Source organism: Methylobacterium sp. NPDC080182 (assembly GCF_050281105.1).
GTDB lineage: Bacteria > Pseudomonadota > Alphaproteobacteria > Rhizobiales > Beijerinckiaceae > Methylobacterium.
Genome location: NZ_JBNNWO010000012.1, coordinates 209,921 through 261,707, shown reverse-complemented (window position 1 = coordinate 261,707; position 51,787 = coordinate 209,921). Strand labels below are relative to the sequence as shown.

Below are 51,787 nucleotides of genomic sequence, written 5' to 3'. Positions count from 1 at the left end.
TCCTGGACCTTGATCGAGAAGAACTCCAGCTCCTCCTCGTAGTTGGCCGAGACCACCGAGTAGGCGCGCAGCAGCGGCCGGCCCTCGACCTCCAGGCCGATCATGGTGAACTCGCCGTTGCGGAACCGGAACGCCGGATCCCGCGTCGTGCGGAACGAGAACAGGTTGTCGGTCCAGTGGTGGACCGACAGAACGCGCTCCTCGTAGAACTTGCTCATCGACGGATCAGTCCTCGAATCCTCTGACGCTCGGCACACGGCCCCGACGATTCGGGGCCCGTGGTGCGGGGGATCCCCGCCGCCCCGCTCGGGCGGGGGTGGATCCTCGGCAGGGAACCCGCCCGGATCCGGTTGCAAACACACGCGCGCCGCTTCTTTCGCAGTTGCAGCACGTCCGTCAAGGCGTGCCGGGATCACACTGGCGAAAGAAGTGAACGGCCTGGAATCGTTCGAAGATTTAGCGTCTTCGCGGACGCTCCGCAGCGCCGTTCCGGACATGGGAGGGTTGCCGCAGAGCCGGCTCCGCGCCGCCCTCAGACGGGGGCGGCGGGCCGGAGCGGCGCGAGCCCGGCCTCGATCTCGGCCCGGCGCGGCTCCAGGAACGGCGGCAGGGCCAGGCGCTCGCCCAGGGTCTCCAGGGGCTCGTCCGCGGTGAAACCCGGCCCGTCGGTGGCGATCTCGAACAGGATGCCGTTGGGCTCGCGGAAATAGAGGCTGCGGAAGTAGTAGCGGTCCACAGGCCCGCTGCTCGGCACCCGCGCCGCCCGGAGCCTGTCGGCCCAGGCCTCGTAATCCCCGTCCGGGATGCGGAAGGCGACGTGGTGGACCGCGCCGGCGCCCTGGCGGGCCGGCGCGGACCGGTCGGCCAGGAGCTGGAGCTCGGCGGCCGGGCCGCCGGGTCCCATCGCGTAGACCTCCACCGGGCCGTCGCCCGTCTCGAAGGCGCGGTCCCGGCGCAGGCCGAGCACCTCGGTCAGCACGGCGGCGGTGCGGGCCGGGTCCGGCACCGACAGCCGGATCGGGCCGAGGCCGCGGATCTGGTAGGCGGCCGGCACGGGCGAGCCGTCCCAGGGATGCTCCGGCCCGGTCCCGCCATCGTCCACCAGGGCGAGGCGCTGGCCCTCCGGATCCTCGAAATCGAGGGTGAGGCGCCCGTCGCGCGCGGCGGGCTCGGCCTCGACGATCCCGGCCTCGCGCAGGCGCGCGTGCCACCACGCGACCGCGCCCTCGCCCGGGACGCGCAGATGCGTGCGGGTGATGCTGCCGGAGCCCCGCCGCTCCCGGGGCGCCGGCCAGTCGAAGAAGGTGATGTCGGTGCCGGGGCTCGCCAGCCCGTCGGCGTAGAATAGGTGGTAGGCCGAGACGTCGTCCTGGTTCACCGTCTTCTTCACGAGCCGCAGGCCGAGCGTGCCCGTGTAGAAGGCGACGTTCTCCGCCGCGCGCGCGGTCACCGCGGTGAGGTGGTGGATGCCGGTGAGCTGCATGTCGGTCCTGGGGGCTGCGGCCGATCTGGCTAAGGTGGGGATCGGGGGTGGCGTTGCGAGGGCAGGGTCCCGATGGACGGAGCCGACGCCATTCTGCCGCCGCTGCATCCCGGCGCGGCCCTGCGGGACGATCTTCCGATTCTCTCGGGATCGTCTGCCGCATCGATCGCGGATTGCGCCCGCGCGCCACGTTCCGGGCACCCTCTCGAGCGGGTCGCCGCCGGGCAGATCGGGATATCCACCGGTACGGCCCTGCGCCTCGGCCGCCATCTCGGAACGAGCGCGGAGTTCTGGCTCGGACTGCAACACCGGTCCGAGCTGGAGACCCTGAGCACGGCCATCGGTTGAGGCCCGCCCGCGGCGTCATCACGAGCGCAGCGAAGTGACCCCGGATCAGCGCGCCCACCGGAAGCGTCGCACCGACTGGATTGCTTCGCTTCGCTCGCAAAGACGGCCGCGCCGGAAAACGGTGTCAGAGCCGCTACTTCGACAGGACGGCCTCGACCTCGGCCCCCGTCGCAAGATCTCCGCGCGCCTCGATCAGATCGGCCACGTCGTCCGGCACAAGTTCGATCACCCGCATCTCAGGCGACAGGGCGCGGGCGCCCTCAGAGCCCGACCGGCCGGCCGGCGGCGACCACCAGCATCTTGCCGTCCGCGAAGGTGCGGGCGGCGGCCCGGCGGATATCCGCCTGGGTGACGGCCGAGACCATGGCGTTGCGGCGGGCGATGTAGTCCATGCCCAGCTCCTCGAAGGCGATCTGCACCAGCTGGTGGGCGATCTTGGTCGAGGTGTCGAAGCCGAGGGCGTAGGAGCCGGTCAGGTAATCCTTGGCCTTCTGCAGCTCCTCGTCGTCCGGGCCGTCCGTGATCAGCCGGCCGATCTCGTCGCCGATCACCGACAGGGCCTCGCCGACGCGCTCGTTCTTGGTGGCGGTGTAACCCCAGGTCATCGCGGCCGAGCGGTGGCTGACGAGCGAGGTCCCGACCGAGTAGGCGAGGCCGCGCTTCTCGCGCACCTCCTGGAACAGGCGGGACGTGAAGGCGCCGCCGCCGAGGATGTGGTTCAGCACGTAGGCCGGGATGAAGTCCGGGTCGCGCCACGGCACGCCGGCCATGCCGAACCGGATCACCGACTGGGGCACGTCGAGGTCGACGACGACGCGCTTGCCGAGATCGTGCACCTCGGTGCGCGGCACCGCCTTCAGCGCCCCGGCCTCCGGCAGGGTTCCGAAGGCGCGGTTCAGGCCCTCGGCGAGCTGCTCGGCGCCGATGGCGCCGACGGCCGCCACCTTCACCCGGCCGCGGCCGATGATGCGGGCGTGCATCGCCAGCAGGTCGTCCCGGGTGATCGCCGTCACGCTCTCCACGGTGCCGGAGGACGGGCGGGCGTAGGGATGGCCGGCGAACGCCTCCTTGAAGAAGCGGCGCGAGGCCAGCACGCCCGGATCGTTCTGCTGGTAGCGCAGGCCGGCGATGATCTGGGCGCGGACGCGCTCGATCGCGTCGGGGTCGAGGCGGGGCTTGGCCAGCGCCAGGGCGAGGAGCGCGATGCCCTCGTCGGCGTGCTTGACCAGCATCTTCAGCGAGCCGCCGACCGCGTCGGCCCCCGCGTGGAACGACAGCTCGATTGCCCGGGCGGCGAGCCGCTCCTGGAACAGGTCGGAGGTCAGGTCGCCGGCGCCCTCGTCGAGGAGCCGCGCCAGCATCTGCGCGCAGCCGGCCTTGCCGGCCGGATCCTGGGCGGCGCCGCCCTCGAAGGTGAAGGCCAGGGCGATCATCGGCACCACCGGCGACTCGACGTGCCACGCCTCAATGCCGGGGGCGGTCGTCACCGGCAGCGCCGTGGTGGGCGAGCTGACGGTTTGGGTGGTGGTCTCGACCAGAGTCTCGGCCAAGCTCATGGGAACCTCGTGTCTCTATCTCGGGCGACGGCGGAGCGGGCCAGGGCTCCCGTTCGGCAGAACGCCCCGCCCGGACCCGTCACGGGCCCGGCGGGACGCACCCGGGGTTACTCGGCGGCCATCGCGACCGGGGCGTCGGGATCCTGCGCCTTGGTCAGGTAGCCGGTGACCGAGCGGGCCGGCGTCAGCCAGCGCTCGGCGGCGCCCTTGAGACGCGCCTGCGTCACGCCCTCGATGTCGGTCGGCCAGCGGCGGACCTCCTCGATGGTCTCGCCGATCGCCAGCGCCGAGCCGTAGATGCGGGCCAGCGACGACTGGCTGTCGGAGGAGTAGACGGTCTCGGCCACGAGGCGGGTCTTGGCGCGCTCGATCGCCTCGGCGTCCAGGGCCTCCGCGGGGGCGCGGCGCAGCACCCTGTCGACGGCCTCCTCCAGCTTCTCCAGCGGCACGCCCTCGGCGGGCACCGCGTAGACGGAGAAGCGGGTGTCGTCGATCGCCGAGCCCATGTACCAGGCGCCGGCATTCACCGCGAGGCCAGTCTCCATGACCAGTTTGCGGTAGAGGTACGAGGTCGAGCCGCCGCCCAGCACCTCGGCCAGCAGCTCGAGATCGTGGCAGCCGCCGTCCCGGGCGGTGATGCAGGAGGGGGTCAGGTAGAGGCGCTGCAGGGTCGGCTGCTCGACCTTCGGGTCGGCGACGGCGACGCGGCGCAGGGCCTTCGGCTCCGGCTCCCGCGCCCGCAGGCGCTCGGGCCGGGCGCCCTGGGGCGTCACGCGGCCGTAGGTGGTCTCGGCGAGGCGCCGGACCTCGTCGGGCGTGACGTCGCCGGCCACCACCAGGATGGCGTTCTCGGGGGTGTAGAAGCGCTTGTAGTAGGCCAGCGCGTGCTCGCGGTTCAGGCCCTCGATCTCGTGCATCCAGCCGATGATCGGGATGCCGTAGGGATGGTGCACGAACAGGCCGGCCGCCATCGCCTCGGAGAGCTGGGCGGAGGGGTCGGTCTCGACCCGCATGCGCCGCTCCTCCAGCACGACGTCGCGCTCGGGGGCGACGACGGCGTCGTCGAGGACGAGGCCGCTCATGCGGTCCGCCTCGAATTCCATCATGGTGCCGAGGTGATCCCGGGCGACCCGCTGGAAGTAGGCGGTGTAGTCGTAGCTGGTGAAGGCGTTCTCCTGGCCGCCCAGGCCCGACACCGCCTTGGAGAAGGCCCCGACCGGGTGCTTCTCGGTGCCCTTGAACATCAGGTGCTCGAGGAAGTGGGCGATGCCCGACTGGCCGAGCGGATCATCGGCCGAACCGTTGCGGTACCAGATCATGTGGGTGGCGACGGGGGCCCGGTGGTCGGGGACGACCACCACGTCGAGGCCGTTGTCGAGGGTGAAGGCCGTCACTTCCGGTCCGCCCGCCTCGGAACGCCCGAACGGCGCGGCCTCGCCCCGGCCGGCGCTGCCGCCGTAGGGCGAGCCCGGACGCAGCGGGAAGAGGGTGGGCGTCGCCTTCCTGAACAGGTGCATTCCGCTTTCCTTCTGCCGGCCCCGGATCGAAGCGTCCCGCGTCGGGATGCGCGCGCGGATCGGGGCCGTCCTGGTCACCGGGGCGCAAGAACCGCACCGGGACGATCATCTCATGTTGCCACGCCGCGGCGCCGTTGCAACGGCGACACGGCGCCCCCGTCACTGCTGCGCGCGCTGACGGAGATACGCGCGGGGATCCGACTCCTCGCGCTCGCGGCTGGCGTTGTTGATCGGGTCGCTCGACGGCGGCCGGGCCAGCTGCTTGGGCGACTGCCGGTACCCGGTCGGCGGGTCCGTGAGCGTGTCGCGGCTCGGCTCGATGTCGGAGGGCTCGGCGTTGGCGCTCTTGCCCTTGAGCAGCTCGAAGGGGCTGAGCAGGCTGTCGTCGCGGTTGTTGTCGCCGGGCTTGCGCTCGGCGGTGGTCGTCAGGCCCGCGCCGGCACGGCGGCCGCCGCGCATCTCCTCCACGGAGAGCGTCGCGTTGTTGTCGTCGTAGCGGCCCTGGGCCTGGGAGCCCTTGGGATTGCGCCGCTCCACGGCGGCGCGCTCGCGCTCCACGATCTCGGGATCCTTCGGCCAGGCGGTGCTGGTGGAGCGCGCCCGCGGCTGCGGCAGGGCCTTGCCGTCGATCTTGGGCGGCATCACCAGCGGCGGCCGCTCGTGATAGTCGATCGGATCCTGGCGCTTCTCCAGGAGGCCGATGCCCGACAGGGCGTCGCGCATGAACTCGCCGCGCTCCTGCGCGTGCGCGGCACCGACGACGCAGAGCGGAGCCAGGGCCACCGCGGCGGAGAGGAGGGGACGAAGCCTGCGATGCCCGGTCATGCTGCCTCACGGGTTCCGGACGGAGCGTCCGGCTCTGGGAAGGCCGCGGCGCGGCCCGATCCGACAGGTCCCGGCCTGAGACCGGTTTCCGGCGATCGTATGGCGCCTTGACTGCGTCGCGCCAGGAGGGGGACGCGGGAGGACCTGTGTGTTGCAGGGATCACAGGCGCGGCGCCGGGTCGCCCTGCGGCGGGGACGCCCGGCCCCTGCGGCCGTCCGGGGACAGGCTGTCGAGGATCAGGCCGATCACGCCGGCCACGATCGCCGCGTCGGCGACGTTGAACACGTACCAGGACCAGCCGCCGGCATGCAGGTGGACGAAATCGAAGACGGCGCCGTAGGCGGCCCGGTCGATGGCGTTGCCGAGCGCGCCCCCGACGATCAACCCGAGGGCGACGCCGAGAAGGCGCGACGAGGCCCGCCGCATCCAGATCCCGAGGCCGAGGGCGGCGGCCAGCGACAGGGCCACGAGGAGCCAGCGGCCGATACCGCCCTCCTGCTGGAACAGCCCGTAGGAGACCCCCCGGTTCCAGACCACCACGAAGTCGGTGAAGGGCGCCAGCCGCCAGGGCTGCGTCAGCACGAGGTCGGTGCCGAAATAGAGGCCGAGCTTGCTGGCCTGATCGAGGACCAGGGTGAGGACGAGGGCCAGGAGACCGGCGCGGAACGGCGTCATGGGCGGCGCGCCTGGCCCGGGCCGGCGCCCCCTGCTCCCGGCGGGCGGGGAGAGGGGGTGGCGCCGCCGACGACGCGGAACGCCCTCACGCCGCGCTCGCCTCCGGATGCGCCGCGTCCCACTCGCGCAGGGCCTGGGCGTCGCGGGGCGTCACGTCCGGGTAGTCCGGGTCGCTGCCCACCTCCGGGCTGACCCGCCAGGAGCGGGCACATTTGCGGCCCTCGGCCGGGCTCGGCACCACCGCCACGCCGCGCACCTCGTCGAGGCGGAAGGCCTCGGCCGGGCCCTCGCCCGCCACCACGGCGATGGCCGAGGTGATGCAGGTATCGGCGAAGTCGCAGCCCTCGAGCGCCGCGAGCAGGTCCGGATCGGCCACGTAGACCGTCGGCGCCGCCTCCAGGCTCGCGCCGATGCGCTTGGCCGCGCGCTCGATCTCCAGGGCACCGGTGACCACCCGCCGGACCCGCCGGATCTTTTGCCAGCGCTCCGCGAGGGTAGGGTCGAGCCATGCGGACGGGGTCTCCGGCAGGGTCTGGAGATGCACCGAGCCGTCCTCGGACGGGTAGCGGTCGAGCCACGCCTCCTCGGCGGTGAAGGCGAGCACCGGGGCGAGCCAGATCGTCACCCGGCGGAAGGCCTCGTCGATCACCTGCAGCGCCGCCCGCCGGCGGACCGAGGACACGGGATCGCAGTACAGGGCGTCCTTGCGCACGTCGAAGTAGAAGGACGACAGGTCGCCGGTCATGAAGCCGTTGAGCAGCGCCACCACCCGCTTGGTGTCGAACGCCGCGTAGGCCTCGCGGATCTCGCCGTCGAGCTCGGCGAGCCGGTGCAGGATCAGCCGCTCCAGCTCCGGCATGTCGGCGTAGGCCACGTCGTCGCCCTGGACCCGGTGGGCCAGCGAGCCCAGCATCCAGCGCAGGGAGTTGCGCAGCTTCCGGTAGGTCTCCGCGAAGGTCTTGATGATCTCCGGGCCGATGCGCAGGTCATCCGTGTAGTCGGAGGCGGCGACCCACAGGCGCAGGATGTCGGCGCCCGAATCCTTGATGACGCTCTGCGGTGCGACGACGTTGCCCTTCGACTTCGACATCTTCAGGCCCTTGCCGTCGAGCACGAAGCCGTGGGTCAGGACGATGTCGTAGGGCGCCCGGCCGCGGGTGCCGGCGGATTCGAGCAGCGAGGACTGGAACCAGCCGCGGTGCTGGTCGGAGCCCTCCAGGTACATGACCCGGTCCTGCCCGCCGTCGCGGACGCGCTTCACCCCAGAAAGCCCCGGGAAGGCCTCCGGATCGTCCAGCACGAAGGCGTGGGTCGAGCCGGAATCGAACCAGACGTCGAGGACGTCGGTGACCTTCTCGTAGGCGGCCGGGTCGTGGTCGGGCGCCAGGAAGCGCTGCGCGGCGTCGTCCCGGAACCACGCGTCGGCGCCCTCGGCCGCGAAGGCATCGCGGATGCGGGCGTTGACGGCGTCGTCCTTCAGGATCTCGGCGGTGTCGCGGTGGACGAAGACGGTGATCGGCACGCCCCAGGCGCGCTGGCGCGAGACCACCCAGTCCGGCCGGTTGGCGACCATGCCGGTGATGCGGTTCTTTCCTTGCGTCGGCACCCACTGGGTGTCGTCGATGCCCTGGAGCGCCACCTCGCGCAGCGACCGGTTGCCCAGCGAATCCACCGGCCGGTCCATGGCGATGAACCATTGCGGCGTGTTGCGGAAGATCACCGGCTTCTTGGACCGCCAGGAATGCGGGTACTGGTGGCGCAGCACCCCGCGGGCGATCAGCGCCCCGGCCTCCGTCAGCGCGGCGATGACCGCCTTGTTGGCGTCGCCCTTCTCGCCCTTGGCGGTGAGCACGCGGGTGCCGGTGAAGCCCGGAGCGGCCTCCGTGAGCACGCTGTCGGCGTCGACCGTGTAGGGGATGGTCGCGTCGATGCCGCGCTCGCGCAGCAGCCGGCCGCTCGCCATCCAGAGCTCGAAATCCTCGCGGCCGTGGCTCGGCGCCGTGTGGACGAAGCCCGTGCCGGACTCGTCGGTGACGTGGTCGCCGTCGAGCATCGGCACGGCGAAGCCGTAGCCGAGCTTGGCCAGCGGGTGGTCCAGGGTCAGGCCGGCGAGCGTCGAAGGGCTCACGTCGGCGACGCGCGCGAACGCCTCGACCCGGGCGGCTTTGAACACCGTGGCGGCGAGGCTGTCGGCGAGCAGGTAGGTCTGGCCGGGCACCGCCCAGTTGTCGGCCGGCGCCTCCGTGACCCGGTACAGGCCGTAGGCAATTTTTTTGGAGAACGCGACGGCGCGGTTGCCCGGGATCGTCCACGGAGTGGTCGTCCAGATCACCACCCGCGCCTGCGCGAGATCGCCCTCGGCGCCGGACCGGATCGGAAACGCGCAAAAAATCGTGTCGCTGACGTGCTCCTCGTACTCGACCTCCGCCTCGGCCAGCGCGGTCTTCTCGACCACCGACCACATCACCGGCTTGGAGCCGCGATAGAGCTGGCCGCTCATCGAGAACTTCATCAGCTCGTCGGCGATCACGGCCTCGGCCGGGAACGCCATGGTGGCGTAGGGATGGTCCCAGTCGCCGGTGACGCCGAGCCGCTTGAACTCCTCGCGCTGCACGTCGAGCCACTGGGCCGCGAAGGTCCGGCATTCCTGCCGGAACTCGATCACCGGTACGTCGTCCTTGTTTCGGCCCTTGGCGCGGTACTGCTCCTCGATCTTCCACTCGATCGGCAGGCCGTGGCAGTCCCAGCCCGGGACGTAGTTGGCGTCGAAGCCGAGGGCGGTCTGCGAGCGGACCACCACGTCCTTGAGGATCTTGTTGAGCGCCGTGCCGATGTGGATGTTGCCGTTGGCGTAGGGCGGGCCGTCGTGGAGCACGAATTTCGGCTGGCCCTGGCCGCGGGCGCGCAGCTTGCCGTAGAGGTCCATCCGCTTCCAGCGCTCGATGAAGAGCGGCTCGCGCGCCGGCAGGCCGGCGCGCATCGGGAACTCGGTCTGCGGCAGGAACAGGGTCTTGGAATAGTCGCGGGCGGGCGCGGTCTCGGGGGCGGTCATCGGATCTCGCATCGGCGGTCGGGCCGGCAGCGTCGGGCCGGCGGAATCGGGTCGGGCGGCAGGAGGATCCCGGACCTCCGCGCGGCCGCGCTGGAGCGGGCCCTCAGGCGGAGGCCGGGCCGGTAATTCGGATCGGGCGGCCGGGGCCGCGCAGGGCGCGCGAAGCGTGCATGACGGGTTCTCTACCAGCCGCCCCGGCCGGAGGCCAGCGGCAGCGCGGATCACGCGCCCGTGACCGCGGATGGGACCAATCGGCGTCTGAACCGTTGACCGACACACCCTCCGCCCGCCGCGGCGGCGCGGAGCCGATTCGGACAGACATCCGGGAGTAGCCCCATGAAGAAGCTTCTGATCGCGACCCTCGCCCTCGCGCCGCTGGCCTACGCGGGCGCTGCGGAGGCCCAGGGCACGGCGCGCGGCGCCCAGCGCGGCGTCGAGGACGGCACGGCCGCGGCCGGCCCCGTGGGCGGGGTCGTCGGCGGCGCGGTCGGCGCGGCGACCGGCACCGTCGGCGGCGTGCTCGGCACCGATCCGGACCCGGCCCGCCGGGCGCGCGAGAACCGCCGCGAGGAGCGGATGGAGCGCCAGGAGCGCCTCGGCCGCTGACAGGGTCCCGTAACAGGGTCCGGCCGGTCGCCTCAGGCGGCCGGCCGCGCCTCCCGGCGGATCGTCTCCTGCGCCAGGAGGTACAGGCCGGAGCCGACAACGATCATGGCGCCCGCCACGGTCCAGCGGCTCGGGACGTCGCCGAACAGCAGGAAGCCGAGGGTCACGGACCAGAGCAGCTGCGTGTAGATGAACGGCGCCAGCACGTTGGCCGGGGCCCGGGCATGGGCCATCACCAGCAGCCAGTGGCCCAGAGTCCCGAACAGCGCGACCCCGAACAGCAGCGCCCAGTGGGTCAGGCTCGCCGGGCTCGTCCAGATCCACGGCAGGAGCGGGGCCATGAGCGCGAGTCCCGCGAGGCCCGTGTAGAACATGGTCGTGGCGGTCGAGTCGTAGGCCGCGAGCTTGCGCGTGATGATCGCGTAGAAGGCGTAGACCACCACGTTGGCGACGCAGAGCAGCGCGGCCGGATGCATGCCGCCGACGCCCGGCCGCACGATCACCAGCACGCCCAGGAAGCCGACGCCGATCGCCGCCAGCCGCGCCCGCGACGACCACTCGCCGAGCAGCGGCCCGGCGAGCAGCGCCACGGTGAGCGGCGCGGCGAACTGGATCGAGATCGTCTCGGCGAGCTGCAGGTAGCGCAGGGCCAGGAAGTTGAGCGCCGTGGAGGCGAAGAGCAGCAGGGAGCGCGCGATCTGCAGCGGCAGGCGCCGGCTCTTCACGACGCCCGGCGTGCGCACCGGGTTGATGAACAGCGAGATCATGGCGACGCTCGCCGCGTAGCGCATGAAGGTGGTGACCAGGGGATCGACGCCGGCCCGGGCCAGGGTCTTGCCGCAGGCGTCGAGGCTCGCGAAGAAGGCGACGGCCCCGCACATCAGGGCGATGCCGACGATCCGCCGGCGGCCGGCGAGGTCGGCCTCCGGAGCGGCGCGCGGCGCGGCGCTGTCGTCGGGGACGGAGGTCGCGACCTGCGTGCTCATGCCTGACCAATCTCGGTAGAGGCTGAAACCCCTGCCACGCCCGGCGCCGCACGGGTATCGGCCGGCGCGCAGGGGAACCATGCAGCCGGCACGGTCGCCCGCGCCGGCGGCGGCTCAGCGCCTCGCCGCGACCTTCTCGGCGGCGGGGGCCTTCTCGGCGGAGGCCGTCTTGGTGGCGGCCTTGGCGAGCTTCGGCTTGGGCGGCGTCGCGCCGGCGATCAGGGCGGCGAGGTGCGACTGGTCGAGCCCCGCGGCGGCGCGCGCGGGCGCAGCGGGAACAGGCGCCGCCGCGGCGACCGGCGCGGGCGCCAGCGCGGCGGCCCGTTCGACCCGGCGCGGCTCGATGGAGCCGGTCGCGGTGGGCTCGGCGAGGCTCGCCGTCGCGACCGCGGGGGCGGCGGACTCGCGCTGCACCCGCAGGGTCCAGTGCGCGGCGGTGGAGAGCGCGGCGATGCCGAGGATCGCCTTGATGCCGCTGGTGAGCAGGGCTCGCATGGTCGTCAGGCCCGAGAGAACGCGGTTACGCGGAACCGGATCCCCGGCCCGGACGCATCATCGCGCGGGAGCGTGAACGAAGCCGCAATGGCCCCGTGCGCCCCTGTCCCGGAACGGGTCAGGAGCCCGCGCCCGCGACCCGTCTCGCGGGCGGAATCGGGTGGGAAATCATGTGGGCCATGCGCCGGACCCGCGGTTCCTGTTCCCCGCGCTCCCGACACTCCTGCAGCGACTCGGCCCACTGAGCCTCACAGGAACGGCCCAGAGAACTGGTCCGGACCGTCCCGTCACTGCCGACCCCGCCGCCATGCAGGCCCGAGCGGGCTCGCGAAACCTTCAGGCGCATCGGCCGCTGGGGACAGCCCGTGTAGAGGGTGACAGCCGAGCCGGCAACAGAGGCGGGGCCGTTTCCGGGACCCCGCGGCGATCAGTGCTCCGCCGCGGCCGCGGCGAAGCGCATCAGCGCGGCGATCTCGTCCGCGCCGTCCTCCGCGGCGAGGCGCCGGTAGAGCGCGGCGTAGCCGGAGAAGACCTGCCGCCCGGCCGCGTCGGGCCCGAGGAACCCGGCGATCTCCTCCATCTCGGGCGCCCAGCGATAGGCCTTCGGCACCATGTCGGGCAGCCCCCTGGCGAACCGGGCCAGCAGCGCCGGCTCGTTCTCGGCGAGCTCGGCCAGCAGCGCTTCCCCGGCGCCGGCGCGCTCGGCGGCGCCGATCACGAGCGCGGCGAGCGCCGTCAGGCCCTTGTTGAGGCCGGCATAGCTCATCTTCAGGCTGGAGGCGGCGCCGACCGCGCCGGGGCAGACGCGCAGGTCGAGGCCGAGGTCGCGCAGGACCAGGGCCGGGGCCGTGTCGGGACCCGAGACGTAGACGCGCGGTCCTGCGCTGCCGGGCCTCGGCGGCAGGCCCAGGATCGCCCCGTCGAGGAACGGCGCGCCGGTGGCCGCGACGATCCCGGCGACGCGCCCGACCGTCTCCGGGCTGACGGCGTTGGCGTCGATGTAGACCGGCTTGCGCGGGGCCGCCGCCAGGGCGGGCGCGAGCCGGCGGGCCAGCGCCTCCGCGTCGGCGGGCGGCACGATGGAGAGCAGGAGATCGGCGGCGGCGAGGTCGCCGTCCCCGGCATGCGCCATGCCGGCGGCCGCGGCCCGGGCGCGGCTCGCCGCCCCGCGCCCGTCCAGGGAGGTCAGCACCCGGGCGCCGTGCCCGGCGAGCCGGGCCCCGACGGCGCCGCCCATGGCGCCCGGGGCGATCACCGCGATCGTGGGCACGGGGACGCCTCCGGGGCCTCGGGGGCCGCTACCGCAGCGAGCCGCAGAAGCGCTGGATGCGCCGGCAGGCCTCCTCCAGCACCGCGTTCGACGTCGCGTAGGAGATGCGCAGGTTCGGGCCGAGGCCGAAAGCCGAGCCGTGGACCGCCGCCACGCCCTCGGCCTGGAGCAGCTCCATGACGAAGTCCTCGTCGGTCTCGATGGTCTTGCCGGCCTCGGTCCGCTTGCCGATCAGCGCCGCGCAGGACGGGTAGACGTAGAACGCGCCCTCCGGCGTCGGGCAGGTCAGCCCGTTGGTCTGGTTGAGCATCGACACGACGAGGTCGCGCCGGCCCTGGAAGGCGGCCCGGAACGTGGCGAGGTGGTCCTGCGGCCCGTCGAGGGCGGCCACCGCCGCCCACTGCGCGATCGTGCTGGCGCCGGAGGTCTGCTGGCCCTGCACGAAGTCCATCGCCTTGATGAGCGCTTCCGGCCCGGCCGCGTAGCCGATGCGCCAGCCGGTCATGGCGTAGCCCTTCGAGACGCCGTTCATCGTCAGCGTCCGCTCGATCAGCTGCGGCTCGACCTGGGCCGGCGTGACGAACGCGAAGTCGCCGTAGGTGAGGTGCTCGTAGATGTCGTCGGTGAGGATGTGCACGTCCGGGTAGCGGAGCAGCACGTCGGTGAGCGCCTTCATCTCGGCGCGGGAATAGGCGGCGCCCGACGGGTTCGACGGCGAGTTGAGGACGATCCACTTGGTCTTCGGGGTCAGGACCCGGTCGAGCTCCTCGGCCTGGAGCTTGAAGCCGTTGGCCATGTCGGTGTCGGCGAAGACCGGCGTGCCGCCGCACAGCCCGACCATCTCCGGGTAGGACACCCAGTAGGGGCGGGGGATCACCACCTCGTCGCCGGGGTTCAGCGTGGCGAGGAACGCGTTGTACAGCACCTGCTTGCCGCCGGTGCCCACGATGGTCTGCGAGACCTTGTAGTCGAGCCCGTTCTCGCGCTTGAACTTGCGCACGATCGCCTCGCGCAGGGGCACGATCCCGGAGACCGGCGGGTAGCGGGTCTCGTTCCGGTGGATCGCCGCGATGGCGGCCTGCTTGATGTGCTCGGGCGTGTCGAAGTCGGGCTCGCCCACCGACAGGCTGATGACGTCGACGCCGGAGGCCTTCAGGTCCCGGGCCTTCTGGGTCATCACGATGGTCGCGGACGGCTTCACCCGCGAGAGGACGTCGGCGAGGAGAGCCATGGCGTGCGGTGCTCCGGATTTTTGCGATCAGGCGCCGCTTCCCCGCGGCGCGGCGGACCCTAGGCCCGGGACGCTGAGCCGGCAAGCGTGAGACGCCGCGGCGGCGCGCGGGAGCGACGTTTCTGCTATGATCCTCGGAATCGGGACGGAACGAGAGGCCCTGCCGATGGGCGAGACGATCAGCATCACCCTGGCACCGGACACGCTCCGCGCCGTGCGGGAGAGCGTCGAGGCCGGTGAGTACGCTTCGGTGGACGCGCTGCTCGACGAGGCCGTGCACGCCCTGCAACGCCAGCGACGCGAGGATGCCGAGCGTCTCGATGACATCCGCGCCCGCATCCGGCGTTCCCTGGACGATCCGCGGCCGGATCTGAGCATCGAAGAGGTTCAAGAGGATCTCGACAGGATGTTCGCTGAAGCGCGGCACGACACCCGCCGTGCGTAGACTGCCTGTTGCGTTTCGCCCTCAAGCGCAGGCCGATCTGGCCGGCATCTTCCGAACGGTCTTGCAGCGGAGTCAGAACGTCGCGACGGCGCAGCGCTTCACGCAGCGGATCAAGGATCGGTGCGACCGAATCGGCCACGCACCGCATGCGGGCCGACCCCGTGACGATCTCTTGGAAGGCTTGCGAACGGTGGCGTTCGAGAGATCGGCTGTGATCGCCTATCGCGTGGAACGTGGATCCGTGAGGATCCTCAATATCTTCTATGGCGGCCGCGATTTCGAGGCGGTCTATCCAGGCGATACCACGGAAGAAGCTCAGGAGCCCCCGTCCTGACGAACTGCCCTCGCACCGGCCGGCCCAGACCCCCATCTCTCCGGCATGACCCCGCTCTCCGTCCTCGACCTCTCCTTCGTCAGCGCTGACTCGACCCCGGCGCGGGCGCTGCACGACACGCTGGCCCTCGCCCGCCACGTCGATAACCTCGGCTACCGGCGCTACTGGCTCGCCGAGCACCACGCGCTCCCCAACGTGGCGAGCCCGGCGCCCGAGATCATGATCGGCCAGATCGCCGCCGCGACCCGCAACCTCCGGGTCGGCTCGGGCGGCATCATGCTGCCGAACCACGCGCCGCTGATGGTGGCCGAGCGCTTCCGGGTGCTGGAGGCCCTGTTCCCCGGCCGGATCGACCTCGGTCTCGGGCGCGCGCCCGGCACGGACGGAATCACCGCGCGGGCGCTGCGCCGCCGGGAAGCGCCGGGGGAGGGCGGCGGCCACGGGGGCGGGGACGACTTCCTCGACCGCCTTCAGGAGCTGCTGTTCTGGGACGGTGGCTTCCCGGAGGGGCACCCGTTCGCGCGGATCGAGGCGAGCCCCGCGGGGGTGCCGCTGCCGCCGATCTTCCTGCTCGGCTCCTCCGACTACAGCGCCCGCCTCGCCGGCGAGATCGGCTGCGGCTTCGGCTTCGCGCAGCACTTCTCCGGGATGCCCGCGGAGCCGCCGATGCTGGACTACCGGACCCGGTTCCGGCCGACGCGGCTCGGCGCGAAGCCCCACGCGATCCTGGCGGTGGCGGCGATCTGCGCCGCCACGGACGCGGAGGCCGAGCGCCTCGCCTCCAGCGCGCGGCTCGCGACGCTGCGGCGGGAGCGCGGCGAGTACCGGCCTCTGCCGAGCCTCGCCGAGGCGCTGGACTACCCGTATTCCGACGGCGAGCGGGTGCAGATCGAGCGCGGCCGCGACCGCCTGCACGTGGGCGGCCCCGAGACCCTGCGGGCCCGGCTCGCCGAGATGGTCCGGCGCACGCAGGCCGACGAGCTGATGATCGTCTCGGCGATCCCCGACCAGGCGGCGCGCCACGACTCCTACGCGCTGCTGGCGCGGGCCTGGGGACTCGGCGCCGCCTCACAGGCGGCCTGAGCCGTCACTCGCCCCCGCCGCGGGCGCTGGCGGCGGCGGGGCCGGCCGTGCAGGCTCCCCCCCGGTTCACGCCCGCGACCAGACGGGCCGACCGGAGGAGAGGCAGCATGGGCAACCGACGCGAATTCCTGACCGGCACGGCCGCCGGCCTCGCCGCCGCCGCGGCGCCGGCCCGGGCCGCCGAGGAGCGCACGGCGGCTCCGAAGTCCACGCCGGCGGCGGCGCCGCCCTTCGGCATGCCCCGCGACATGGTCCTCCTCAACATGCGCCGCGGCGACGGCTACGCCCTGGGCGTGAAGACGAAGGACGGCGTTCTCGACGTCGAGGCCGCCGGCCGGGCGCTCGGGATGCCGGTCCCCGCAGACATGGACGACCTTCTCCAGAACGGGCGCGGCCCGGCCCTGCGCGCCCTGATCGACGCGGTCGAGGCCGCGCCCGACGGGCGCTTCGTGCTGGCGGAAGCCGACGTCGCCTACGCGCCGGTGGTCACGCGGCCCGAGAAGATCATCATGATGGGCTTCAACTACCGCCACCACGCGGAGGAGACCGGCACGCCGATCCCCAAGGACCCGCCGCTGTTCAACAAGTACAACAACGCCCTGAACCACCACGGCGGCACGATCGCGCTGCCGACCCAGGCGGCGCGGGAATTCGACTACGAGACCGAGCTGGTGATGGTGTTCGGCCGCGAGTGCCGGAACGTGTCCGAGGCGGACGCCCTCGATTATCTCGCCGGCTACTGCACGGGCAACGATTTCAGCGCCCGGGACCTCCAGACGCTGACCTCGCAGTTCATGATCGGCAAGACCTCGGACGGGTTCGCGCCGCTCGGCCCCTACCTGGTGACCGCCGACCGGGTGAAGGACCCGAACAACCTCAAGCTCAAGACGCTGGTCAACGGCCGGGTGCGCCAGGACTGGAGCACCGACGACATGATCTTCAACTGCCGCCAGCTGATCAGCTTCGCGTCGAAGGTGATGACCCTGAAGCCGGGGGACATCTTCTACACCGGGACCCCGCAGGGGGTGATCTTCGGCGAGAAGATCCCGCGCAAGGACCGCGCGTGGCTGAAACCCGGCGACGAGGTCGTATCCGAGCTGGAAGGGCTCGGTGAGCTGCGCTTCAGGCTGGTCTGATCCGTCGTCCGAGCGGTGCGACCCGCACCGTCATCACGAGCGCAGCGACGTGACCCAGGGCAGCGCGACGGCAGGTGTCGTCGCGCCGGCCGGATCGCTTCGCTCCGCTCGCGAGGACGGCACTGTCGCAGCCATCACCCGTGAACGACCCGGGTGCTGGGACCGTCCTCAGCGCCCGAACAGGCGACCGAGACGGGCGAGGAAGCCGCCCCCATCCGCGGGCTTCGCACCGGGCGTCGCCGCCTGCGCGGCCCCCGCCTTCGGCGCCAGGATGAGCCCGAGGGCTGCCGTATCGGTGGTCTCGCGGTCGATCAGGATCAGGCTGCCGGTCTCGCGGTTCTCCGCGTACGGGTCCACCGCCACCGGCCGGTCGAAGCGCAGGCTCACGTCGGCGATGTCGTTCGCCGACAGGCGCTCGGCCGGGCCGGGCTGGCCGGTCTCCGGATCGATCCGCGAGGCGATCCGCTCCACGGTCGCGGTGACCGTGGCGGTGCCGATCTTGGCGAGCAGGCTCGCGCCCGGGCTGAGATCGGTCTCGGCCGCCCAGAACAGGCGCGCGTCGAGGGTCTCGGTGACCCGCATCGGCGCGTCGGTGGCCACGATCACCTGCCCGCGGGAGGCGTCGATCTGGTCGGCCAGCACCAGGGTCACCGACTCGTCCTCGCCGGCCTCGGGCAGGTCGCCGTCGGCGGTGTAGATCCGCGCCACCGTGGAGGTCCGGCCGGAGGGCTGGACCGTCACCGAATCGCCCGGCCGCACCCGGCCGCTGGCGATCCGGCCGCTGTAGCCGCGGAACTCGGAATTGGGCCGGTTGACCCACTGCACCGCCATCCGGAACGGCGCGTTCAGCGCCTCCGCGCGGACCGGCACGGTCTCGAGGTAGTGGAGCAGGGTGCCGCCCGTGTACCAGGGCGCCGCGACGCCCGCGTCCACGACGTTGTCGCCGTTCTTGGCCGAGAGCGGGATCGCCTTGACCTCGGAGAAATTCAGCCCGCGGGCGAAGTCCGAGAACCCCGACACGATGCCGTCGAAGGTGCCCTGCGCCCAGCCAGCGAGGTCCATCTTGTTCACCGCCAGCACGACGCGGCGGATCCCGAGATTCGACACGAGCAGCGCGTGGCGCCGCGTCTGCCGGGTCAGGCCCTGGCGGGCGTCGACCAGGATCACCGCCACGTCGGCCGTCGAGGCGCCGGTGGCCATGTTGCGGGTGTACTGCTCGTGGCCGGGGGTGTCGGCCACGATGAAGGAGCGCTTGTCGGTGGAGAAGAACCGGTAGGCGACGTCGATGGTGATGCCCTGCTCGCGCTCGGCCTGGAGGCCGTCGACGAGCAGCGCGAGGTCCATCTCCTGCCCCTGCGTCCCGTGCTTGCGCGAGTCGCGCTGGAGCGCCGAGATCTGGTCGTCGAAGATCTGCTTGGTGTCGTGCAGGAGCCGCCCGATCAGGGTCGACTTGCCGTCATCCACCGAGCCGCAGGCGATGAAGCGCAGCACCGCCTTGTTGCGGTGGGCGGTGAGGAACGCCGCGTAGCCGGAGGCCCGGTCGGTGAAGGCCGTGGGAGCCTGGTGGAGCGTCATCAGAAATAGCCCTCCTGCTTCTTGCGCTCCATGGCGCCGGCCCCGTCCTTGTCGATCACCCGGCCCTGCCGCTCCGAGGTGCGCGCCGCCAGCGTCTCGCCGATGATCTCGGGCAGCGAGGCCGCGTCGCTCTCCACCGCGCCGGTGAGCGGGTAGCAGCCGAGGGTGCGGAAGCGGACGAGGCGCTGCTGCGGGGTCTCGCCGGGCGCGAGCGGCAGCCGCTCGTCGTCGACCATGATGAGCTGGCCCTCGCGCTCGACCACCGGCCGCTCCTTGGCGAAGTAGAGCGGCACGATCGGAATGTTTTCCTGCTCGATGTAGAGCCAGATGTCGAGCTCGGTCCAGTTCGACAGCGGGAAGACCCGCAGGGACTCGCCGCGCTTCTTCTTGAGATTGTAGAGGTGCCAGGGCTCGGCGCGCTGGCGCTTCGGGTCCCAGCGGTGCTGCGCGGTGCGCAGGGAGATGATCCGCTCCTTGGCGCGGCTCGCCTCCTCGTCGCGGCGGGCGCCGCCGAAGGCCGCGTCGAACTTGTGCTTGTCGAGCGCCTGCCGCAGGGCCTGCGTCTTCATCACGTCGGTGTGGACCTCGGAGCCGTGGCTCACCGGCCCGACACCGCGGGCGAGCCCGTCCGGGTTGGTGTGGACCAGGAGGTCGAGGCCGAGTTCCTTGGCGCGGGCGTCGCGGAAGGCGATCATCTCGCGGAACTTCCACGTCGTGTCGACGTGGAGCAGCGGGAACGGCAGCCGCCCGGGCGCGAAGGCCTTGAGGGCGAGGTGCAGCAGCACCGAGGAATCCTTGCCGATCGAGTAGAGCATCACCGGGTTCTCGGTCTCGGCGACCGTCTCCCGGAAGATGTGGATGCTCTCGGCCTCCAGCCTCTTGAGATGGCTGAGGCGGTCGGCGGCGGTCGGTGCGGGCGTGGGGGCGCTCGGCTGCACGGCGGCGGCGAGGGCGGCGCTCATCGGGCGAACTCCGGCTGGCGGGCTGTCTGATTCGGGGTGGTCTCGAAGGCGGCGGGCTCGAGGATCGCGGGCTCTTGGCCCGGCTGCACGGCCGCACCGGGGCGTCCGACGTGCAGGCCGCACTCCTTCTTGTCTTCCTGCTCCCACCACCACCGGCCGGCCCGCTCGGGCTCGCCGAGCTTCACGGCGCGGGTGCAGGGGGCGCAGCCGATCGACGGGAAGCCGCGATCGTGCAGGACGTTGTAGGGCACGAAATTGTCGCGCACGAAGCGGTCGACCTGCTCCCGCGACCAGTCGGCCAGCGGGTTCAGCTTGATCAGGCCGCGCTCCGCGTCGAAGGCGGCGAGCGGCGTCTCGGCGCGGTTGGCCGACTGGCCGGCCCGCAGCCCGGTGAGCCAGCCGCTCGCGCCGGCGAGCGCGCGGCCGAGCGGCTCGACCTTGCGGAAGCCGCAGCAGGCCTGACGGGCCGCCACCGAGCGCCGGAAGCCGTTAATGCCCTCGCTCCGCACGAAATCCTCGGCGGCCGCGCGTTCGGGGGCGTAGGCGGTGATTCGGATGCCGTAGGCCGACTCGGTCTCGGTCCACGTGTCGTAGGTCTCGGCGAAGAGGCGGCCGGTATCGAGGGTGACGATCTCGACGCGACCCTTCGCGAGGCCCGCCATGGCCAGCGCGTGGGTGAGCGCCTGGTCCTCGACGCCGAGGCTCGTCGTGAAGACGAGGCGGCCGGGGATCTCGGCGGCGATCAGGTGGAGGCGGCCTGGAAGGTCGAGCCCGGACAGCCGCTCCGCGAGGGAGTCGGCCGCCTGTCGGTCCGGACGGGTCATCGCGCCATGTCCCGGGGTTCGCGTGGTGGAAAGGCCACGGCCAGCGCCGTGCCAGTTGTCGAGCGGTCGAAATGTTCGCTATACCGAACGAAGTCAAGGCGCCCCGGCGCGCTTGGCGGGGTCGGACCGGCGGTTCGGCGTGCGGTTGCGCACAGCTTCCGGCGCGGGCAGCATGGGCCCGAGGTAAAAGATTCTTCTCACCGGTCCCGGTAGACACGTATATGCCCTCGCGCCCCGCGCGCGGCGGAAGCCCACGGAGACAGCTTTGGACGCGATCGATCTGAAGATTCTCGCCCTGCTGCAGACGGACGCCACACTCTCCATCGCGGCGATCGGCGAGCGCGTGGGCCTGTCGCAGACCCCGTGCTGGAAGCGCATCCAGAAGCTGGAGGCCGACGGGGTCATCGACCGGCGCGTGGCGGTGCTCGATCCGGTGAAGCTGGGCCTCGGGCTGACGGTGTTCGTCTCCATCGAGACCGCGGACCATTCCCAGGAGTGGCTGCAGCGCTTCGCCGCAACCGTCTCGGCCATGCCGGAGGTGCTGGAGTTCTACCGGATGGCCGGCGACGTGGACTACATGCTGCGGGTCGTCGTCGCCGACATGCAGGCCTATGACAGCTTCTACAAGCACCTCATCGCGGTGCTGCCGCTCAAGAACGTCACCTCCCGCTTCGCGATGGAGAAGGTGAAATCCACCACGGCCCTGCCGCTGCCGGCGCCCCCGAAGAACGGGCGGCACCTGCCGGGGACGGCCCCCGTCCTCGCCGTGGTTGGAGAATGATATTCTCTTTTTTCGCAGTGCAGCGAACGTGATGTCCTATACGCCGCCCGTTCTGCAAAACGAACGTTTCTCGATTGACACCGGCCGCGCCGGCCCCGACATGGTCCCGTGATGTCCCGCCAGAATCTCCTCCCGCGCACCGCCCCGTTCGGGGACGGCGAGCGCGCCAGCCTCGACGCGGTGCTCGGCACCGCGAGCCCCACGCAGCGCGCCTGGCTCGCCGGCTTCCTGGCGGGCCTCGACGCCGCGGGCGGCCAGCCGGCCGCGGTGCCGGCCGCCCCGCCCAAGGCCGCCGCGCCGCTGACGGTGATCTACGCCAGCGAATCGGGGAACTCCGAGGCGCTCGCCGGCAACGTCGCCAAGCTCGCGCGCAAGCAGGGCTTCAAGCCGAAGGTGGTGGACTTCGCCGACCTCGACGTCGCGACCCTGCCCAAGGCCGGCAAGCTGATCGCCATCGCGGCCACCTGGGGCGAGGGCGAGCCGCCGGCCCGGGCCGTGCGGGCCTACGGCGAGCTGATGGGGGAGGGCGCCCCGCGCCTCGACGGCGTCGAGTTCGCGGTCCTGTCGCTCGGCGACACGTCCTACGCGGAGTTCTGCGCCATCGGGAAGGCGCTCGACGCGCGCTTCGAGGCGCTCGGCGCCAAGCGCGCCGCCGAGCGGGCCGACCTCGACCTCGATTTCGAGAAGCCGGCCGCCGACTGGATCAAGGGCGCGCTGAAGGCGCTCGCCCCGGCCGAGCAGCCCGACAACGTCGTGGCGGTGGACTTCGCCCGCGCCGGCGCCGGCGAGGACGACGACGCCGAGCCGAGCCGCGAGCCCGTCGTGGTCGAGGTCGTCGAGCACGTGAACCTCAACTCCTCGCGCTCCGACAAGGAGACGATCCACCTCGCGCTCGCCTTCGAGGACGGCGCGCCGGCCTACGAGCCCGGCGATTCGCTGGAAATCTACCCCGAGAACGACCCGCAGCTCGTGGACGAGATCCTGAACGCCGCCGGGCTCTCCGGCGACGAGGCCCTGCGCCGGGCGCTGCTCGCCGAGCGGGACATCACCACGCTCTCGGCCGCCACGATCGAGCGCTTCGTGAAGGCGACCGGCCACGCGGAGGCGCAGACGCTCATCGACAGCGGCGAGGCCAAGGCCTGGATCGAGGGCCGCCACCTGATCGACCTGCTGGAGACCTACCCGGCGAAGCTCACCGCCGAGCACGTGAATACGATCACCCGGCCGCTGCCGCCGCGGGCCTACTCGATCGCCTCCTCCCGCCAGGAGGTCGGCGACGAGGTCCACCTCGCGATCGCGGCGGTGCGCTACGAGACCCACGGCCGCGCCCGCTCGGGCGTCGCCTCGGTCCACGTCGCTGACCGGATCCGCGACGGCGCCAAGCTGCGGGTGCGGCTGAAGCCGAACCGCCACTTCCGCCTGCCGCAGGATCCGGCCACCGACATCATCATGGTCGGGCCGGGCACCGGCGTCGCGCCGTTCCGCGCCTTCGTGCAGGAGCGCCGGGCCGTGGAGGCCCCGGGGCGCTCGTGGCTGTTCTTCGGCGACCGGCACTTCACCCACGACTTCCTGTACCAGCTCGAGTGGCAGGACGCCCTGGAGGACGGGTCGCTCACGAAGATCGACGTGGCCTTCTCGCGGGACCAGCCGGAGAAGGTCTACGTTCAGGACCGGATCACCCAGCACGCGCAGGAGTTGGTCTCCTGGCTGGACGGGGGCGCGCATCTCTATGTCTGCGGCGATGCCAAGGCCATGGCCAAGGACGTGCGCGCCGCCGTGGTGGGCGCGTACCAGAGCGCGAAGGGCCTCAGCGCCGCCGAAGCCGAGGCGCAGGTCGCGGCGCTGGAGCGCAGCCACCGCTACCAGCAGGACGTTTACTGAGGACACACCGCTCCCCGCACCGCGGGGGGCCTTCGACGAGATGCGGCAGAGACAGGCGGGACGCAGGTCCCCGCTCCCGGACGGGAGAGGGACAGGGTGAGGGATCAGGTCTTTCCGGAGAGGGCGCACCCCTCACGCCGACCCGCTCCCGCACGGGAGAGGGGGCGGGTCGCGGATCCGGTTCCAGTCCTGCACCGGCTTCGCTCCGCTCGCCACCTCCCGATCGGGGAGGAAGACGCGTTCAGACAGACGGATTCACCCCATGGACGACCACAGCCCCCGCGACGCCGCCGAGACCCCGGCCCCCGGCCCGACCACCGCCCCGGCCAAGCGCGTCTACGAGACCCCGCCGACAACGCGCCCGATCACGGACGCCGAGGCCGCGCGCGCGGAGAAGCTCGCGGCGAACGAGCACATCAAGATCGCCAGCGGCTACCTCCGCGGCACCCTGGCGGACGGCCTCCTCAAGCACGCCACCGGGGCGATCTCGGAGGATGACGGGCAGCTCGTGAAGTTCCACGGGATGTACCTGCAGGACGACCGCGACCTGCGCCCCGAGCGGACCAAGAAGAAGCTCGACAAGGCCTACAGCTTCATGATCCGCCTGCGCATCGCCGGCGGCGTCATCACCCCGAAGCAGTGGCTGATCCTCGACGACATCGCCCGGACCTACGCGGGCGGGGCGCTGCGCGCGACCACGCGCCAGACCTTCCAGTACCACGGCGTGATCAAGTCGAACCTGAAGCGCACGATGGCCGCCATCGACGGCGCGCTGCTCGACACGATCGCGGCCTGCGGCGACGTCAACCGCAACGTCATGGCGGCGACGAACCCCGCTCAGACCGGCGCCCACAAGGCCGCCTACCAGCTCGCCAAGGACATCTCCGACTCGCTGCTGCCCAAGACCAGCGCGTGGCGGGAGATCTGGCTCGACGGCGAGCGCGTGGTCGGCGGCGAGGAGGAGGCCGAGGTCGAGCCGGTCTACGGCCGGACCTACCTGCCGCGGAAGTTCAAGACCGTCGTGGCGGTGCCGCCCTCCAACGAGGTCGACATCTTCGCCCACGACCTCGGCTTCATCGCGATCCTCGACAAGAAGAACCAGGTCACCGGCTGGAACGTGACGGTGGGTGGCGGCATGGGCATGACCCACGGCGAGCCCGACACCTTCCCGCGCACCGCCGACGTGATGGGCTTCGTGAAGCCCGAGGACGCCCTGAAGGTCGCCGAGGCGGTGATGACCGTCCAGCGCGACTGGGGCAACCGCAAGAACCGCAAGAACGCCCGGCTCAAGTACACGATCGAGCGCTACGGCCTCGACGCCTTCCGGGCCGAGGTCGAGAAGCGCGCCGGCAAGAAGCTCGGCGCGCCCAAGCCCTTCACCTTCACGGGCAACGGCGACCGCTACGGCTGGGTCGAGGGCGACGACGGCCGCCACCACCTGACCCTCTACGTGCCCTCGGGCCGGATCAAGGACATCGCGGGCGGCGCGCAGTTCCTCTCGGGCCTGCGCCGCATCGCCGAGGTGCATCAGGGTGATTTCCGCCTCACCGGCAACCAGAACGTCATCATCGCCAATGTCCCGGCCGAGAAGCGCGCGGAGATCGACGCGCTGGTCGACGAGTACGGCCTGACCCGGGGCGCGAGCGCGCTGCGGCGCAGCTCGATCGCCTGCGTGGCCCTGCCGACCTGCGGCCTCGCGCTCGCCGAGAGCGAGCGCTACCTGCCGGACCTGATGACCGAGCTGGAGGAGAGCCTCGCGTCCCACGGGCTCGCCGAGGAGGAGATCACGATCCGCTCCACCGGCTGCCCGAACGGCTGCGCCCGGCCGTTCATCTCGGAGATCGGCCTCGTCGGCCGCGGCCCCGAGCGCTACCACCTCTACCTGGGCGCCGCCCACGACGGCTCGCGGCTCAGCAAGCTCTACCGGGAGGACGTGGCGGCCTCCGAGATCCGCGACACCCTCGACCCGCTCTTCGCCGACTACGCGAAGGGCCGGCAGCCGGGCGAGCATTTCGGCGACTACCTGATCCGCGCCGGCCACGTGGCGCGGACCACCAACGGCCCGGACTTCCACGAGCGGACTGGCGCCCTCAAGCCGGCCACGCTCGGCTGACGAAAGGCCGCGCGCGTCCGGGACGGCGCTTCCGGACGCGCCGGGACCGCGAGGCCGCGGCGGCAGGGTCGCGGGCAGGGTTGCGGAATGCGGGTCGCGGCCCGGCCCCGCCCTGACCGGAGCCGCGCGCCGATCCCGGGCGGCCGGGCCGCGGCGCGAGGGATCCGAGCCCCGGAGGAACTCCCCGCCCATGCGTGGATCCGGACGGTCGTTCCGAGAAAACCGGAACCGCCGCCGGAGACCCGGCCGCGCTCGCGCCGGCACGCCCGGTTGATCCCCGCCCTCGCATATCCCGGCCCCAGCGATGCGCCGCCGTCGCGACGCTTCACCCCCGATGAGAATGAACGTTCATTGACATGAGAATGAACGTTCATTACAAGGGTGGGGCAAACAGGAGCGCGCGATGGCTCTCACCCTCGAAGGCCGCTGGTCCGATCTCGATGCCGAGCGTTTCGGCGCCCGCGGCCCGGGCGCCCTCGCCCTCGTCCGCGCCGTCTGCACCCCCGCCAACTTGACCTTCGGCGCCGTCCTGGCCCTCGCCTGGCTGGCCCTGATCAACTGGACGGGCGCCGGCCCGGACGGCTGGCAGGCCCGGATCTGCGCGGACCTGCATCAGGGACCGCAATCCTGCGCCGTCGCCAGCCTGGGCAAGGACCAGAGCCGCGTCGCCCCGGTCGCCGTCACGGCGCAGCCGGGATCGTGACCGTCGCGGCGGACAGGAGGGCGGAGGCCCGCGGCGACCCGTCCGCCCGGCGCGCGCACATCCTCGACGCCGCCGAGACCTGCTTCGCGCGCAACGGCTTCCATCGCACCACCATGCAGGACCTCGCCCGCGAGGCCGCGATGAGTCCGGGCAACTTCTACCGCTACTTCGAATCCAAGGAGGCCCTGGTCCTCGGGCTGGTGGAGCGCGAGCGCGAGCGCGGCACGCTCCTGGTCGCCGAGATGGAGGGCAGCGGCGATCCGCGCGGGACGTTGCTGGGCATCATCGCCCGCTACTTCGCGTCGATCACCCGCGAGGCCGCGACCCTGCGGGTGGAGATCTGGTCGGAATCGACCCGCAACCCGGACATCGCCGCCATGACGGCGCGGACCGAGGCGGAGAGCCGCGACTGGTTCGTGGCGACCCTGGCGGCGCTCGCCACCGCGCCGGGATGCGATCCGGCCGGCCTCTACGCCCTGCTCGCGCCGCTGATGAAGGGGATCGTCGTCGGCCGGGCCGCGCTGCCCGGCTACGACGTCGCCGCGGCGATCGCCCAGCTCCACGCGCTCCTCGACGCCGGGCTCGACGGTCGCCTGCCGGCCCCGGCGCACGCGGGCCGACACGCCGGCCGCTGATCCCGGCACCGCGGCCGCCGCGCCCCCGGGACGCACCGGCGGCGCGCCGGTCGAACCGCCATCGACGATCGCGCGTCGGACACGGCGCGCGGTACGCCGGCCGGTCCGCGTTTCCCCCCTCGCGCGGGCCGGCCGGCCGTTCTCCCGGGCGATCCCGCGCGATCACGCCCGGTCCCCTGACAGACGCGACGGCGTGAGTCGGCCCGCGGCCCGGGATTCAGCCGGTTGCGAAAGCCACGCATTACACACTCTGTAGTTGGCAGCTTTGAATGATTTCAAAGCATTGCCCCTCAAAGCGTGCCTTCCGCGCCACATCCGGGCAGAGGATGCGCGCGTCACCCGCGGCTTTCCCGATCGGCGTTGAGAAACGACGGCGTTTGCACTCTAGAAACACCGCACCGCGTCGATACGCCGCTCTTGAGAACGATTTTAAATCATGCACGCCGCCCGGATCGACGCCGTCGATCGCATCAAATACTTCCGGTCGCGCCTGAATATCTGCAGCACCGGACTCGCGACGTCGCTCCTCCTGCTCGCGCCGACGGAGATCCGCGCGCAATCCGACCCGGCCGCCGACGAGGTCGTGCTCTCCGAACTCAGCGTTGCGGGCACGGGCCCGGCCAGCGAGCGGGCCGACGGTCCCGTCGGGGGCTACCGGGCGACGCGCTCGGCGACAGCCACGCGCACCGACACGCCGGTGCGCGACTCGCCGCAATCGATCAACGTCGTGTCCCGCTCGGTGATCACCGACCAGCAGGATCTGCGGCTCACCGATGCCGTGACCAACGTCAGCAACGTGGTCCTGGGCAGCACGGTGCAGGGCCGGTCGCAGAACTACCTGATCCGCGGCTTCTCCACGCAGGTCTTCGCCGTCGACGGCGTGCTGGTCGATCCGGCCATCAACTTCTACCCGGTCACACGGGACCTCGTGGACGCCGAGCGCGTCGAGGTGATCAAGGGCCCGGCCTCGGTGCTGTTCGGCCGGGGCGATCCCGGCGGCGTCATCAACATCGTGACCCGCCGGCCCACCTTCGAGCCCACGGCCGACGCGAGCGTGCAGGGCGGCAGCTTCGGCTTCCGGAGGTTCCAGGGCTCCGTGTCGAGCGCGCTGCCCGCCGTCGAGGGCCTCGCCGCGCGTCTCAGCTTCGCCGCCCAGGAGGATCCGACCTTCCGCAATTACGGCGGCGACACGAACCGGCGCGTCTTCGTGGCGCCGGCCTTCAGCTGGACGCCGAGTGCCGACACCCGGGTCTACGTGAACTCGGAATTCACCAACCAGCACACCCAGTACGACGAGGGGCTGGTGGCCTTCCGCGGCCGCGTCCCGCTCGACAACATCGGCCGGTTCTACGGTGAGCCGTCCTCGCGCTACTTCGGCGCGTTCAACACGATCACCATGCGGGCTGAGCACGACGTCAACGAGAACCTGACGCTCCGGCAGGTCATCGCCGGGCAATGGGGCACGTTCGACGTGTTCGCCGCCCGTGCCCTATCGGTCAACAATGCCGGCACGCTGCTGAGCCGGCGCGAAGCCACGGTCAACTCGCGCTTCGCCGCGGTCGACAGCCAGACCGAGGCCGTGATGAAGTTCGACACCTTCGGCTTCGCGCATACGGCGCTCCTCGGGTTCGAGTACTCGAACGGCTTCCGCCACGCCTTCTCCCAGCAGGGCAACCTCGCCCCGGTCAGCTTCCTCAACCCGATGTTCGGCGCGGCCTTCCAGCCGCTCCAGTTCCAGGCCGACCTGAAGCAGAAGCTGGAAGTGTTCGGGCTCTACGTCCAGGACCAGATCGTGCTGGCGCCGGGCTTGCAGCTCGTCGTCGGCGCCCGGTTCGATCTCGGCAGCCAGTACTATTTCAACCGCCAGCCGGCCTCGCGGACCCAGCCGCCCGAGCAGACCCTGTTCGGCGCCTCGCCGCGGGTCGGGCTGATCTACCGGCCGTTCGAGCCGCTGACCTTCTACGCGAGCTACGCCACGTCGTTCCTGCCGCAGACCGCCAGCGTGCTGAACGTGGCGAGCCCCCCGCCCAGCACGGGCGAGCAGGTCGAGGCCGGCACCCGGGTCGATCTCACGCCCGGCCTGACCCTGAGCGTGGCCGCCTTCCAGATCGTCCGGGACAACGTCGCGGCCACCGACCCGCGCAATCCCACCTTCTCGGTCATCACCGGCCAGCAGCGGTCGCGGGGTGTCGAGGCCGATCTGGCCGGCGAGATCCTGCCCGGCTGGAGCATCATCGGCAGTGTCGGCCTGATCGACGCGCGGATCACCAAGGACACGACCTTCGCGGTCGGCAACCGGCTCACCGGCGTGCCGGTGTTCAGCGGCAGCCTGTGGACGACCTACGCCTTCCAGGACGGCCCGCTGCGCGGGCTCGGGCTCGGCTTCGGCGTCACCCATGTCGGCCGACGCTACGGCGACCTCGACAACAGCTTCACCGTGGGCGCCTACAACCGGCTCGACGCGCTCGTGTACTACGATTTCGACGCCCACTGGCGCCTGTCGGTGAACATGCGCAACCTGACGAACGCGCGCTACATCGAGGCGCCGACCAACGCGACCAACAACACCCCCGGGGCGCCGTTCACGGTGCTGGCGACGATCACCGCCCGGCTCTGACGGGCGGGCCGCATCGCCCGAGCGGCCGGGCCCGTCGCCCCGCCGGAGGCCGCCGTCAGGGGCTCGCCGTGCGGACGGCGCCCGCCGGCGCCCCGGCCGCGACGGTCCTGCGCCGGGCGCCGGCGCGGCGGCGCAGGACGTAGAGCGTCAGGCCGGTCGCCGCGAAGCCCGGCATGGCCAGCGCCGCGAGGCAGAACAGCAGCGCGACGAGGTCGCCGAAGAAGCGGCCGCGATGCACCTCCAGGACGTTGTCCAGGAGGTGCCGGCCCAGCGGCGCGTCGGCGGCCCGCTCGGAGGCCAGCAGCGCGCCCGTGGCGGGATCGTAGCGGATCTCGTTGCGGGCGCTCGGCGCGTCGACGCCCTTCGGCAGCCAGCGGATGCGGATCGCCTTCGTGTCGGCGCCCGGCAAAGTCAGGACCGCCGTCCCGGCCTCCGCGCCGGTCCGCGCGCGGAAATCCGCCCAGGCGCGGTCGACGGCCGCGCCGTCGGCGGCGGGATCGGCCGGTTTTCCGGCGGCCCTGCGGCCGGCCGGCTTCGCGGCGTCGGGGGCGCCCACGAGCAGCCGCGTCGCGCCGTCCTTGAACCACGGGTAGGACCACGTCAGGCCGCTCAGCGCGATGACTAGGTAGACCGGCAGGAGCCAGGTCCCGACCACGGCGTGCAGCGACCACCAGCGCGGCCGGCCGGGCCGCGACAGGGCCGGCTTCAGCCAGATCCGCCAGCGGTGGATCCGGGGCCAGCGCAGGTAGAGGCCGGTCGCCAGGAAGGCCAGCAGCGCCAGGGTGCAGGCGCCCGTCACGGTGCGGCCCCAGCCCTTGGACCCGCCGGGCAGCAGCAGCCAGCGGTGCAGGTCCCGCACCGTCGTGAAGGCGCCCTCCAGCCGCACCGGGCCGAGCAGCGCGCCGTCGTAGGGGTCGGCGTAGGCGGCGGGCGGCCGCGCGCGGGTCTCGGGATCGCGGGCGAAGCGGACGTGGACGCTCGCGCGCGGGTCGTCCGACAGGGTCAGCACGTTGGCGACGCGGCCGCCCGCCTGCGCGTCGATCCGCGCCGCCAGCGCCGCGGGGGGCAGCGCCGTCCGCCCGGCGGGCGCGACCTCGAGCCGGTCGCGGTTGGCGAAGGCGGTGACCGCCTCCTCGTAGCTCATCAGCGCCCCGGTCAGGCCCATCAGGGCGAGGACGAGGCCGGCGGTGAGGCCGAGCGCCCAGTGCAGGCGGAAGAGCAGGGTCCGGAGGGAGGGAATCGGCAGCGTCATGGCGGTGCCGGCTGCCTAGCAGAGTCCGGCCACGCTGACGACGCGGCGGGACGCATGCCCCGCCCGACCGTCCGGCCGTCCCGCCGGTGAGTCTCAGGTGATCGGCGCGGGGTTGAACAGGGTCAGGTCGTTGAACAGCCCCCACCGGTCCGACCAGGGGCGCTTGCGCCCGCTCGCGACGTCGAGGATCAGGTGGAACAGCTCCCAGCCGACCTCCTCGATCGTCGCCGCGCCGGTGGCGATGCGGCCGGCATCGAGGTCGATCAGGTCGGACCAGCGCTCGGCCAGCTCCGTGCGGGTGGCGACCTTGATCACCGGCGCCTGACTGAGGCCGTAGGGCGTGCCGCGGCCGGTGGAGAACACCTGCAGGGTGATGCCCGAGGCGAGTTGCAGCGTGCCGCAGACGAAGTCGCTCGCCGGGGTCGCAGCGAAGATCAGGCCCCTCTCGCGGACGCGCTCGCCCGGCGCCAGGACCCCGGATATCGCGCTCGTGCCGGACTTGGCGACCGAGCCCAGCGCCTTCTCGACGATGTTGTTGAGCCCGCCCTTCTTGTTGCCCGGCGACGGGTTGGCCCGGCGGTCGGCCTCGCCCTTGGCGAGGTAGGCGTCGTACCACGCCATCTCGCGGACCAGCGCCGCGGCGACCTCCGGGCTCTTCGCCCGGGGGGTGAGGAGGTGGATCGCGTCGCGCACCTCCGTCACCTCGGAGAACATCACGGTGGCGCCGCAGCGGACCAGCAGGTCGGCCGCGAAGCCGAGCGCCGGGTTGGCGGTGACGCCCGAGAACGCGTCGCTGCCGCCGCATTGCAGGCCGACGACCAGGTCGGAGGCCGGGCAGGTCTCGCGGGTCCGGCGGTTCAGCACCTCCAGGCGTGCCTCCGCCATGGTCAGGATGCTGTCGATCATGGCCGAGAAGCCGCGGTGGCGCTCGTCCTGCAGCCGCACCACCCCGTCGCCGGCCGCGCCGCTGTCGGGCAGGAGCCGCTCCGAGACGAGCTTCTCGCAGCCGAGGCCGACGACCATGACCTCGCCGCCGAAATTCGGGTTCTGCGCGAGGCTCTGGAGCGTCCGGATCGGCACCACCGCCTCGGGGGCGTTGATGGCGACGCCGCAGCCGTAGGCGTGGGTCAGGCCGACCACGTCGTCGACGTTGGGGAAGCGCGGCAGCAGCTCCTGCTTGATCCGCCGGATCGCCACGTCGAGGGTGCCGGCGACGCACTGCACGCTGATCGAGATCGCCAGGATGTTCTTGGTACCCACCGACCCGTCCGGGTTGCGGTAGCCCTCGAAGGTGTAGCCCTCGAGCGGGGGCAGGGGGGCCGGCACGCGGGTGGCCATCTCCAGGGCGTCGAGGGCGGGGGCGACCGGCGTCGCGACGCGGGATTCCTCCACCCAGGCGCCCCGCGGGATCGGTTGCGTGGCGATGCCCACCACCTCGCCGTAGCGGCGGACCTCGCCGCCCTCCGGGATGTCGGTGAGCGCCACCTTGTGGCCCTGCGGCACGAACTCGACGAGTTCCAGCCCGTCCGGGAAGACCGTGCCGGCCGGCAGCCCGAAGGCGTTGACCACGATCGCGACGTTGTCGCTGTCGCTCAGGCGGATCGTGCGCGGCACGTCGCCGGCGGCCCCTGCGGCCCGTCCGGCCCCCACGCCTGCCGGGTGCGGGCGGGTCGGGGCTTCGATCTCGGCCTGCATCGGATGCTCCTTCCGTCTCGCGCCCGTCCGGGCTCCTGTCGGGATCAGGCGGCGTCGCCGACCGCGTGGTTCGCCAGGGCCTCCAGGGCCTTCACCATGGCGGAGTGGTCCCAGGCCGCGCCGCCCTGGGCCACGCAGGCCGAGAACAGCTGCTGCGCCAGCGCCGTGGCGGGCAGGCTGAGGCCGAGCGTCCGGGCGTTGTCCAGGGCGAGGTTCAGGTCCTTCTGGTGCAGGCCGATGCGGAAGCCGGGATCGAAGGTCCGCTCGATCATCCGCGCGCCGTGCAGCTCCAGGATCCGCGAGGTGGCCAGCCCGCCGGTGATCGCCTGCCGCACCTTGGCGGGATCGGCGCCGGCCTTCGAGGCGAAGAGCAGCCCCTCGGCCACCGCCTCGATGGTCAGGGCGACGATGATCTGGTTGGCGACCTTGGCGACCTGCCCCGAGCCGACCGGGCCGACATGCGTCACCGTCTTGCCCATCGCGGCGAACAGGGGCTCGGCGCGCGCGAAGGTCTCGGCCTCGCCGCCGACCATGATCGAGAGCGCGGCGTTCTTGGCCCCGACCTCGCCGCCGGAGACCGGCGCGTCGAGATAGGCGCCGCCCCGCTCGGCGATCCGGGCGGCGAAATCCTTGGTGGCCAGCGGCGCGATCGAGCTCATGTCGATCACGGTCTTGCCGGGCGACAGCCCCTCGGCGACGCCGCCCGCGCCGAACAGGACCTGCTCCACGTCCGGGGTGTCGGGCAGCATCAGGATGATCGTGTCTGCGCGCTCGGCCACCTCGGCGGCGGTGGCGCAGGCGGTGCCGCCCGCCGCGAGCAGGGCCTCGGGCACGCTGCGCCGGGACTTGAGGAACAGGCTGTGGCCCGCCGCGATCAGGTGTCCGGCCATGGGCGTGCCCATGATGCCGAGGCCGATGAATCCGATGTTCATGGGTACGATCCCGTTGCGGAGCTCAGGCGCGGAAGCGGGCGGCGAGCGCCTCGGAGCTGCGGGCGAGGAGCCCCATGTCGGAGCCCACCGCGGTGAAGCGGGTGCCGGCCGCGATGTAGCGGCGGGCCAGCTCCTCGCTCGGCGTGAGGATGCCGGCCTGCTTGCCGGCCCGGACGATCCGGGCGACCGCCGCCTCGATGGTGGCGACCACCTCCGGGTGGCCCTGCTGGCCGACATAGCCGAGGCTGGTGGAGAGGTCGCCGGGCCCGATGAACACGCCGTCCACGCCCTCCACCGCGGCGATCGCGTCCAGATTGTCGAGGGCGCGGCGGGACTCGACCTGCACCGCCACGAAGATCTCGGCCTCGCAGCGGGTGTGGTAGTCCTTGATCCGGCCGAACCGGGCGGCGCGGGGCGCCTGCGAGAAGCCGCGGATGCCGCGGGGCGCGTAGCGCGTCGCCGCGACCACGCGGGCGGCCTGCGCGGCGTCGTCGATGTTGGGGATCATCAGCGACTGGGCGCCGGCGTCGAGGATCCGCTTGATGGTGATCGGGTCGTCGCTCGGCACCCGCACCATCGGGTGCGTGTCGCCCTCCATCATCGCCTGGAGCTGGGCGTAGATGTCCCGGAGGTCGTTGGCCGAGTGCTCCATGTCGAGGAGCAGCCAGTCGAACCCGGCCCCGGCGACCACCTCGGTGGAGATGGGACTGGCGAGGCTGCACCACAGGCCGATCTGCTGGCGCCCCTCGGCGAGGGCCGCCTTGAAGCGGTTGGTGAGGTTGTCCATCACGATCCTCCCTGGGGGCGTCGCGGCGTCTGCGCGCCGTCCGCCCCATCACGCGCAGCCTTCCGCCGCGAGGTCAAAGCCAAACACTGGATCGATCGATGCGGATCGCGCATCGATCGACCGTGCGGGCTCACGCGGGCGGCATCTCGGCCACGATCGAGACCAGCTGGGCGATGAGAGGGTCGTCCGCGTCGCGCCGCCACGCGAGGAGCAGTTCCACCGGGCGCGGCGCCGGCAGGACGAGGGGGCGGAACACCACGCCCTCGAAGCGCAGGCGCTCGGCGGCGGCCGGCACCAGGGCGACGCCGAGCGCCGCCCGGACGAGGGCCAGGATCGAGTGGATCTGCGTGAGCTGCTGGACCGTCGGGGGCCGGATCTCGGCCTCGGCGAGCAGGCCGAGGACGAGGTCGTGGAAGTAGCGCGCCTCGTTGGGCGCGTAGCCGATGAGCGGCTCGCGCCCGAGATCGGCGGGGGTGAGCCCGTCGCGCAGGGCCAGGGGGTTCCCGGCCGGCAGGGCCACCACCAGGGGCTCGGCCAGCGCCCGGACGGCGATCAGGTCCGGGTGCGTCACGGGCGGGCGCACCAGCGCGGCGTCGATCCGGCCGGCGAGCAGCTCCTCGATCTGGTCCTTGCTGACCATCTCGCGCAGCGCGAGCGTCACGTCCGGCAGCGCCCGCCGGAACGCGGTGACGAGGCGCGGCAGGAAGTCGTAGGCCGAGGCCGCCGTGAAGCCGAACTTGAGGACGCCCGCGCGCCCCGCCGCGACCTGCCGGGTGACGTGGGTCGCGGTCTCGGCGAGCCGCAGGATGCGCTGCGCCTCGGGCAGGAAGCTGCGACCGGCGGCGGTCAGCCGGACCGTGCGGCTGGTGCGCTCCAGGAGCTGCACGTCGAGGACGCGCTCCAGGACCTGGATCTGCCGCGACAGCGGCGGCTGCGTCATGTTCAGCCGGGCGGCCGCACGCCCGAAATGCAGCTCCTCCGCCACGGCGGCGAAGCACCGGAGCTGGCTGAAGTCGAACATGAAGGCTCCCTCTCCCGGACCGCGGCGCAGTCGGGCGGGAGCATAAGGCCTTCGCGGCGGCCACGTTGAGATCGCCGCCCTCATCCAATTAGGTAAGGCGGCGGCCTCCGGGCCCGACCGGCCTACGGGGTCACCTCGTGCCCGGCATAGTCGATCCGGCCGTCCGGCCCCTTGGTCCACTCGTAGATGACGTAGTCGGGGCGGGTGAGGTCGCCCTTCCCGTCGTAGGCGATCGGGCCGACCACCGTGTCCACCGGCTTGCCCCGGTGCAGCCAGTCGGCGAGCGCCTTGCCGTCGCTGGAGCCGGTCTCGGCCATCGCCTTGGCCAGGACCTGCACGGCCGCGTAGGCGTAGAGCGTGTAGGCCTCGGGATCGATGCCCCGGGCGTTGAACGCCGCCACCACGCCCCTGGCGTTCGGGTTCTTGCGGGCGTCCGGCGCGAAGGTCATCAGGGTCCCGGCCGCGCCCGGGCCGGCGATCTGGACGAATTCCTTGTCGGGGATGGCGTCGCCGCTCATCATGCGGGCGGCGAGGCCCTGATCGCGCATCTGCCGGATGATCAGCCCGGCCTCGGTGTGCACGCCGCCGAAATAGACGACGTCGACGTTGGCGGACTTCATCTTGGAGACGAGCGCCGCGTAATCCTTCTCGCCCGGGTTGATGCCCTCGAACAGCACCTCCTTGCCGCCCCTGGCCCTGAAAGCCTTCAGCGTCTCGTCGGCCAGCCCCTTGCCGTAGGGGGTCTTGTCGTGGACGAAGGCGATCTTCCTGCCCGGGAAGTGCGCGGCCAGGTAGCTGCCCGCCACCGCGCCCTGCTGGTCGTCGCGGCTGCAGGTGCGGAACGTGTTCCACATGCCGCGCTCGGTGAACTTCACGCTCGTGGAGGCCGGCGTGACCTGGATGATGCCGGCGTCGAGATAGACGTCGGAGGCCGGGATCGTGACGCCGGAATTGTAGTCGCCGACGACCATCTTCACGCCATCGCTGGCGAACTTGTTGGCCACCGAGACGCCCTGCTTCGGGTCGGAGGCGTCGTCGCCGACCGTGACGGTCAGCGTCGTGCCCTTCAGCGTGCCGGCCCTGTTGATGTCCTCGACCGCCTGGCTCACGCCGTTCCGGATCTGGGCGCCGAAAGCCGCGTTCGGCCCGGTCATGGGCGCGGCGACGCCGATCTTCACCGGCGCGCCGCCCTCCTGACCTTGCGCCGCGGTCATGAACAGCAGCCCGGCCAGGCCGGCCATCAATAGTCGCGTCATCTTTCCCCCAAGATGTGGCCGGACAGATCGCCGACGAACGCTGAATTCGGATAGATCAACGCGAATCCCCGCGCGTCGTGTCGCAGATCACCCGGCGCGATCCTGTCGCTCACCTTCACCGGGGTCAAGGTTTGGGGGCGGGCCGAGACGGTCACCGGCGCGGGCGCGCGATCGGCCGGCGGGCCCTCACGGAGCCGTGCGGCGGCCCGAAGGCCCGACGGGTCGGGATGGCGCCGATGATGCATCGGGCCGGCGCATCCGCAGCAACCCGCCGTGACCGATGACCGCCTCCCGTCCCCGCCGCACCCCCAGCCCCGGCCGACCGGGCCCGCGTCCGGGACGCGGCTGATGGGGCCGCGCGCGGACGAGGATCGGGACAGGCATCGGGGCGAGGGTCGAGACGCGTCGGTGGACTGGGCCGAGCGCCGCCGGATCGCCGAGCAGGGACGGGGCGACCGGGCGTGGTCACTCTGGGGCCCCTATCTCAGCGAGCGGCAATGGGGGACCGTGCGGGAGGATTACAGCCCCTGCGGCAACGCCTGGGCCGCCCTGACGCACGAGGACGCCCGCTCGCGCGCCTATCGCTGGGGCGAGGACGGGCTGGCCGGGATCTGCGACGAGCGCGGCAACCTGTGCCTGGCCCTCGCCCTCTGGAACGGGCGCGACCGCATCCTCAAGGAGCGGCTGTTCGGCCTGACCAACCAGGAGGGCAACCACGGCGAGGACGTGAAGGAGGTCTACCACTACCTCGACGCGGTCCCGAGCCACGCCTACCTGAAGATGCTGTACCGCTACCCGCAGGCGGCTTTCCCCTACGCGGACCTCGTCGACGAGAACGGGCGGCGCGGGCGGGAGCAGCCCGAGTACGAGATCGAGGAGACGGGCGTCTTCGACGGGGACCGGTTCTTCGACGTCACCGTGGAGTACGCCAAGGCCGACGCCGACGACGTCCACGCGGTGATCACCGCGCTGAACCGGGGGCCCGAGCCCGCCGACCTCCACCTCGTCCCGCAGCTCTGGTTCCGCAACACGTGGTCGTGGGAGGCCGGGCAGGCGCGCCCGCGGATCGCCCGCGCGCCCGACGGGGGCGCCGTCTGCACGCACGAGCGGCTCGGGCCGTACCGGCTCGCCTTCGACGGGGCGCCGGACCTGCTATTCTGCGAGAACGACACCAACCTGCGGCGGCACGGCGGGCAGCCGGACGCCGCGGGGCCGTTCAAGGACGGTCTCCACGCGGCGATCGTCGACGGCGATCCCGCCTCGGTGCGCCGGGACGCGGGCACCAAGCTCGGCCTGCACTACGCGCTGCGGCTGGCGCCCGGGGAGACCGCCCGGATCCGCCTGAGGCTGTCGGCGGGCCTGCGCGCCCGGGCCGTCGACGACGGGTCCCTGGTCCGCCGCCGGGTGGCCGAGGCGGACGCGTTCTACGAGGAATTGCAGGACGGCATCGCGAGCGCGGATTCCCGCGCGATCTTCCGCCAGGCCGCCGCCGGCCTGATCTGGTCGAAGCAGCTCTACAGCTACGACGTGCGGCGCTGGCTGGAGGGCGACCCGCTCCAGCCGCCGCCGCCCCGGGGGCGCGCGGGCGGCCGCAACGGCCAGTGGCGCCACTTCGCGGCGGCCGACGTGCTGTCGATGCCCGACACCTGGGAATATCCCTGGTTCGCCGCCTGGGACCTCGCCTTCCACTGCCTGCCGCTCGCCCTGCTGGACCCGGACTTCGCCAAGAAGCAGCTCCTGCTGCTCACCCGCGAATGGTACATGCACCCGAACGGCCAGCTCCCGGCCTACGAGTGGGAGTTCGGCGACGCCAACCCGCCGGTCCACGCCTGGGCCGCCTACCGGGTGTTCGAGATCGACCGGGACCGGCGGGGCGGGCGCGGCGACCTCGCCTTCCTGGAAGGCGTGTTCCACAAGCTCCTGATCAACTTCTCTTGGTGGGTGAACCGCAAGGACGCGCAGGGCCGCAACGTGTTCCAGGGGGGCTTCCTGGGGCTCGACAATGTCGGCGTGTTCGATCGCTCGCGCCCGCCCCCGGGCTTCGGGGTGGTGCACCAGGCCGACGGCACCGCCTGGATGGCGATGTACGCGCTCACCATGATGCGCATCGCCCTGGAGCTCGCCCTCCACAACGACGTCTACGAGAGCACCGCCTCCAAGTTCTTCGAGCACTTCCTGCTGATCGCCGAGGCCATGACCGACATGGGCGGGTCGGGCGGGGACGGGCAGGGCTACGGCCTGTGGGACGAGACCGACGAATTCTACTACGACGAGGTCGACATCCCCGGCGGCGGGATGCTGCCGCTGCGGGTCCGCTCGATGGTCGGGCTGGTCCCGCTCTTCGCCGTCGAGGTGATCGAGCCCTCCGTGCTCCACCGGCTGCCGGACTTCGCCCGGCGCCTGAACTGGGTGCTGGAGAACCGGCCCCACCTCGCCCGCCTGGTCTCCCGCTGGACCGAGGGGGGCGTGAAGGACCGCAAGCTGCTGTCGCTGCTGCGCGGCCACCGGATGAAGGCGCTGCTGCGCCGCATGCTCGACGAGGCCGAGTTCCTCTCGCCCTACGGCGTGCGCTCCCTGTCGAAGGTGCACCGCGACGCGCCCTACGTGCTCAACGAGCTCGGCGCCTCCTTCACGGTCCGGTACGACCCGGCCGATTCCACCTCGAACATGTTCGGCGGCAACTCGAACTGGCGCGGCCCGGTCTGGATGCCGATGAACTTCCTCATCGTCGAGGCGCTGCGGCGCTTCCACACCTATTACGGCGACGACTTCCTAGTGGAGTACCCGACGGGCTCGGGCGCGATACTGACGCTCAGCGCCATCGCGGACGCCCTCGAGGACCGCCTGATCGCGCTGTTCGCCAAGGACGGGACCGGGCGCCGACCGGCCTTCGGGACCCGGCCGCCGATCGCCCCGGCGCCGGGTGCCGAGGAGGCGCTGCTGTTCCACGAGTTCTTCGACGGGGATACGGGGCGGGGCCTCGGCGCCGCGCACCAGACCGGCTGGACGGCCCTCATCATCAACCTGCTGCGCGACCGGGCACGCCCGCGATAGGCGCGCCCGGCCGGGAGCCGGCCGATCCGGTCAGCAGCTCAGCCGCCGACCTTCGCGACGCCCGAACACTTTGTAGTGGGCGGCGCCCGATTCCATCTGGCCGTTGGCCACGGCGCGGCGGACATCCGGGTTGCAGCGCAGGTACTCGCGCTCGTCGAACCCGTAATTGGCGCGGCCGCGGTAATCGTCCCGGTCGCGGTAGCCGCGATCCCGGTAATCGTAGTCGCCGCGGTCGCGGTAACCGCGCCCGCCGTAATCGTCGTAGTCGGGGCGCGGCTGCGCGGAGACCGGGCCGACCACGCCCAGAATGCCGAGGCTCACCGCGGCCGCTGCCAGAATCGCCTTCATCGTACCAATCCTCCCTTGTCGGTGGCCAGAAACGCGTCGGGGCGCGGATGGTTCGATCGCCTCGGACGTGGCACCCCCGGCCAGCCCGAGCCCAGCCCCGCGATGCGGGAAGCCCGCCTCGCGGCTCTGCCCCGGCCCGCGCCGGGGCGGACGCAGCCCCGGCGCGGATGCGCGTCACATGCGGCGCATCATCTCGCGACGCATCTCGCGGTGGCGCATCTCGCGGCGCATCTCCCGATGCATCATGTGGCGCTCCATCCGGTGGCGCATCATCCGGCGCTCCATGCGACGGCGCATCATGTGGCGCTCGACGGGATCCATCTGGACCGTCGAGACCATGCCGGCGGGCGCCGACACGCCCGTGCCGGGGCCGATCGGCGCGGCGGAGGCCGGGCTCGCGACGGCGGAGCCGAGGGCCGCCAGCAGGGCGGCGGCAATGATCGTTGAACGCACGTGAGGTTTCCTCTCTCGCCGCCCGGGAAGACGGGCGGGCGTTTCCAGGGGACTCGCGGCCGGATCCGCCCGCAATCCCGCCCAGGAAGGCTCGGGCCGCCCGGATGGTTCCCCGGACCGGGCCGCCCCGCCAGGAACGCGCCGGAGCGGTATCGCGACGGGCATCGCGTCGGGCCGGCGGCCGGGCCCCGTGGCCGCCCTGGGCTGGACCGGGCAGGGCACAGGTGATGCACGAACGCATCACCCGGCCGCAAAAGCGAACGGAACCAAGCCGCGGCACGACCGAAGATCAGAGCAACATCTCCGCCCACAATGACTCGAATACATCCTCAAAATACTCATTCTATGAAATCCGTGAGATCTATAAAATATCATTCTCGTCTCAACGATTGCATAATCAGTCAAATTTGAGGAAACATCTCGAAAATCCACGCTTCAGAATCGAGACATCATGACCTAATCATAAGAACGCATCATGCGAACCGCGCGAGATCAGCAGAAGCTCCGCTTCGGCATCCGAAGCCTTACCGGCGAAGAGACCTTGACGCTCATGCCTTCGACGACGCGCGGCGGGGGACACTACATGTACCGCATCTCGAGTTCCGGACTTCTCCTGTGCCTGCTGTCGCAGACCGCGATGGCGGCGGACCTCCCGCGGCGGGCCCTTCCGCCGGCGGCGACGGCCGTGCCGATCTTCTCCTGGACCGGAGCGCATGCCGGCCTGTTCGCCGGTTACGGGACCCTCGACCGGGCCACGCAGTTCGTCTGCACAGGTCCGGACGGGCAGCCCGGAGCCCGGAACTGCCCAGTCATTCCATCGAAGCGGGCCTCGGACGGGAGCTTCGTCGGCGGCGCCGAGGTCGGCTACGATTGGCAGGTGAATTCCGGCTTCGTCGCCGGCGCCGCCGCGGATTACCAATTCACCCGGCTGTGGGGCTACGATCGCCGCGAGGGCGCCTTTCCGGCCGCGGGCGGCGGCTTCTATCGCCGCAGCGTCGCCCATTCCGGCCAGAGGCTGGACGAACTCGCCACCCTGCGCGGCAGGATCGGCTTCGCCGTCGATCGCACCCTCGTCTACGCCACGGGCGGCCTCGCCGCGGGCACGGTCCGGACCGACAACAACCTGTCGTTGGCCGGTTTCCCGCTGTTCGACGGGCGCCAGGGCGCGGTGCGCCTGGGCTACGTGGCCGGCGCCGGCATCGAGCACGCCTTCAGCGAGCACCTCTCCGCCAAGGTCGAGGGTCTCTACTACGATCTCGGCTCCCGGGCGGTCCTCCCGGCTCCGTCGTACCCCGTGCTGACCGGCTACCACGCCGGCACGCGGGTCGCGACGGACGGCTTCCTGGCCCGCGTCGGCCTCAACTACCGGTTCGGAGCCGGGCTTCCCACCCTGGCCCCGATCGCGTCGGCAGGCCCGGCCACCTGGGATTTCGAGGGCGGCCTGCGCTACTTCTTCAGCTCCGGGACACCGCGCGAGAAGCTCGGCGACCCCGACGCGCCCGGCCAGCTCAATTCGCGCCTGACCTACAACAACACCCAGGCGCATGCCGGCGAGAGCTTCGCACGGCTCGAGCACAACCCCACCGGCCTGTTCGCCAAGGGCTTCCTCGGCTCGGGCGGCGTCACCGGCGGCCGCCTCGCCGACGAGGACTTCCCGCCCGCCCTGCGCCGCTATTCGAAGACGCTGTCGCCGATCAAGGACGGCGATATCGGCTACGGCGTGATCGATCTCGGCTACGACGTGCTGCGCCGGGACGGGTACAAGCTCGGCGGCTTCCTCGGCTACCAGTTCGCGTCCGAACTGTATAACGGCTATGGCTGCCGTCAGGTGGCGGGCGGGGCTCCCTGCGCCAGACCCTACCCGACCAGCATGAAGACGCTGGGCGAGAGCATGCAGTGGAACGCGCTGCGCGTCGGCGTGATCGGCGAAGCGCGGTTCGAGCGGGTCCGGCTGAGCCTGGAAGGCGCCTACCTGCCGGTCGTGAGCCTGAGCGGCGTCGACCGGCACTGGCTGCGGCCCGACATCAATCCGGGGCCGGAAGGCGGCCGCGGCGACGGCTACTTCCTGGAGGGGATCATCTCGTACGACCTGACGCCGTCCGTCAGCGTCGGCGTCGGCGGCCGCTACTGGCAGCTCCAGGCCGACAAGGCGCACACGACGGCCTTCCCGCTCTCGCCGCCCAGCCCGATGAAGTTCGAGACCGGTCGCTACGGCGGCTTCGCGCAGCTCTCCTACCGGCTGGCCGATTTCGGCTTCGGCGAGACAGGCGCTCCGGCGGCCCCGATCCGCAAGGACTGATCCAGCCGCCACGCCGCGCCCGAACGCGGGCACGGCAGGCCAGGGGACGGGCCGCGCCGGCCGTTCGATTCCGGTGCCTCGATATCCCGGTGCCTCGATCCCGGCATCGCCCCCCCCGGCCCGCGGCAGCGACGCCGCGGGGCCGCTCAGCTTGGCCGCGCGGCCGCGTGAACCGGCCGCGACCGGTCGTCGGCGTCCCCGGCAGGTCCGGCCCGGACGGGAGTTCCGGCCCGGACGGGAGCGCCGGCACGCTCGACGGAGGGCCGACGCGGCCGGACCGCTCCCCCACGCAGCACGCGCCCCGCGCGCCCGCACCCCCTCACGGCCGCGGCCGGGCCGGGTTCCCCACCACGGTGGCGCCGGCCGGGACGTCGCGCGTCACCACGCTGCCCGCCCCGACGATCGCGTCGTCGCCGATCGTGACCCCGGGGAGGATGATCGCGCCGCTGCCGATCCAGACATTGGCGCCGATCACCACCGGGCGGGCGAATTCCAGCATCTGCCGGCGCTGGGCCGGGTCGCGCGGATGATCGGGGGTCAGGATCTGCACGGCCGTGCCGATCTGCGTCAGGTCGCCGATCGTGACCGACATCACGTCGAGGATGCTGCACCCGAAGTTCAGGAACACGCCGCGGCCCAGGCTGATGTTGTAGCCGTAGTCGCAGTGGAACGGCGGCCGGATGTTGCAGCCCGGGCCGACCCGCGCGAAGGCCTCCTCCAGGAGCGCCTGCCGCTCGGGCTGGCTCCGCGTCTGCGCGGCGTTATACCGGTCCATCCATTCCGAGATGCGCCGGTTGTCGGCGGCCAGTTCCGGGTCGTCGGCGCAGTACAGCTCGCCCGCCAGCATCCTCTGCTTCTGGGTCTTCACGATCTCTGTGTTCATGGTGGGGACCTCCCTCCGGCCGCGTCGGACCCTAGCTATGCGTACAGATGTACATATCAAGGCCGCGCGCGTCACGGCCCGGCTGCCCTGAACCGGATCCGAGGAGGTCCCCTTGCCCGCCGCCCAGCGCCGTTTCGACCCGGATCGCCGGGCGCGCATCATCCGGGCGACCCTCGACGTCGTCGCCGAGCACGGCGTCGCCGGCACGACCCACCGCCGGGTCGCGGCGGCGGCCGACGTGCCGCTGGGCTCCATGACCTACCATTTCGACAGCCTCGACGCGCTTCTGACCGAGGCGTTCACCGGGCTCGCCGACACGGTCTCGGCGCGGTTCGCCGACCGGCTCGCCGCGGCCGCGACCGTCGATGAGGCCTGCGAGGCCGTGGTCGACCTGATCGTGAGCGACCTCTGGGCGAGCCCGCGCACGATGCTGCTGAGCTACGAACTCTACGCCTTCGCGGCCCGGAACCCGCCGCTGCGCCGGGTCATGCAGGACTGGATGGCCAAGAGCCGGGCCGCCCTGGAACGGCACTTCGCGCCGGAGACCGCCAAGGCCCTCGACGCCGTGATCGAGGGCCTGACGATCCACCGCTCGGTCGACCCGCAGCCGGCGGATCGGGCGCAGGTGCGGGCGATCGTGGAGCGGCTGGTGCGGTAGGGTCGCACCCGTCCCCGCACCCGTCCCCGCACCGGGCCGGGGACGCCGCGCGCCGGCCCCTCAAGCGATCGTGATCGCCGGCCGGACAGGTGCCGAATGCCGCACGGTGCCGGCAAGGAATCAGCAACCGTCGCGCGAGCAGGTTCGCCCCGATGCGTGCCGAGGGCGCGCCCGGGCGCGGTCCGCGCCGGTGGTGGGGAACCCTGGGGCCGATGCAGATTGACGCGACCCGCCCGGCCGCGCCGCCGGATCCCGCTCTGCGCCGGGCCGCGGGCGAGCCTGCACCCTGGGACGGGGGCCCCGGCTTCGGGCAGTGGCGTCTCGATCCGCGGACCCGCCGGGTGACCCGATCGGCGAGTCTCGCGCGGCTGCTCGGGACGCCCGGCGCGTGCGACCTGCCGCTCGCCGAGCACGTCGCGTGCTATCATCCGGACGACCGCGCCGCCCTGGTCGCGCGGCTCGAGGGGATCCTGGAAGGAAGCCGGCCGGCAATCCCCTACCAGGCGCGGGCCCGCATCGTCCGCCCGGACGGGACCGTGCTGGACGCGATCATCCAGGGGCTGCCCGAGTTCGGGCCCGAGGGCGCGCTCGTCGCCCTGCACGGCCTCATCCTCGACGTGACTGACCTCGTCCGGTCGGAGCGGCGGGCGCGCGAGACCGACATGATCCTGCGCGGCACGCTGGACAGCTTGGACCAGGGCCTCGTCGTCCTCGACGCCGACCAGCGGGTGCGCGCGTTCAACCGGAGCGCCGCGGACCTGCTCGACCTGCCGGACGACGTCCTGCGGGCGGGCGTCGCCCTCCCGGACATCCGCGCCTACCAGCGGGCCCGCGGCGACTGCGCGGCGGCCGGGTCCGATCCGGGCCTCGGAACGGGCGCGCGCGCCGGGCTGCCGCCGCTGTTCGACTGGCGCCTGCCCGGCGGCCCGATCCTGGAGGTCCGGTGCGCGGCCCTGCCGGACGGCGGCACGGTCCTGACCTTCGGCGACGTGACCCAGAACCGGATCGCCGAGCGGGACCTGGAGGAGAGCGAGCGCCGCTACCGGCTGCTGGCCGAGAACGCCACCGACATCATCATCTGGTCCGACCTGACCGCCCGCCGCCGCTACGTCTCGCCGGCGGTGCGCGCCGTCCTGGGCTACGATCCGCAGGAGCTGATCGGCACCCATCCCCTCGACTTCGTCCATCCCGACGAGGTCGGCGCGTACCGCCGCGTCCTCGACGACCTCACCGGCGGCCGCGCGTCCCGCGCCCTGACCTCCCAGCGCTACCGGCACCGGGACGGGCACTGGGTCTGGGTGGAGATCTCGTTCAGCCTGACCCACGATCGGGCGACCGGCGCCCCGGACGGCTACGTGGCGACCCTGCGCGACGTGAGCGCCCGCAAGGCCGCGGAGGACGCCCTGCGGTTGAGCAAGGCCCGCTACCGCGCCCTGGCCGACGCGCTGCCGCAGCTCGTCTGGATCGCCAGCACGGAGACCGGCGACGCCTCCTACGTCAACCGGCGCTTCGAGGATTACTACGGCCCGATCGGCCCGACGCGCGCCGCCCGGATCGCCCGGACGCATCCCGACGACACGGAGCGGATGGAGCGGCTGTGGTCGGAGGCGCCCGCCCGCCGCGCGCCCTACGAGGTCGAGGGCCGCCTGCAGCGGCACGACGGCGCCTACCGCTGGCACAAGATCGTGCTCCTGCCGATCTGGCAGGGCGAGAGCATGGTGGGCATGCTCGGCACCGCCCTCGACATCGACGAGATCGTCACCGCCCGGCGCGCCGTGGAGGACGCCAGCAGCCTGCTGCACCTCGCCCAGCAGGCCGCCCATGCCGGGACGTGGCACCTCGACCTCGACAGCGGCCGGATCGAGTGGTCCCCCGAGAGCGCGCGGCTCCACGGCATCGAGACCGACCGGAACCACGCCCTCGACACCCGGGACTGGCTCGCCCTGATCGACCGCGCCGACGGCGAGCGGGCGCTGCGGATCGCGGCCGCGGCCGCGGCCGCCGGGCAGACCTTCTCGATCGAGTTCCGGGTCCCCACCGCGGACGGCGGCGTGCGCTGGATCAACGGCGTCGGGCGCGGCGCGCCCGGGCAGGCGCGGCGGATGATCGGCCTCAACATCGACGTCACCGCCCGCAAGGCCGCCGAGGCGGCGCTCCTCGCCGCCAAGGCGGCGGCCGACGCCGCGCGCCTGGAGGCGGAGCGGGCGAGCGCGGCCAAGAGCGAGTTCCTCGCCGCCATGAGCCACGAGATCCGCACGCCGCTCAACGGGGTGATCGGCTACGCCGACCTGCTCCTCGACGGGACGGATCTCGGACCGTCGGCGCGCCGGAACGCCGACCGCATCCGCACCGCCGGGGCCGCGCTCCTGACCGTGGTCAACGACGTCCTCGACTTCTCGAAGGTCGAGGCCGGGCAGATCGAGATCGTGCCCCGGCCCTTCGCCCTGGAGGCGCTGATCGACAACGCGGTGTCGATCGTGCGCCCCTCCGCGGAGCGCAAGGGGCTCGCCCTCACGCTCGCCCAAGGCCCGGGCCTGCCCGACTGGGTCGAGGGCGACGAGGACCGCCTCCGGCAGATCCTGCTCAACCTGCTCAACAACGCCGTGAAGTTCACCGCGTCGGGCGGCATCGACCTTTCGGTCCGGGTCAGCCCGGACGCGATCGGCGGGACGCGGCTGCGCTTCGCGGTCCGCGACACCGGCATCGGGATCCCGACCGACAAGTGCGACCGCCTGTTCCGGCGCTTCTCGCAGGTCGACGGCTCGATCAGCCGCGAGTACGGCGGCACCGGGCTGGGGCTCGCCATCTCGAAATCCCTCGTCACGCTGATGGGCGGGACGATCGGCGTCGCGAGCACGGTCGGGCACGGCTCGACCTTCTGGTTCGAGGCCGACCTGCCCGCCGCCGTCCCGCCGGCCCGCGCGACCGCGCCGGCCTCGGCGATCGCCCGCGCGACCGGCCGCCGCCTGCTCCTGGCCGAGGACGTGCCGCTCAACCAGGACCTCGCCCGGATGATCCTGGAGCGCGCCGGGCACGCGGTGGACGTGGTGGCCGACGGGGTCGCCGCGGTGGCGGCCGTCCAGGCGCGGTCCTACGACGTCGTCCTGATGGACGTGCAGATGCCCGTGATGGACGGCATCGCGGCGACCCGGCGGATCCGCGCCCTGGGCGGCGCCGCCGGCCGCCTGCCGATCCTCGCGATGACGGCGAACGTCCTGCCGCAGCAGGTGGCCGAGCTGCGCGCCGCCGGGCTCGACGACCATATCGGCAAGCCGTTCCGCGCGGACGCGCTGCTCGCCGCGATCGACCGATGGGCGGCCCCTCGCGCCGAGCCGCCGCACCGCGCGGGGACGATCGACCGGGCCACCCTGGATGAGATGACCGCGATGGTCGGCCAGGCGCGCATGGGCGACCTCCTGGCGATGCTGGCGAAGGAGCTCGCCGAGCGGTTCGGGCCGGCGGCGACCGACGGCGACCGGACGCGGCTGATGGGGGACGCGCACGCCATGGTGTCGGCGGCCAGCATGATCGGCTTCCTGGATCTGGCCGCGACCTGCCGGGCCTTCGAGACGGCCTGCCGCGCGGGCGAGGACGTCACCGCGCTGCTGGCCGCGCTCCGGGCCCAGGCGGCCGCCACGATCGACGAGATCGCGGTGCTGCGCGCGGCCTGAGCGGGGGCGCCGCCGGAGCCGGCCCGCGGGTTTTGCACGCCCAAATTCTCGTCTCCCAGGCACGCGGCGGCGAGGAACGATCTTCCAGCCGGCGGTCCCGCGGCGGCGGCGCGCCCGCCGGGCCGCGACTCCGGGACGACGATGGCGGGCGCCTCCGGCGAGGGCGGTTCGGAGAACGGCACCGGGTATCGCGCGCGTCCGGGGAGATGGATATTCCGGCGCGCGCGGTCCGCGCACCGCCGCGGGCGGCTGCCCGGGACCCGCGCACCGCCGCGGGGGCCGCGGCGCGAGGCGGATCCCGGGCGCGACCCGGGCAGGGCGCGGGCCCTTGCCTTCGTGGCCGAGCTCGGTCGACCCTGCGCCCGGCCGCCCGAGTCGCTCCCGCGCCGGGCCGGCCGGAATGGGGGACATCTCATGACATCTGCCGGTCCGCACCGCCGCGCCGTCGCGCTGGCCGCCCTGGCCGCCCTGGTTCTCGGCGCGCCGTTCCCCGGCACCGCCCGCGCGGCCGACCGGGAGGTCACCTTCGCCCACCAGGACATGGTGGTGCCGTTCCGCGCCCTGATGGCCTCCGGGGCGATCGAGAAGGCGACCGGCTACACGATCCACTGGCGCAAGTTCGGCGGCGGCGGCGACGTGATCCGCGCCATGGCCTCGGGCAGCGTCCAGATCGGCGAGGCGGGGTCGAGCCCGATCGCGGCGGCCGCCTCGCAGGGGCTCGACATCCAGCTGTTCTGGATCCTCGACGAGATCGCCGACGCCGAGCAGCTCGTGGCCCGCGCCGGCAGCGGCGTGACGGGCGTGGCCGACCTGCGCGGCAAGACGGTCGCGGTGCCGTTCGTGTCGACCGCGCATTACCAGCTGATCGCCGCCCTGGCGGAGGCCGGACTGACGCAGGCCGACGTCCGGATCCTCAACATGCGGCCGCCCGAGATCGCCGCCGCCTGGGAGCGGGGCGACATCGACGCGACCTTCATCTGGGACCCGGTGCTCGCCCGGGTGAAGAAGTCCGGCACCGTGGTGGTCTCGGCCGGCGACCTCGCCCGCCGGGGCAAGGCGACCTTCGACGGCCTCGTGGTCGACCGGGCCTGGGCGGCGCGGAACCGGGACTTCCTGGTGACGCTCGTCCGGCTGATCGCCGCCCAGGACGCGGCCTACGCCGCCAGGCCCTGGGGCGCCGACGCGCCGGAGGTGGCGGCGGTGGCCCGGATCAGCGGCTCGGCGCTCGCCGAGGTGCCCGCGAGCCTCGCGGCCTACCGGTTCCCGACCCTGGAGGCGCAGGCCTCCCCGGCCTGGCTCGGGGGCGCCGCCGCCAAGGCCCTCACCGAGACCGCCGCCTTCCTGAAGGCGCAGGGGCGCGTGCAGGCGCTGGCGCCCGACTACGCCCGGTTCGTCACGACGGAGGTCGTGGACGCGGCCCGGAAATAGCCTGTCCCCGGACCGGAGGGCCCATGATCGAGATCCGCAACCTGAGCGTCCGCTACGGGCAGGGCGCCGACGCGGTCGCCGCGCTGTCGGGGATCGACCTGACCATCGGTCCCGGGGAGTTCGTGGTGGCGCTCGGCGCCTCGGGCTGCGGCAAGACCACCCTGCTCTCGGCGATCGCGGGATTCCTGGCGCCCACCGAGGGCCGCATCCTCCTCGACGGCGCGCCGGTCCGGGGTCCGGGGGCCGAGCGGGGCGTGGTGTTCCAGCGCCACGCCCTGATGCCCTGGCTGGACGTCGCCGAGAACGTGGCCTTCGGACCGAAGATGCGGGGCGTGCCCCGGGCGGAGCGGCGGCGGATCGCCCTGGCGACGCTCGACCTCGTCGGCCTGCCCGACTGCGCCGACCGGAAGGTCTACGAGCTCTCGGGCGGGATGCAGCAGCGGGTCGGCCTCGCCCGGGCGCTCGCCGGAGACCCGCGCGCCCTGCTGATGGACGAGCCGCTCGGCGCGCTGGACGCCTTCACCCGCGAGCAGATCCAGGAGCTGATCCTCCGGATCTGGCACCGGACCGGCAAGATGGCCTTCTTCATCACCCACGACGTCGAGGAAGCGGTGTTCCTCGCCACCCGGCTGGTGATCATGAGCCCGCGGCCCGGCCGCATCGTCGAGACGCTGGACCTGCCCTTCTCCCGGGCGTTCGTCGAGGGCCGCGACGCGCGGGCCGTGAAGTCGGACCCCGCCTTCATCGCCGTGCGCGAGCGCGTGCTCGCGCGCATCCGCGGCGGCGCCGGCGCGGCGTCCGAGGCCGTCCGATGAGCGGTCTGCCCCGCGCCGCGCCGGACGCGGTCCCGGACGTGATCCCGGACGTGATCCCGGACACGGCCCCGGCCTCGGCTCCGGCGACGGCCCCGCTGGCGCGCACCGGAATCCGCCGCCGCCGCGGGATCCTGGTGCCGGCGGTCAGCGCCGCCACGGTGCTGGCAGCCCTCGGCCTCTGGCTGGTCGCCACCCGTGCCGGCTGGGTGAAGCCGCTGTTCCTGCCGCCGCCGGAGGCGGTCCTGGCGGCCTTCGGTCAGGCCTGGCGCGGGGAGATCGACGGCGCCCCGCTCGGGCTCCACGTCGGCGACAGCCTCCTGCGCGTCCTCGGCGCCTTCGCGCTCGCCGCCCTGGTGGGCATCCCGGCCGGGCTCGCCATGGGCACGAGCCGGATCGCCCGGGGCATCCTCGACCCGCCGATCGAGTTCTACCGGCCGCTGCCGCCGCTCGCCTACCTGCCCCTGATGATCATCTGGTTCGGGATCGGCGAGCTGTCGAAGGTGCTGCTGATCTTCCTCGCCTGCCTCGCCCCGGTGGCGCTCGCCGCGCGGGCGGGGGTGCGCTCCGCCTCGGTCGACCAGATCAACGCCGCGCGCGCCCTCGGGGCGAGCCGCTGGCAGGTCCTGCGCCACGTGGTCTTCCCGGCGGCGCTGCCGGAGATCCTGATCGGCCTGCGGATCGGCATGGGCGTGGGCTGGACCACCCTGGTGGCCGCCGAGATGGTGGCGGCCCAGGCCGGGCTCGGCCAGCTCGTCCTCAACGCCTCCAATTTCCTGCGCACCGACGTGGTGGTGATGGGCATCCTGCTGATCGGCCTGTTCGCGGGCCTGTTCGAGCTCGGGATGCGGGGCCTGGAGCGCGTCCTGGTGCCCTGGAAGGGCCGACACTAGCGCCGCCGCAGCACCCGCTTGAGCCGGCTGCCCGCGTGCGGATCGACGTAGTGCAGCAGGGCCGTGGCCCGGATCGCGTCGGACGCGCAGGGCTCGTTCGTGTGCAGCGAGCGGTAGCCCCAGAAGAAGTACAGGCTTCCCGGCTTCAGCGGCAGGCGGATCACGCGGTCGCTGCCGCGGTCGTAGGCGCGGGTCAGGAGCTTCTGCGCGAGCGGATTGTCGACCAGCGCCTTATCGACGAGGTTGCGGAGGTAGCTCCGACGCAGTGCGCGGGTGTTCGGGTGGATGATCAGGCGCCCTGGAGTACCGTGGTCCGGCATCGTGACGGGGACGAGGGCCGTGAGCACGTACGAGTCGAAGTGGAAGCGCATCGAGTGCGTCCTGGCGCCATGTCCCGCCAGACAGCGCAGGATCTGGTAGTAGCCGACATCCGGCGCGGACCGTCCCACGGCGCTCTCGTAGATGCCGCGGCACAGGGCGTTGAAGGTCGGGTCGTCCGGCAGGGCGGCCAGGAACGTGCCGCCGAGATCCTTCGTCCCGGTGAAACCCGCGTACTCACCGCCCTTCGCGGCGACCGCCCGCGCGACGAAAGCCTGCGCGACGCGCAGGTCCTCCGGGCTCACGTAATCCTCGAGAACCGCGTAGCCCTGTGACGTGATCTGCTGCGCGATCGCCCCCGCCACGGCGCCGGAGGGGACCTTGAACATGTAGCTCATGGGACCGAACCTTGCCGACCCGAGCCAGACGACACCTGAGAGCCGGTTCGAACGCCATCAGGCGCATCATCTGAGCCGATAGAGTCGGATTCGTCAATCATTCATCTGGATAAATAGCTGCACAAGATGGCGTAAGTTGCGCCATTACTGCACAGGCCGCCGGGACGAAGGGGGCTATGGGTTCACGGCGCGGCGGCGGATGGGTCCGCGCGGAGACCCTGCGGATCGGAGGAACGGGCCGGCCCGCGCGCGGCTCTGCATCCACGTCCGCGTCCCGACAAGATGTGGGGCCCACCAGGCAGCGGACGTGGAGGTCGGCAGAACCAACCCGTCCTTGATCGCGTCGGCCCGCTCGCCGGTCGCCCTCATTTGATGCGCTCGCTGCGCTGACGGACCGCGTCCAGCGCCCGCGCGGACGCGCAGGGCGCGCACGATCCGGCCCGGACCGGGACGTCCCGGGCCCCTCGGCCTGCATGCGGGGCTTGGACGCGGGGC

At 72.4% G+C, this 51,787-nt stretch carries 42 protein-coding genes and 1 pseudogene; 19 read left to right on the top strand and 24 right to left on the bottom strand.

The annotated features are described in order from the left end of the window. Both ACQKQD_RS21835 and ACQKQD_RS21830 read right to left on the bottom strand, forming a co-directional pair. Positions 1–218, bottom strand: a pseudogene (locus ACQKQD_RS21835) (ferredoxin--NADP reductase); the annotation flags it as partial. 314 nt (positions 219–532) lie between these two features. After that, on the bottom strand, positions 533–1,483 hold the full coding sequence (locus tag ACQKQD_RS21830; protein ID WP_056523391.1) for a ring-cleaving dioxygenase: 951 nt from the start codon (positions 1,481–1,483) through the stop codon (positions 533–535). 72 nt (positions 1,484–1,555) lie between these two features. Between ACQKQD_RS21830 and ACQKQD_RS21825 the strand changes: the two genes are divergently transcribed. Beyond that, positions 1,556–1,831, top strand: coding sequence for a helix-turn-helix transcriptional regulator (locus ACQKQD_RS21825; protein WP_427509536.1), 276 nt, complete (start codon positions 1,556–1,558; stop codon positions 1,829–1,831). A 260-nt stretch (positions 1,832–2,091) separates the two neighbouring features. Here the strand turns inward: ACQKQD_RS21825 and ACQKQD_RS21820 are convergent, their stop codons facing one another. From ACQKQD_RS21820 to ileS, 5 genes are all read right to left on the bottom strand, one after another. Next, entirely contained in the window at positions 2,092–3,387 is a 1,296-nt protein-coding gene (locus tag ACQKQD_RS21820) for a M16 family metallopeptidase (protein WP_427509535.1), read from the bottom strand. 107 nt (positions 3,388–3,494) lie between these two features. Next, positions 3,495–4,904, bottom strand: coding sequence for a M16 family metallopeptidase (locus ACQKQD_RS21815; protein WP_020093174.1), 1,410 nt, complete (start codon positions 4,902–4,904; stop codon positions 3,495–3,497). Between the two features lie 159 nt (positions 4,905–5,063). Then, complete coding sequence (locus ACQKQD_RS21810; protein ID WP_020093175.1) at positions 5,064–5,729, bottom strand: hypothetical protein; 666 nt, start codon at positions 5,727–5,729, stop codon at positions 5,064–5,066. A gap of 160 nt (positions 5,730–5,889) precedes the next feature. Next, positions 5,890–6,405, bottom strand: a complete 516-nt coding sequence (gene lspA, locus ACQKQD_RS21805) for a signal peptidase II (protein ID WP_427509534.1) — start codon at positions 6,403–6,405, stop codon at positions 5,890–5,892. Positions 6,406–6,490: 85 nt separating this feature from the next. After that, positions 6,491–9,457 carry an isoleucine--tRNA ligase gene (gene ileS, locus ACQKQD_RS21800; protein WP_427509533.1) on the bottom strand — a complete coding sequence of 989 codons (2,967 nt, stop codon included), beginning with the start codon at positions 9,455–9,457 and terminating at the stop codon, positions 6,491–6,493. A gap of 336 nt (positions 9,458–9,793) precedes the next feature. On the opposite strand from ileS, the gene ACQKQD_RS21795 reads away from it, so the two are divergent. Then, positions 9,794–10,063 (top strand): hypothetical protein, encoded by a 270-nt coding sequence (locus ACQKQD_RS21795; protein WP_012318778.1) that lies wholly within the window; start codon positions 9,794–9,796, stop codon positions 10,061–10,063. A gap of 32 nt (positions 10,064–10,095) precedes the next feature. On the opposite strand, the gene ACQKQD_RS21790 is transcribed toward ACQKQD_RS21795, so the two are convergent. From ACQKQD_RS21790 to ACQKQD_RS21775, 4 genes are all read right to left on the bottom strand, one after another. After that, positions 10,096–11,049: a DMT family transporter gene (locus ACQKQD_RS21790; RefSeq protein WP_056523381.1), complete on the bottom strand. Its 954-nt coding sequence runs from the start codon at positions 11,047–11,049 to the stop codon at positions 10,096–10,098. Positions 11,050–11,163: 114 nt separating this feature from the next. Beyond that, positions 11,164–11,544, bottom strand: a complete 381-nt coding sequence (locus ACQKQD_RS21785) for a hypothetical protein (protein ID WP_427509532.1) — start codon at positions 11,542–11,544, stop codon at positions 11,164–11,166. 427 nt (positions 11,545–11,971) lie between these two features. Continuing rightward, positions 11,972–12,814: a DUF1932 domain-containing protein gene (locus tag ACQKQD_RS21780; protein ID WP_427509531.1), complete on the bottom strand. Its 843-nt coding sequence runs from the start codon at positions 12,812–12,814 to the stop codon at positions 11,972–11,974. A 28-nt stretch (positions 12,815–12,842) separates the two neighbouring features. After that, positions 12,843–14,045: a pyridoxal phosphate-dependent aminotransferase gene (locus ACQKQD_RS21775; protein ID WP_020093181.1), complete on the bottom strand. Its 1,203-nt coding sequence runs from the start codon at positions 14,043–14,045 to the stop codon at positions 12,843–12,845. 166 nt (positions 14,046–14,211) lie between these two features. Here ACQKQD_RS21775 and ACQKQD_RS21770 point away from each other — a divergent pair, with 166 nt between their 5' ends. From ACQKQD_RS21770 to ACQKQD_RS21755, 4 genes are all read left to right on the top strand, one after another. Continuing rightward, a complete protein-coding gene (locus ACQKQD_RS21770; RefSeq protein WP_326491885.1) occupies positions 14,212–14,490 on the top strand; it encodes a ribbon-helix-helix domain-containing protein in 279 nt (92 codons plus the stop codon). Next, complete coding sequence (locus tag ACQKQD_RS21765; RefSeq protein ID WP_026604932.1) at positions 14,483–14,824, top strand: type II toxin-antitoxin system RelE/ParE family toxin; 342 nt, start codon at positions 14,483–14,485, stop codon at positions 14,822–14,824. Before ACQKQD_RS21770 ends, ACQKQD_RS21765 begins: the two co-directional genes overlap by 8 nt. 45 nt (positions 14,825–14,869) lie before the next feature. Beyond that, positions 14,870–15,907 carry an LLM class flavin-dependent oxidoreductase gene (locus ACQKQD_RS21760; RefSeq protein WP_427509530.1) on the top strand — a complete coding sequence of 346 codons (1,038 nt, stop codon included), beginning with the start codon at positions 14,870–14,872 and terminating at the stop codon, positions 15,905–15,907. Positions 15,908–16,014: 107 nt separating this feature from the next. Continuing rightward, complete coding sequence (locus tag ACQKQD_RS21755; protein ID WP_427509529.1) at positions 16,015–17,043, top strand: fumarylacetoacetate hydrolase family protein; 1,029 nt, start codon at positions 16,015–16,017, stop codon at positions 17,041–17,043. Between the two features lie 168 nt (positions 17,044–17,211). On the opposite strand, the gene cysN is transcribed toward ACQKQD_RS21755, so the two are convergent. Genes cysN through ACQKQD_RS21740 form a run of 3 tightly spaced genes read right to left on the bottom strand, consistent with a single transcriptional unit; the run spans position 17,212 to position 20,404 of the window. Continuing rightward, positions 17,212–18,618: a sulfate adenylyltransferase subunit CysN gene (gene cysN / locus ACQKQD_RS21750; protein WP_427509528.1), complete on the bottom strand. Its 1,407-nt coding sequence runs from the start codon at positions 18,616–18,618 to the stop codon at positions 17,212–17,214. Then, positions 18,618–19,580, bottom strand: coding sequence for a sulfate adenylyltransferase subunit CysD (gene cysD, locus ACQKQD_RS21745; RefSeq protein ID WP_091926378.1), 963 nt, complete (start codon positions 19,578–19,580; stop codon positions 18,618–18,620). Before cysD ends, cysN begins: the two co-directional genes overlap by 1 nt. Further along, the gene (locus tag ACQKQD_RS21740) at positions 19,577–20,404 is read right to left on the bottom strand and encodes a phosphoadenylyl-sulfate reductase (RefSeq protein WP_020093186.1); all 828 of its coding nucleotides are present in this window, start codon (positions 20,402–20,404) and stop codon (positions 19,577–19,579) included. The genes cysD and ACQKQD_RS21740 overlap by 4 nt, the downstream gene beginning before the upstream one ends. Positions 20,405–20,669: 265 nt before the next feature. Between ACQKQD_RS21740 and ACQKQD_RS21735 the strand changes: the two genes are divergently transcribed. From ACQKQD_RS21735 to ACQKQD_RS21710, 6 genes are all read left to right on the top strand, one after another. Further along, a complete protein-coding gene (locus ACQKQD_RS21735) occupies positions 20,670–21,185 on the top strand; it encodes an Lrp/AsnC family transcriptional regulator (RefSeq protein ID WP_010686224.1) in 516 nt (171 codons plus the stop codon). Between the two features lie 111 nt (positions 21,186–21,296). Continuing rightward, the gene (locus tag ACQKQD_RS21730) at positions 21,297–23,066 is read left to right on the top strand and encodes a diflavin oxidoreductase (protein WP_427509527.1); all 1,770 of its coding nucleotides are present in this window, start codon (positions 21,297–21,299) and stop codon (positions 23,064–23,066) included. Between the two features lie 262 nt (positions 23,067–23,328). After that, positions 23,329–25,179, top strand: a complete 1,851-nt coding sequence (locus ACQKQD_RS21725) for an NADPH-dependent assimilatory sulfite reductase hemoprotein subunit (RefSeq protein ID WP_091978246.1) — start codon at positions 23,329–23,331, stop codon at positions 25,177–25,179. A gap of 403 nt (positions 25,180–25,582) precedes the next feature. Continuing rightward, complete coding sequence (locus ACQKQD_RS21720) at positions 25,583–25,882, top strand: hypothetical protein (RefSeq protein WP_020093189.1); 300 nt, start codon at positions 25,583–25,585, stop codon at positions 25,880–25,882. Next, positions 25,879–26,517 carry a TetR/AcrR family transcriptional regulator gene (locus tag ACQKQD_RS21715; RefSeq protein WP_427509526.1) on the top strand — a complete coding sequence of 213 codons (639 nt, stop codon included), beginning with the start codon at positions 25,879–25,881 and terminating at the stop codon, positions 26,515–26,517. Before ACQKQD_RS21720 ends, ACQKQD_RS21715 begins: the two co-directional genes overlap by 4 nt. 436 nt (positions 26,518–26,953) lie before the next feature. Further along, positions 26,954–29,134 (top strand): TonB-dependent siderophore receptor, encoded by a 2,181-nt coding sequence (locus ACQKQD_RS21710; protein WP_427509525.1) that lies wholly within the window; start codon positions 26,954–26,956, stop codon positions 29,132–29,134. A gap of 55 nt (positions 29,135–29,189) precedes the next feature. Here ACQKQD_RS21710 and ACQKQD_RS21705 read toward each other — a convergent pair whose 3' ends face one another. The 6 genes from ACQKQD_RS21705 to ACQKQD_RS21680 all read right to left on the bottom strand — a co-directional run bounded on the left by ACQKQD_RS21705 (position 29,190) and on the right by ACQKQD_RS21680 (position 36,077). Continuing rightward, a complete protein-coding gene (locus ACQKQD_RS21705; protein ID WP_427509524.1) occupies positions 29,190–30,386 on the bottom strand; it encodes a PepSY-associated TM helix domain-containing protein in 1,197 nt (398 codons plus the stop codon). A 93-nt stretch (positions 30,387–30,479) separates the two neighbouring features. Then, positions 30,480–32,081 (bottom strand): galactarate dehydratase, encoded by a 1,602-nt coding sequence (gene garD, locus ACQKQD_RS21700; protein ID WP_427509523.1) that lies wholly within the window; start codon positions 32,079–32,081, stop codon positions 30,480–30,482. Between the two features lie 44 nt (positions 32,082–32,125). Then, entirely contained in the window at positions 32,126–33,013 is an 888-nt protein-coding gene (locus ACQKQD_RS21695) for a 2-hydroxy-3-oxopropionate reductase (protein ID WP_056523355.1), read from the bottom strand. A 22-nt stretch (positions 33,014–33,035) separates the two neighbouring features. Then, positions 33,036–33,800 (bottom strand): HpcH/HpaI aldolase family protein, encoded by a 765-nt coding sequence (locus ACQKQD_RS21690; RefSeq protein WP_056523353.1) that lies wholly within the window; start codon positions 33,798–33,800, stop codon positions 33,036–33,038. Between the two features lie 130 nt (positions 33,801–33,930). After that, complete coding sequence (locus tag ACQKQD_RS21685; protein WP_132367608.1) at positions 33,931–34,821, bottom strand: LysR family transcriptional regulator; 891 nt, start codon at positions 34,819–34,821, stop codon at positions 33,931–33,933. A 122-nt stretch (positions 34,822–34,943) separates the two neighbouring features. Further along, positions 34,944–36,077 carry a branched-chain amino acid ABC transporter substrate-binding protein gene (locus tag ACQKQD_RS21680; protein ID WP_427509522.1) on the bottom strand — a complete coding sequence of 378 codons (1,134 nt, stop codon included), beginning with the start codon at positions 36,075–36,077 and terminating at the stop codon, positions 34,944–34,946. 348 nt (positions 36,078–36,425) lie between these two features. Between ACQKQD_RS21680 and ACQKQD_RS21675 the strand changes: the two genes are divergently transcribed. After that, positions 36,426–39,131 carry an MGH1-like glycoside hydrolase domain-containing protein gene (locus ACQKQD_RS21675; RefSeq protein ID WP_427509521.1) on the top strand — a complete coding sequence of 902 codons (2,706 nt, stop codon included), beginning with the start codon at positions 36,426–36,428 and terminating at the stop codon, positions 39,129–39,131. Positions 39,132–39,161: 30 nt separating this feature from the next. Here the strand turns inward: ACQKQD_RS21675 and ACQKQD_RS21670 are convergent, their stop codons facing one another. After that, positions 39,162–39,479, bottom strand: a complete 318-nt coding sequence (locus ACQKQD_RS21670) for a hypothetical protein (RefSeq protein ID WP_020093199.1) — start codon at positions 39,477–39,479, stop codon at positions 39,162–39,164. A gap of 174 nt (positions 39,480–39,653) precedes the next feature. Beyond that, positions 39,654–39,932: a hypothetical protein gene (locus ACQKQD_RS21665; RefSeq protein WP_427509520.1), complete on the bottom strand. Its 279-nt coding sequence runs from the start codon at positions 39,930–39,932 to the stop codon at positions 39,654–39,656. Positions 39,933–40,482: 550 nt separating this feature from the next. On the opposite strand from ACQKQD_RS21665, the gene ACQKQD_RS21660 reads away from it, so the two are divergent. Beyond that, positions 40,483–42,231: an outer membrane beta-barrel protein gene (locus ACQKQD_RS21660; protein ID WP_427509519.1), complete on the top strand. Its 1,749-nt coding sequence runs from the start codon at positions 40,483–40,485 to the stop codon at positions 42,229–42,231. A gap of 319 nt (positions 42,232–42,550) precedes the next feature. Here the strand turns inward: ACQKQD_RS21660 and ACQKQD_RS21655 are convergent, their stop codons facing one another. Beyond that, positions 42,551–43,114: a sugar O-acetyltransferase gene (locus ACQKQD_RS21655; protein ID WP_056523342.1), complete on the bottom strand. Its 564-nt coding sequence runs from the start codon at positions 43,112–43,114 to the stop codon at positions 42,551–42,553. Between the two features lie 112 nt (positions 43,115–43,226). Here ACQKQD_RS21655 and ACQKQD_RS21650 point away from each other — a divergent pair, with 112 nt between their 5' ends. The 5 genes from ACQKQD_RS21650 (at position 43,227) to ACQKQD_RS21630 (ending at position 50,576) form a co-directional block, all read left to right on the top strand. After that, entirely contained in the window at positions 43,227–43,772 is a 546-nt protein-coding gene (locus ACQKQD_RS21650; protein WP_056523340.1) for a TetR/AcrR family transcriptional regulator, read from the top strand. Between the two features lie 212 nt (positions 43,773–43,984). Further along, positions 43,985–47,443, top strand: a complete 3,459-nt coding sequence (locus ACQKQD_RS21645) for a PAS domain S-box protein (protein WP_427509518.1) — start codon at positions 43,985–43,987, stop codon at positions 47,441–47,443. 414 nt (positions 47,444–47,857) lie between these two features. Continuing rightward, complete coding sequence (tauA, locus tag ACQKQD_RS21640) at positions 47,858–48,871, top strand: taurine ABC transporter substrate-binding protein (protein ID WP_427509517.1); 1,014 nt, start codon at positions 47,858–47,860, stop codon at positions 48,869–48,871. Between the two features lie 23 nt (positions 48,872–48,894). Further along, positions 48,895–49,686 carry a taurine ABC transporter ATP-binding protein gene (locus tag ACQKQD_RS21635; protein WP_091926361.1) on the top strand — a complete coding sequence of 264 codons (792 nt, stop codon included), beginning with the start codon at positions 48,895–48,897 and terminating at the stop codon, positions 49,684–49,686. Further along, positions 49,683–50,576: an ABC transporter permease subunit gene (locus ACQKQD_RS21630; RefSeq protein ID WP_427509516.1), complete on the top strand. Its 894-nt coding sequence runs from the start codon at positions 49,683–49,685 to the stop codon at positions 50,574–50,576. The genes ACQKQD_RS21635 and ACQKQD_RS21630 overlap by 4 nt, the downstream gene beginning before the upstream one ends. Here ACQKQD_RS21630 and ACQKQD_RS21625 read toward each other — a convergent pair. Then, positions 50,573–51,292: a hypothetical protein gene (locus tag ACQKQD_RS21625; protein ID WP_427509515.1), complete on the bottom strand. Its 720-nt coding sequence runs from the start codon at positions 51,290–51,292 to the stop codon at positions 50,573–50,575. The genes ACQKQD_RS21630 and ACQKQD_RS21625 overlap by 4 nt on opposite strands. Between the last annotated feature and the right edge of the window lie 495 nt (positions 51,293–51,787).

Coding starts and splice junctions, on each gene's coding strand:
- ACQKQD_RS21830 (WP_056523391.1), bottom strand. CDS start 1,483: ATGCAGCTCACCGGCATCCACCACCTCACCGCGGTGACCGCGCGCGCG.
- ACQKQD_RS21825 (WP_427509536.1), top strand. CDS start 1,556: ATGGACGGAGCCGACGCCATTCTGCCGCCGCTGCATCCCGGCGCGGCC.
- ACQKQD_RS21820 (WP_427509535.1), bottom strand. CDS start 3,387: ATGAGCTTGGCCGAGACTCTGGTCGAGACCACCACCCAAACCGTCAGC.
- ACQKQD_RS21815 (WP_020093174.1), bottom strand. CDS start 4,904: ATGCACCTGTTCAGGAAGGCGACGCCCACCCTCTTCCCGCTGCGTCCG.
- ACQKQD_RS21810 (WP_020093175.1), bottom strand. CDS start 5,729: ATGACCGGGCATCGCAGGCTTCGTCCCCTCCTCTCCGCCGCGGTGGCC.
- lspA (WP_427509534.1), bottom strand. CDS start 6,405: ATGACGCCGTTCCGCGCCGGTCTCCTGGCCCTCGTCCTCACCCTGGTC.
- ileS (WP_427509533.1), bottom strand. CDS start 9,457: ATGACCGCCCCCGAGACCGCGCCCGCCCGCGACTATTCCAAGACCCTG.
- ACQKQD_RS21795 (WP_012318778.1), top strand. CDS start 9,794: ATGAAGAAGCTTCTGATCGCGACCCTCGCCCTCGCGCCGCTGGCCTAC.
- ACQKQD_RS21790 (WP_056523381.1), bottom strand. CDS start 11,049: ATGAGCACGCAGGTCGCGACCTCCGTCCCCGACGACAGCGCCGCGCCG.
- ACQKQD_RS21785 (WP_427509532.1), bottom strand. CDS start 11,544: ATGCGAGCCCTGCTCACCAGCGGCATCAAGGCGATCCTCGGCATCGCC.
- ACQKQD_RS21775 (WP_020093181.1), bottom strand. CDS start 14,045: ATGGCTCTCCTCGCCGACGTCCTCTCGCGGGTGAAGCCGTCCGCGACC.
- ACQKQD_RS21770 (WP_326491885.1), top strand. CDS start 14,212: ATGGGCGAGACGATCAGCATCACCCTGGCACCGGACACGCTCCGCGCC.
- ACQKQD_RS21760 (WP_427509530.1), top strand. CDS start 14,870: ATGACCCCGCTCTCCGTCCTCGACCTCTCCTTCGTCAGCGCTGACTCG.
- ACQKQD_RS21755 (WP_427509529.1), top strand. CDS start 16,015: ATGGGCAACCGACGCGAATTCCTGACCGGCACGGCCGCCGGCCTCGCC.
- cysN (WP_427509528.1), bottom strand. CDS start 18,618: ATGACGCTCCACCAGGCTCCCACGGCCTTCACCGACCGGGCCTCCGGC.
- cysD (WP_091926378.1), bottom strand. CDS start 19,580: ATGAGCGCCGCCCTCGCCGCCGCCGTGCAGCCGAGCGCCCCCACGCCC.
- ACQKQD_RS21740 (WP_020093186.1), bottom strand. CDS start 20,404: ATGACCCGTCCGGACCGACAGGCGGCCGACTCCCTCGCGGAGCGGCTG.
- ACQKQD_RS21730 (WP_427509527.1), top strand. CDS start 21,297: ATGTCCCGCCAGAATCTCCTCCCGCGCACCGCCCCGTTCGGGGACGGC.
- ACQKQD_RS21725 (WP_091978246.1), top strand. CDS start 23,329: ATGGACGACCACAGCCCCCGCGACGCCGCCGAGACCCCGGCCCCCGGC.
- ACQKQD_RS21720 (WP_020093189.1), top strand. CDS start 25,583: ATGGCTCTCACCCTCGAAGGCCGCTGGTCCGATCTCGATGCCGAGCGT.
- ACQKQD_RS21710 (WP_427509525.1), top strand. CDS start 26,954: ATGCACGCCGCCCGGATCGACGCCGTCGATCGCATCAAATACTTCCGG.
- ACQKQD_RS21705 (WP_427509524.1), bottom strand. CDS start 30,386: ATGACGCTGCCGATTCCCTCCCTCCGGACCCTGCTCTTCCGCCTGCAC.
- garD (WP_427509523.1), bottom strand. CDS start 32,081: ATGCAGGCCGAGATCGAAGCCCCGACCCGCCCGCACCCGGCAGGCGTG.
- ACQKQD_RS21695 (WP_056523355.1), bottom strand. CDS start 33,013: ATGAACATCGGATTCATCGGCCTCGGCATCATGGGCACGCCCATGGCC.
- ACQKQD_RS21690 (WP_056523353.1), bottom strand. CDS start 33,800: ATGGACAACCTCACCAACCGCTTCAAGGCGGCCCTCGCCGAGGGGCGC.
- ACQKQD_RS21685 (WP_132367608.1), bottom strand. CDS start 34,821: ATGTTCGACTTCAGCCAGCTCCGGTGCTTCGCCGCCGTGGCGGAGGAG.
- ACQKQD_RS21680 (WP_427509522.1), bottom strand. CDS start 36,077: ATGACGCGACTATTGATGGCCGGCCTGGCCGGGCTGCTGTTCATGACC.
- ACQKQD_RS21675 (WP_427509521.1), top strand. CDS start 36,426: ATGGGGCCGCGCGCGGACGAGGATCGGGACAGGCATCGGGGCGAGGGT.
- ACQKQD_RS21670 (WP_020093199.1), bottom strand. CDS start 39,479: ATGAAGGCGATTCTGGCAGCGGCCGCGGTGAGCCTCGGCATTCTGGGC.
- ACQKQD_RS21660 (WP_427509519.1), top strand. CDS start 40,483: ATGCCTTCGACGACGCGCGGCGGGGGACACTACATGTACCGCATCTCG.
- ACQKQD_RS21655 (WP_056523342.1), bottom strand. CDS start 43,114: ATGAACACAGAGATCGTGAAGACCCAGAAGCAGAGGATGCTGGCGGGC.
- ACQKQD_RS21645 (WP_427509518.1), top strand. CDS start 43,985: ATGCAGATTGACGCGACCCGCCCGGCCGCGCCGCCGGATCCCGCTCTG.
- tauA (WP_427509517.1), top strand. CDS start 47,858: ATGACATCTGCCGGTCCGCACCGCCGCGCCGTCGCGCTGGCCGCCCTG.
- ACQKQD_RS21635 (WP_091926361.1), top strand. CDS start 48,895: ATGATCGAGATCCGCAACCTGAGCGTCCGCTACGGGCAGGGCGCCGAC.
- ACQKQD_RS21630 (WP_427509516.1), top strand. CDS start 49,683: ATGAGCGGTCTGCCCCGCGCCGCGCCGGACGCGGTCCCGGACGTGATC.
- ACQKQD_RS21625 (WP_427509515.1), bottom strand. CDS start 51,292: ATGAGCTACATGTTCAAGGTCCCCTCCGGCGCCGTGGCGGGGGCGATC.